The 56,432-nt window shown below is 60.7% G+C and carries 53 protein-coding genes and 2 tRNA genes (1 of these 55 running past the window's edge); 21 read left to right on the forward strand and 34 right to left on the reverse strand.

Annotated features, from left to right (window positions below; all coding sequences use genetic code 11):
* Positions 1-237 precede the first annotated feature (237 nt).
* The 3 genes from F3J45_RS21180 (at position 238) to F3J45_RS21190 (ending at position 2,005) form a co-directional block, all read left to right on the forward strand.
* The gene (locus tag F3J45_RS21180) at positions 238-690 is read left to right on the forward strand and encodes a DUF2442 domain-containing protein (RefSeq protein ID WP_167067399.1); all 453 of its coding nucleotides are present in this window, start codon (positions 238-240) and stop codon (positions 688-690) included.
* 475 nt (positions 691-1,165) lie between these two features.
* Positions 1,166-1,483, forward strand: coding sequence for a type II toxin-antitoxin system HigB family toxin (locus tag F3J45_RS21185; protein WP_205299756.1), 318 nt, complete (start codon positions 1,166-1,168; stop codon positions 1,481-1,483).
* 48 nt (positions 1,484-1,531) lie between these two features.
* Positions 1,532-2,005, forward strand: a complete 474-nt coding sequence (locus F3J45_RS21190; protein ID WP_167067405.1) for a type II toxin-antitoxin system HigA family antitoxin — start codon at positions 1,532-1,534, stop codon at positions 2,003-2,005.
* Between the two features lie 319 nt (positions 2,006-2,324).
* Here F3J45_RS21190 and F3J45_RS21195 read toward each other — a convergent pair whose 3' ends face one another.
* The 16 genes from F3J45_RS21195 to F3J45_RS21275 form a co-directional block, all read right to left on the reverse strand.
* Entirely contained in the window at positions 2,325-3,596 is a 1,272-nt protein-coding gene (locus tag F3J45_RS21195) for a hypothetical protein (RefSeq protein ID WP_167067408.1), read from the reverse strand.
* Positions 3,593-5,623: an ATP-binding protein gene (locus tag F3J45_RS21200; protein WP_167067411.1), complete on the reverse strand. Its 2,031-nt coding sequence runs from the start codon at positions 5,621-5,623 to the stop codon at positions 3,593-3,595. The genes F3J45_RS21195 and F3J45_RS21200 overlap by 4 nt, the downstream gene beginning before the upstream one ends.
* Positions 5,624-5,633: 10 nt before the next feature.
* Positions 5,634-6,686 (reverse strand): DNA cytosine methyltransferase, encoded by a 1,053-nt coding sequence (locus F3J45_RS21205; protein WP_167067414.1) that lies wholly within the window; start codon positions 6,684-6,686, stop codon positions 5,634-5,636.
* 636 nt (positions 6,687-7,322) lie between these two features.
* Positions 7,323-8,303 (reverse strand): integrase domain-containing protein, encoded by a 981-nt coding sequence (locus tag F3J45_RS21210; protein WP_167067417.1) that lies wholly within the window; start codon positions 8,301-8,303, stop codon positions 7,323-7,325.
* Between the two features lie 930 nt (positions 8,304-9,233).
* Positions 9,234-10,553, reverse strand: coding sequence for an integrase arm-type DNA-binding domain-containing protein (locus F3J45_RS21220; RefSeq protein ID WP_167067420.1), 1,320 nt, complete (start codon positions 10,551-10,553; stop codon positions 9,234-9,236).
* Between the two features lie 163 nt (positions 10,554-10,716).
* Positions 10,717-10,792: transfer RNA gene (locus F3J45_RS21225), tRNA-Thr, on the reverse strand.
* A gap of 97 nt (positions 10,793-10,889) precedes the next feature.
* Entirely contained in the window at positions 10,890-11,144 is a 255-nt protein-coding gene (locus F3J45_RS21230; RefSeq protein WP_205300627.1) for a hypothetical protein, read from the reverse strand.
* 44 nt (positions 11,145-11,188) lie between these two features.
* The gene (locus tag F3J45_RS21235; protein ID WP_167067629.1) at positions 11,189-11,395 is read right to left on the reverse strand and encodes a helix-turn-helix transcriptional regulator; all 207 of its coding nucleotides are present in this window, start codon (positions 11,393-11,395) and stop codon (positions 11,189-11,191) included.
* A 160-nt stretch (positions 11,396-11,555) separates the two neighbouring features.
* Entirely contained in the window at positions 11,556-11,780 is a 225-nt protein-coding gene (locus F3J45_RS21240) for a hypothetical protein (RefSeq protein ID WP_167067426.1), read from the reverse strand.
* Positions 11,781-11,796: 16 nt separating this feature from the next.
* Positions 11,797-12,189 (reverse strand): hypothetical protein, encoded by a 393-nt coding sequence (locus tag F3J45_RS21245; protein ID WP_167067429.1) that lies wholly within the window; start codon positions 12,187-12,189, stop codon positions 11,797-11,799.
* Complete coding sequence (locus F3J45_RS21250) at positions 12,182-12,757, reverse strand: DUF2975 domain-containing protein (RefSeq protein WP_167067432.1); 576 nt, start codon at positions 12,755-12,757, stop codon at positions 12,182-12,184. Before F3J45_RS21250 ends, F3J45_RS21245 begins: the two co-directional genes overlap by 8 nt.
* 349 nt (positions 12,758-13,106) lie before the next feature.
* The gene (locus F3J45_RS21255; protein ID WP_167067435.1) at positions 13,107-14,312 is read right to left on the reverse strand and encodes a methyltransferase; all 1,206 of its coding nucleotides are present in this window, start codon (positions 14,310-14,312) and stop codon (positions 13,107-13,109) included.
* 95 nt (positions 14,313-14,407) lie between these two features.
* Entirely contained in the window at positions 14,408-15,097 is a 690-nt protein-coding gene (locus F3J45_RS21260; protein WP_167067438.1) for an ABC transporter permease, read from the reverse strand.
* On the reverse strand, positions 15,098-15,790 hold the full coding sequence (locus F3J45_RS21265) for an ABC transporter permease (RefSeq protein WP_167067441.1): 693 nt from the start codon (positions 15,788-15,790) through the stop codon (positions 15,098-15,100).
* 54 nt (positions 15,791-15,844) lie between these two features.
* Positions 15,845-16,600, reverse strand: coding sequence for an ABC transporter substrate-binding protein (locus F3J45_RS21270; RefSeq protein ID WP_167067444.1), 756 nt, complete (start codon positions 16,598-16,600; stop codon positions 15,845-15,847).
* Between the two features lie 11 nt (positions 16,601-16,611).
* Entirely contained in the window at positions 16,612-17,385 is a 774-nt protein-coding gene (locus F3J45_RS21275) for an ABC transporter ATP-binding protein (RefSeq protein WP_167067447.1), read from the reverse strand.
* A 630-nt stretch (positions 17,386-18,015) separates the two neighbouring features.
* Here F3J45_RS21275 and gabP point away from each other — a divergent pair.
* The gene (gene gabP, locus F3J45_RS21280; protein WP_167067450.1) at positions 18,016-19,401 is read left to right on the forward strand and encodes a GABA permease; all 1,386 of its coding nucleotides are present in this window, start codon (positions 18,016-18,018) and stop codon (positions 19,399-19,401) included.
* Positions 19,402-19,586: 185 nt separating this feature from the next.
* Here the strand turns inward: gabP and F3J45_RS21285 are convergent, their stop codons facing one another.
* The 5 genes from F3J45_RS21285 to F3J45_RS21305 form a co-directional block, all read right to left on the reverse strand.
* On the reverse strand, positions 19,587-20,030 hold the full coding sequence (locus tag F3J45_RS21285; RefSeq protein ID WP_167067455.1) for a hypothetical protein: 444 nt from the start codon (positions 20,028-20,030) through the stop codon (positions 19,587-19,589).
* A gap of 59 nt (positions 20,031-20,089) precedes the next feature.
* Positions 20,090-21,079: a polyphosphate kinase 2 gene (gene ppk2, locus F3J45_RS21290; protein WP_167067457.1), complete on the reverse strand. Its 990-nt coding sequence runs from the start codon at positions 21,077-21,079 to the stop codon at positions 20,090-20,092.
* 145 nt (positions 21,080-21,224) lie between these two features.
* On the reverse strand, positions 21,225-21,536 hold the full coding sequence (locus F3J45_RS21295) for a DUF3077 domain-containing protein (RefSeq protein ID WP_167067459.1): 312 nt from the start codon (positions 21,534-21,536) through the stop codon (positions 21,225-21,227).
* 314 nt (positions 21,537-21,850) lie between these two features.
* Positions 21,851-22,348, reverse strand: a complete 498-nt coding sequence (locus F3J45_RS21300) for a DUF4411 family protein (protein WP_167067461.1) — start codon at positions 22,346-22,348, stop codon at positions 21,851-21,853.
* Positions 22,345-23,478 (reverse strand): ImmA/IrrE family metallo-endopeptidase, encoded by a 1,134-nt coding sequence (locus F3J45_RS21305; protein WP_167067463.1) that lies wholly within the window; start codon positions 23,476-23,478, stop codon positions 22,345-22,347. The genes F3J45_RS21300 and F3J45_RS21305 overlap by 4 nt, the downstream gene beginning before the upstream one ends.
* Before the next feature lie 464 nt (positions 23,479-23,942).
* Between F3J45_RS21305 and F3J45_RS21310 the strand changes: the two genes are divergently transcribed.
* Positions 23,943-24,248 (forward strand): addiction module antidote protein, encoded by a 306-nt coding sequence (locus F3J45_RS21310; RefSeq protein WP_167067465.1) that lies wholly within the window; start codon positions 23,943-23,945, stop codon positions 24,246-24,248.
* A 129-nt stretch (positions 24,249-24,377) separates the two neighbouring features.
* On the opposite strand, the gene F3J45_RS21315 is transcribed toward F3J45_RS21310, so the two are convergent.
* The 4 genes from F3J45_RS21315 to F3J45_RS21330 form a co-directional block, all read right to left on the reverse strand.
* Positions 24,378-24,453 (reverse strand) — tRNA-Phe (locus tag F3J45_RS21315).
* A gap of 90 nt (positions 24,454-24,543) precedes the next feature.
* Positions 24,544-24,816, reverse strand: a complete 273-nt coding sequence (locus F3J45_RS21320; protein WP_167067467.1) for an oxidative damage protection protein — start codon at positions 24,814-24,816, stop codon at positions 24,544-24,546.
* Complete coding sequence (gene mutY, locus F3J45_RS21325; RefSeq protein WP_167067469.1) at positions 24,813-25,880, reverse strand: A/G-specific adenine glycosylase; 1,068 nt, start codon at positions 25,878-25,880, stop codon at positions 24,813-24,815. Before mutY ends, F3J45_RS21320 begins: the two co-directional genes overlap by 4 nt.
* The gene (locus F3J45_RS21330; RefSeq protein ID WP_167067471.1) at positions 25,877-28,114 is read right to left on the reverse strand and encodes an AsmA family protein; all 2,238 of its coding nucleotides are present in this window, start codon (positions 28,112-28,114) and stop codon (positions 25,877-25,879) included. Before F3J45_RS21330 ends, mutY begins: the two co-directional genes overlap by 4 nt.
* Before the next feature lie 450 nt (positions 28,115-28,564).
* Between F3J45_RS21330 and F3J45_RS21335 the strand changes: the two genes are divergently transcribed.
* The 6 genes from F3J45_RS21335 to hisF all read left to right on the forward strand — a co-directional run bounded on the left by F3J45_RS21335 (position 28,565) and on the right by hisF (position 33,524).
* A complete protein-coding gene (locus F3J45_RS21335; protein WP_167067473.1) occupies positions 28,565-30,226 on the forward strand; it encodes an OFA family MFS transporter in 1,662 nt (553 codons plus the stop codon).
* Positions 30,227-30,484: 258 nt separating this feature from the next.
* Positions 30,485-31,078, forward strand: coding sequence for an imidazoleglycerol-phosphate dehydratase HisB (gene hisB, locus F3J45_RS21340; RefSeq protein ID WP_023532883.1), 594 nt, complete (start codon positions 30,485-30,487; stop codon positions 31,076-31,078).
* The gene (hisH, locus tag F3J45_RS21345; protein WP_167067475.1) at positions 31,079-31,717 is read left to right on the forward strand and encodes an imidazole glycerol phosphate synthase subunit HisH; all 639 of its coding nucleotides are present in this window, start codon (positions 31,079-31,081) and stop codon (positions 31,715-31,717) included. It abuts the gene before it with no gap.
* Positions 31,718-31,978 (forward strand): DUF2164 domain-containing protein, encoded by a 261-nt coding sequence (locus F3J45_RS21350; RefSeq protein ID WP_167067477.1) that lies wholly within the window; start codon positions 31,718-31,720, stop codon positions 31,976-31,978.
* Positions 31,979-32,005: 27 nt separating this feature from the next.
* On the forward strand, positions 32,006-32,743 hold the full coding sequence (hisA, locus tag F3J45_RS21355) for a 1-(5-phosphoribosyl)-5-[(5-phosphoribosylamino)methylideneamino]imidazole-4-carboxamide isomerase (protein WP_167067479.1): 738 nt from the start codon (positions 32,006-32,008) through the stop codon (positions 32,741-32,743).
* A 10-nt stretch (positions 32,744-32,753) separates the two neighbouring features.
* Positions 32,754-33,524 carry an imidazole glycerol phosphate synthase subunit HisF gene (gene hisF / locus F3J45_RS21360; protein ID WP_011536177.1) on the forward strand — a complete coding sequence of 257 codons (771 nt, stop codon included), beginning with the start codon at positions 32,754-32,756 and terminating at the stop codon, positions 33,522-33,524.
* 119 nt (positions 33,525-33,643) lie between these two features.
* On the opposite strand, the gene choV is transcribed toward hisF, so the two are convergent.
* The 3 genes from choV to choX (F3J45_RS21375) all read right to left on the reverse strand — a co-directional run bounded on the left by choV (position 33,644) and on the right by choX (F3J45_RS21375) (position 36,696).
* Entirely contained in the window at positions 33,644-34,822 is a 1,179-nt protein-coding gene (choV, locus tag F3J45_RS21365) for a choline ABC transporter ATP-binding protein (protein WP_167067481.1), read from the reverse strand.
* Entirely contained in the window at positions 34,819-35,664 is an 846-nt protein-coding gene (gene choW, locus F3J45_RS21370; RefSeq protein ID WP_167067483.1) for a choline ABC transporter permease subunit, read from the reverse strand. Before choW ends, choV begins: the two co-directional genes overlap by 4 nt.
* An 84-nt stretch (positions 35,665-35,748) precedes the next feature.
* Complete coding sequence (gene choX / locus F3J45_RS21375; RefSeq protein ID WP_167067485.1) at positions 35,749-36,696, reverse strand: choline ABC transporter substrate-binding protein; 948 nt, start codon at positions 36,694-36,696, stop codon at positions 35,749-35,751.
* Between the two features lie 442 nt (positions 36,697-37,138).
* Here choX (F3J45_RS21375) and F3J45_RS21380 point away from each other — a divergent pair, with 442 nt between their 5' ends.
* The 7 genes from F3J45_RS21380 (at position 37,139) to F3J45_RS21410 (ending at position 49,370) form a co-directional block, all read left to right on the forward strand.
* Entirely contained in the window at positions 37,139-38,515 is a 1,377-nt protein-coding gene (locus F3J45_RS21380; protein WP_167067487.1) for an L-serine ammonia-lyase, read from the forward strand.
* A gap of 551 nt (positions 38,516-39,066) precedes the next feature.
* Positions 39,067-40,104 (forward strand): GlxA family transcriptional regulator, encoded by a 1,038-nt coding sequence (locus tag F3J45_RS21385; protein ID WP_240158279.1) that lies wholly within the window; start codon positions 39,067-39,069, stop codon positions 40,102-40,104.
* A gap of 153 nt (positions 40,105-40,257) precedes the next feature.
* The gene (locus F3J45_RS21390) at positions 40,258-40,758 is read left to right on the forward strand and encodes a sigma-70 family RNA polymerase sigma factor (protein WP_167067491.1); all 501 of its coding nucleotides are present in this window, start codon (positions 40,258-40,260) and stop codon (positions 40,756-40,758) included.
* 97 nt (positions 40,759-40,855) lie between these two features.
* Entirely contained in the window at positions 40,856-41,812 is a 957-nt protein-coding gene (locus F3J45_RS21395) for a FecR family protein (protein ID WP_167067493.1), read from the forward strand.
* A 251-nt stretch (positions 41,813-42,063) separates the two neighbouring features.
* On the forward strand, positions 42,064-44,904 hold the full coding sequence (locus F3J45_RS21400; protein WP_167067496.1) for a TonB-dependent receptor: 2,841 nt from the start codon (positions 42,064-42,066) through the stop codon (positions 44,902-44,904).
* A gap of 27 nt (positions 44,905-44,931) precedes the next feature.
* Positions 44,932-47,715 (forward strand): M16 family metallopeptidase, encoded by a 2,784-nt coding sequence (locus F3J45_RS21405; RefSeq protein WP_167067498.1) that lies wholly within the window; start codon positions 44,932-44,934, stop codon positions 47,713-47,715.
* Positions 47,712-49,370 (forward strand): ABC transporter ATP-binding protein/permease, encoded by a 1,659-nt coding sequence (locus tag F3J45_RS21410; protein ID WP_167067501.1) that lies wholly within the window; start codon positions 47,712-47,714, stop codon positions 49,368-49,370. Before F3J45_RS21405 ends, F3J45_RS21410 begins: the two co-directional genes overlap by 4 nt.
* A gap of 100 nt (positions 49,371-49,470) precedes the next feature.
* On the opposite strand, the gene F3J45_RS21415 is transcribed toward F3J45_RS21410, so the two are convergent.
* The 5 genes from F3J45_RS21415 to choX (F3J45_RS21435) all read right to left on the reverse strand — a co-directional run bounded on the left by F3J45_RS21415 (position 49,471) and on the right by choX (F3J45_RS21435) (position 53,468).
* Positions 49,471-49,728, reverse strand: a complete 258-nt coding sequence (locus F3J45_RS21415) for a hypothetical protein (RefSeq protein ID WP_159412923.1) — start codon at positions 49,726-49,728, stop codon at positions 49,471-49,473.
* Positions 49,729-50,042: 314 nt separating this feature from the next.
* On the reverse strand, positions 50,043-50,519 hold the full coding sequence (locus tag F3J45_RS21420) for a thioesterase family protein (protein ID WP_167067504.1): 477 nt from the start codon (positions 50,517-50,519) through the stop codon (positions 50,043-50,045).
* Between the two features lie 10 nt (positions 50,520-50,529).
* Positions 50,530-51,495, reverse strand: a complete 966-nt coding sequence (locus F3J45_RS21425; protein ID WP_167067507.1) for an L-carnitine dehydrogenase — start codon at positions 51,493-51,495, stop codon at positions 50,530-50,532.
* 18 nt (positions 51,496-51,513) lie between these two features.
* Positions 51,514-52,398, reverse strand: a complete 885-nt coding sequence (locus F3J45_RS21430) for a 3-keto-5-aminohexanoate cleavage protein (RefSeq protein WP_084942015.1) — start codon at positions 52,396-52,398, stop codon at positions 51,514-51,516.
* Positions 52,399-52,523: 125 nt separating this feature from the next.
* Positions 52,524-53,468, reverse strand: coding sequence for a choline ABC transporter substrate-binding protein (gene choX / locus F3J45_RS21435; protein WP_167067510.1), 945 nt, complete (start codon positions 53,466-53,468; stop codon positions 52,524-52,526).
* Positions 53,469-53,612: 144 nt separating this feature from the next.
* Here choX (F3J45_RS21435) and F3J45_RS21440 point away from each other — a divergent pair, with 144 nt between their 5' ends.
* Complete coding sequence (locus tag F3J45_RS21440) at positions 53,613-54,557, forward strand: GlxA family transcriptional regulator (RefSeq protein ID WP_167067513.1); 945 nt, start codon at positions 53,613-53,615, stop codon at positions 54,555-54,557.
* 55 nt (positions 54,558-54,612) lie between these two features.
* Here the strand turns inward: F3J45_RS21440 and F3J45_RS21445 are convergent, their stop codons facing one another.
* The gene (locus tag F3J45_RS21445) at positions 54,613-55,014 is read right to left on the reverse strand and encodes a lysozyme inhibitor LprI family protein (RefSeq protein ID WP_167067516.1); all 402 of its coding nucleotides are present in this window, start codon (positions 55,012-55,014) and stop codon (positions 54,613-54,615) included.
* Between the two features lie 284 nt (positions 55,015-55,298).
* Here F3J45_RS21445 and F3J45_RS21450 point away from each other — a divergent pair, with 284 nt between their 5' ends.
* Positions 55,299-56,276 (forward strand): dipeptidase, encoded by a 978-nt coding sequence (locus F3J45_RS21450; protein ID WP_016497618.1) that lies wholly within the window; start codon positions 55,299-55,301, stop codon positions 56,274-56,276.
* A 76-nt stretch (positions 56,277-56,352) separates the two neighbouring features.
* Positions 56,353-56,432, forward strand: the start of a protein-coding gene (locus tag F3J45_RS21455; RefSeq protein ID WP_054891724.1) for a DUF5943 domain-containing protein. It continues 451 nt past the right edge of the window; 80 of the gene's 531 nt are visible here — the first part of the coding sequence; it begins with the start codon at positions 56,353-56,355; its stop codon lies off the right edge, out of view.

Here is a 56,432-nt window from a genome sequence, read left to right on the forward strand (position 1 = left end):
GTAGAGATAGACTTTTTCGACTTTGGCGTCGGGGCGCATCATCGTCGGCAGACTCCAGAAAGAAATCGGGAGCACAGCATCGGGGATCAGGTAAGCGCTTTAAATGTGGGGTTCATGGAGCGCTTACGGCTATATTGCTTGTCCATGTCTACAGAACAAGGGAGAGCACCTGCCAAGGTGCTGGGTCCTAGTGTGTGTTGCGGCTAATCAGGCCGGTCAGTTGAAGGATTGGATGAAATGGCATCGATGAAACGTCCTCGTCTACGGGGTGTTCAGCCTCGTTCGGGCAACAGCCTTGAGCTGACCTTTACCAATGGTCAGCGTTACACCCTGGAGATGAGCGACGCGCTCAAAAACCATCCGGGTTTGGCTCCACTGGCCAAGCGCAAGGCGTTCGAGGGCGTTGTTTTGGGTGACGGGGGATGGTCGGTTGTATGGCCGGACCTGGATATCCAGATCGGTGCCGACACGCTCTTGCTGGACGCGCTTGCCCAAGCTGCGCCTGACGAAAACACTCGAATATTCATTCAGTGGCGCTTGCGGCACCGTATGACGCTGGAGCAGGCGGCCGAAGCGCTGGGGGTGAGCGCGCGTAGCATTAGCCGGTATAGCAGTGGACAGGAGGTGGTTCCGCGTACGTTGGCGCTGGCGTGTTTGGGGTGGGAGAGCTTGGGGCAGAGGGCTGCGTGAGGGAAGGCCTTCGCAGGCGTGTGACCACCCACCAGACTTGCGAGCCTCCCGCGAAACGTGCCTCTCGTGGTTCGCCTCCAGAAACCGGCTTCAGCAAGTCATGCTCAATCTGCTACTGATCGCTGAGCGAAGCATGGATTTCCCAAAAATTTTTGTGCTCAAGCTCGTTCCGTCAGCGAAAGCAACAGGATGTTGCCAGGCATAAATCGAGAAACATTTCCGCCCCCATCAACTGCTACCGACTGCGCTAAATTCCCCACCCTCCAGCGCTCCTGCCGTGCCCAATCACCTAATTTCCTTGCGAGTAGCGTGTTGTGAAAATGGGAAAACTGCGGGCCTTGGGGCTGTACGGAGGTAGCCATCTCATATCCAGATATCTGTTTGACAGATATCTGGATATGAGATAAATTTCACGAGGTAGAAAGCTGGAAGAGTGCTTATGCGGGTAATTACAAAAAGAGCAGTCACAGATGCCATGACTTCCCACGCACAGTGGAAAGAAGCACTGAGCCTGTGGTTGGCGACGTTCGACCGGGCCAGCCTCCGCTTTGAATCCTACCAGCAGCTAAAGGCGGTCTGGGAAACAGCATCGGGTTGGAACGTTGACCGTGTACCCTCGTCAAAGCTGAGGTCAGCCAGCCAGAAGGGGCCGCTTGATATTTATGTGTTTGATATCAAAGGGACTGAATGTCGAATTATTACCTGGATCAATACCAGGGCCGGCACGATCTTCATCAAGTCAATCTTGTCACATGCGGAATATGACAGATGGTGCAGGAATGATGTTAGATAGTCGCCAGCTTATGAGGCCAAGATGCAAATGAATTTAGAGGTGAAGAAAATGAAGCGTGATAAAGTCGAAACATTAGGATTAGATTCATTCATTGCTAATATTTCACCATTACTTGACTGCTTGAGTGATCAAGTAGTCACGATGACTTCGCTGCTATCGGCCTGTAGCGATCCGATCAAGGATGATGATGAGTTGCAGGTGCGGATGGCCTTGATCGACGAGCTGTATTCCCATGCTGATAGCGAAGGGCATGTGGCTGCGAAATTTGCCGAGATGGTGGCGGATCGGGTTTATGAGTACGAGAGAGAAACAGTGCTTGTGCCCATGGCCAGCCAGTCGGAGGCATTGGGGTTTCTCATGGAATTACGCGAGGTCAAGCAACGGGATCTTTCCAATATTGCATCGCAGAGTGCTATATCTGAGATATTGAATGGAAAAAGGAAGATGACTGTTGTACAGATAAAGGGGTTTGCGGAGTTTTTTGAGGTGCCTGTTGAGTATTTTATGCATGGAATCGATTGAGGGAGTAGTGCGATTTTTGGATATACAGATTTACCGATGTTTTCAGAGCGAGGTGGGGGCTGGAAAGCAAAATGGCTCACCTTCGGTGAGCCATTTTAAGGCACCAGGAGTCGAAAGAAATCTTAATTGGCTGAAATTTTTGTAGTTTTATGCAAATTGAAATTCTTCTATCCCTAAAACTACCCTTTTGCACTGACTCGGTTACGAAAATTTATGTTTACATACCACATGGGTGGGCGCTGTCCTTCAGGTGTTTTTCCAATATTCGCGCGTCGGCGTTGATAGATTTCAACACCGACGCTTCACCCGAGTTCTGCGCTTAACTCGCTGCAGCCTGGTTTGCATTGACCATTTGAGAAATCTTCACTTGTTGGGCTTCAACCCACTCTTCGTATTTATCAATGGAGTAACGCGCTTTTTTCAGTAGGTTTTTTGATCTACTAACCGCTTGTTCAAACTCTTGAGGGTTATCGAGTAAGTGGCGATCCAAATCAATGCATCCTATAGAGCTGTTCACAATTTTGTCTGCAGAGGTTTTGAAAATTGCTTGCTGTCTAGTTGCTTGGTCCTCAGGTTTGAAACCAGACAGGCCCGACAAATCTGCGTGAGCTTGAGGCACCCGCGAACACCAAAAAGACATCGAGACCATATCTGTAACGGCATCTTCGGACTCAACATGGTACCCATACGGCGGATGCATGTCGGCTTTGCTGCTAGGGCTTCCACCAATGAGCAGGCGCAATTTCCAGATCCCGAATGCTGACGTGAAACAATTTCTGTGTTCCAAAGAGGTCAATCTGGCTTGACTATAAGAGGCATCCTTAAACTCTCTAAAGTTAATGCCGAATTTTTCTTCAAGATAACTGGATGCTATTTCATCACCAAAAGAATCTACAATAGATCCAATTAGAGTAGCAAATGCCGTGGCGTCTACTTTGCTCTTGTCATTACGGCTGGTGATCAAAAAGACCCAATCCTCAGACCTATAAAATGCTTGGTGCGCAACTAGTTTGTGAATGGCAGTATACAGGCTATTCCAAGTGCCTGGCTTATGGCGTGCGAATGAAGCGCATAGATCGATATTGATGATGTCGAACGTCTTATGCTTTGCCAATACTCGCTGATTAGCGATAGAGTCCGCATTGCAGAGGTCTTCAAACCGTTCGTTGATGACACTACTGTTCTTGTCAACAAAATCTAATGAGCGAACCTCATTTAGAGAGAGAGCTTGCTCAGCATGAACTTCTGAATCCCCTTTCTCGATGAAATTTAAGCCCAAAAAACTCAGTTTAACGTTGTTCTCATTTAAGACATCTTCCAGAGATCTTACGTCTAATAAATCCACTCCAGGCAAACTCAGGTAGCTGAGCGGGCGACCGCTATCTCGCAAGCCAAGCTGTTTTATCACCGCACGCGTTAATACACCCCACTGACGGTCACGAATCCACTGCTTTCTAGGCTTATGCCAGGGAGCAAAGTCTGTTTTCAATTGAGGAGATGTGTGTACAGTGACCTTGGGGGCAACGTCCGCCAAAAAATCACCACCGCCATCGAACGGATCTTCAGTGCTTTCGATGTCCTTATCGCTCATTTCTTAATCTCTAGAATCATAACTTCGAGAATGGCGGAGATCAAACTTTCGAATTTTTCTTCAGGTAGAAAATCGTCAATCCCGTAGATGCTAAGTAGCGATGCAAGCGACTTAGCTTTTTCTTCGTTCAATGAATGACGTAGTTTGTCCTTGACGGTATAGTTTTTGCGGGTTTGGAGAGGCTTTAACACCGAGTCATTAAGTTCGAGCTTTCCCTTGTCCCTCAAGTCATCAGGGAAAAGCGAATGTACCTTGGCCGGGGCAACATATGTTGCCTCTTTAAACTCTGTCACGCCTTGGTTTTTAGCCGAAGCTGCAACGATTTCACGAAGTTGTAGGAAGCTTTCAGCTTTTCGCTCTTGTAGAACTGTCTTGTTTACGTCGCTAGATAGATACTTATGCTTGTTCATCAACTGTCGCAAAGCACTGTGTAACCAGTTCTTAATGATCAGGAAATGTGGGTGGGCAATGTTGAACGACTCTCGGTCAATGTTCAGTGCAGCATCAAGGCCTTTTATCACGAAAATCTCTGCGGTGATTTGTCGTAGCCTTGTTTGTTCTGAAACTTGATATTTCAGGAAATTTTCTTCGAAAAGCGTTCCGCTAGCCCCGTTGATCCGAATTAGTACCCCGTTATGTTCGCGAGGTACAATCTTCTTAGACCAATACAAGTAAGCTTCAAACTCTAAATCCCCGCCTCTATATTGCTCAGGGATTTCACTTAAGTCTGGTTTTGCTCTGCCCACAAAAAACAACGGCTTATCAATCGGATGACCTTCAATTGGTGCGAAATCACCGTAGGAAAGCGGTCGAAGCAATTTAACGCCATCAATATAAACATCGAACGGGAGCGTGTGTGATGCAGTAGATCTTAACTTGTACTTATCTGTTATTGTCTGGCCTGGGAGCAGGGTCACATCGACAGCGCTGCCTTTGGACTTGTTATCGATCTGGAAGATTCTAGCCCCGTCGTTGCAATCTAACTCAAACGGATGTTTCTTCAAGTATGGGATAGGTAGTGCCAGGCTAAGTACCCAAAGCATACGTAGGTAGTAATCTAAATGTTGCTCTATGCTTGGGCCCTTGGAACTTCGATCGGGGTCAGAAATATTAAATACTTTCTCAGCGAAAGCTCGAAACTTCGCCTCTCCGCTTTCATTGCCATCCCAAGGGAGTTTGGCTTCCTTCAGCACCACACCGTGCTCTGGATCAATTTCACCGATATGATATATAGGCTCGATGATATCAATGTTGCCGTCGAATTCGTCTTCATCATCTAAGCTTGCGCTTTCCGATGCTTGCTCCAAGCTTTCTGCTGCGCGCTCTTCTTTTTCCCGAAGGGATGTCCAGGTTACCTTGGATAGCAACGCTTCTTTTACATGGCTACGAAGGTCTAGCAGTAAAATTTCTGTGCCTTGGGAATCTAAGTCGTCTGCGTCAACAAACTTAATAGAAACTTCGCCGGTTACAAATTTCTGATCTTCTTCCTTCTCAAGAATAGCTTCAGACTGCGGCATAAGAAGAATGTCGCAATATATCCGTTTGTTGCTGCCGGCGACTTTTGAAATGATAACGATATGATGTGTAATCTGGGATACAGAGAATAGTCCGATACCCAACTTACCAATTAGGGGTCTACCAGCCTTGCTTTTAGTTACATCGTCATCGCTGGAAATCTGATGCTTTTGCCCTTCCTTGGTACGCTTGAGACTGCCCCCAATATGGCAAATGACATGTGCTAAGGTCTCTTTGGTAAGCCCTTTGCCGTTATCCCTTACTGAGATTTTACTGAATCTAGGATAATCTGTTTCGACCCTAACGTCTGTTGCATCGGCGTCGTAGGCGTTGGCTATCAGCTCTCGTAGCGCGGATGCTGGGTCACGATAAATACCATCGGTGATACGCGCAAATACGCGCTCATCTGTCATCAAACGAGCTGTAACTGTATCGCCTGAAACAAGGGCATTGTCTAGCTTTAAATTAACATCACCTTCAGTGCTCTCATTTGCGTCTACTGTGACATCCATGTATCCACCTTTAAGTAAATAGGTACTTTTTAACGCTATTTGCTAAAGCCTCTGCTACCGGAGGGGCAACAGCGTTTGATATTTGCTTAACTTGGGCGCTCAAGCTTCCCCAGAGAGAATAACCAAAAGGAAATCCCTGTAATTGCATAGCTTCATAGATACTTAATCGTCTATGGCCATCAGGGTGAACATGAATCTCCCTATTTCCATACGCAACGGTTCGACTAGGTTTATCCCAAGCCAGTTTGATAAAAGACCTACCGCCCTGTGGCATTTCACCAGATGAAAATCGCTTGGATTTCGGCTGCATCGTCCAGTGATTAGGGTGATACGGGATCTCTGGCGCTGAAGTTCCACGCTGGAAAAAATATGGCTCAGGTAAACCTTTGATTGCATCAGAAACAGTTTTGACGGGGAGATTTGACGCCACGGGGAACTCAAAGCTCTTGTTATCTACACTTTTTGCAATGCCAACTATAAAGTAGCGTCTGCGATTTTGAGGTACGCCGAAATCGCAAGCATTTAATTCTTTTTCGTAGATGTTGAAATTTTTAGAGAGACGCTTTCTAAGTAAAGTAAGGAAGTCTACATTTTTCTTGGCTAAAATTTCTGGTACATTTTCAAATAGAAAAAATTTTATGCCTGACTTTTTGTGAAAATGATTAACTATTTCAGCATACTTCATTGCAAGCTGATTGCGTGGATCGGTAGGGCATCGCCCTACGTTTCCTCTTGAAAAGCCTTGGCAAGGAGGCCCCCCAATAATTCCTTGAATATTATTATCGCCCTGTTGAGAGGCTAGGGACTTCTGATATAGGTCTTCCGGGGAAATTGTAAGAAGGTCAAGCTTTATAGCAGTTTCGCCAGGATGATTTTGATTATAGGTTCTAATTGCTGATGCATCAAAGTCAACCGCTAAAGGCACTGAAAAACCTTGATTCAAAAAGCCGATATCAAGACCGCCGGCGCCGCAAAAAAGGCTTAAAACGCCAGGAGGACTTATAGGGCTAATCTCTTCGGGCTCAGAAGACATAAAAAAACCTTCTGATACTTTAATGTTCATCACTGACGCCTGTAAAAATGATGGCTCTATATACCATATGTAAGGGATAAGCTCAACCCTCTCCGTCTTGGAATCGATAACTTACAGGTCTTCGGTTGGTGCTGTTGATGCGACCCGATGAGTGGTATGAAAAGATTGCTAGCCCTAGGTGCTGTATTCACACCTATTACTTTCATCAGTGATGAGTTTAGGTATGGACTGGTCATAATTTAACATGCCGGTTTTCGCGCCAAAAAAAGCTCGATTTGAATATTTGGATTGTATCTGTATGGCTTTAGTATTGGCTGGTTGCGAGTTTTTACCTATGGCGTCAGAGATTATCATTCTGTTGAAGCACTCATATGATCTTGTCGACTTTCTAATGGCTAATATAAAATATCCAAGACTTCTCTAATCTGCGAGTTATCAGGTGCGTGGTCAATAGGTAGTAGTATCGAGTCGAATAAGTGTGGTGGCACAGATAAAATTTTAGAAACCAGGTCACGTGCTTTTTCTGCCAAGCCCATGGCGTTTCTCGCTGCCAGCGCTCCGCGATTTTATTCTGCATGACTTTCGCCTGCCGCAAATGCCGTTGCCGCGTAGTTTGCGATCCGGTCAGCACTCCAGCTAGGAAGAGTTCCATGTCGAAAGGGCTACTCATGGGCGTCCTCCTATATAGGCAGCGACCACATCAATCCGACCATGCCCTAATTCATAGCTGATTTGCATCCGTGCCTTACGATCAAGACAGCTGTCTAGTTGCTGACATTCACCACCGTTAGTTGGGGCGCAGTGCTGGGTGATCTGCTCATAGCGCTCACATGCGTACGCCGCTCGTAGCTCATGGAAGCCTTTGAGCTTGTGTGCATGCAGGACGTCCCGCGCTGGGCGGATGATTTCCTGCAGAACATTCAGATAGCTTTTGTCTGGCGCAATCAGGTTGCGGCTACTCGCAGGCGACACCTGCCGTGCAAACCCAAGTGCGTCTTGAACATGGTGGTCCACCGCAATCCATCGTGGCGCTGAGGCGCCAGCTCGGCCGCCTTTGGTGCCATCCTGGATGTTGATCCTGCCTAGGTCGTTAGCCTCACGACTCAGCCTTGGCAGGTCAGCCAAAATGGCCTCACGTAAGCGCATGCCGGTGGCTCGTGGCAACAATACAATCGCGGCGGCCCGTTGCTGATGATCGCGGCAAAGTGCATCGACGATCTGCTTAACCTGTTCGCGGTCTTGACCCTGCGGCACCGACAGTCGAACCCCGGTGCGCAGCATGCCTAACGCCTTGCTCGGGCTGGGCAATTTCACGTACTGATCACCGCGAAGCGCTGCCATGGTCCTATTAACGCTGGATAGCCGGTTTTGGGCAGTGCTGACGGCGAGGTCACCGCGCCCAACCACTTCGCGCAGATACGCCGCATAGTCCGCCAATACCTTCCGATCAATCTGCCGCGCATCATTGATACCCGGCCCCTGCTCTGAGCGGCACCACTTCACGAATGCCTGCCACCGATCACAGTGTGCCTTCACCGTGCCGTAGTGGCCGCCGCCAAACATGTCTTTCAGCGCCTGCGGTCCTGCGTAGCTCAATTGCCTGCCATAGCCGAAATTACGACCATCGCGTCTACCCACCAATGCCATATCGGTCACCTCATCTGCCGTTCTCCGATCCTCGCCCCACGTCATCCCGCCAAGAATGCTGAGTGTTATCAGGGATCGAGGCCCCTGCGACCTGTGGGGATTGTCCACTACGCGGGACTGGCGGCTCCTTATGACCAGGAGCAAGTGCATCTCATGATCTGGCCTCCTTGGCACCGTGACCGGTGGGCGGGTGGAGGCAGCACTGGCTGACGAAACCAGCACCTGAAGATCCTGAGCCGGGTGAACGCAGCAATGCGATGACTGGGGCATGCCTGACTGTCAGTCAGGTGCAGTCCATTCCGTGGTCTGCGGCACCATCATCTGCAGCGCTGTTGCTGGTGGCATCGGCGTTTGTCACGCCAATTGTCACGAGGGGAATTGCCGCAAAGCCATGTGCGACGTGAGCTGCAGCAGTGGTAGAAGCGCCCGTCTCTTTCCAGGAGAAAGAGACGGGCGCAGGTTGGCGCATACGAAATGGCCAAGCGGATAGGTTGCTGCTGGACAGAAGGGTAGGGTGGCTGCCGCAGGGGCAATGATGTTTAGTTGGCATCCATCACATGGGTAGTGACCGTACGAGCTACCGGACGCGAATCGTACTTGGGGGTTGAACCACCGCGGTGGCGGCGTGACCTTTCAGGTTTCAGGCCACATTCGGCTGCCTCGGCAGCGCTTGCATGTACCGGTCTACGCTTGTGGACAAAGTTCGTCAAGTAGAGCGATTTCAGGTGGTTAGCGCCTGTGGATAAAACTATCCCCCGGTGGACATCAGTGGTTTTCCAAAGACGATAGCTGTGCCAGTCACTTTTTAATAAGGTTAGGTCCATTGAAACGGGGCGGCATCGCCGCCTCGTTTCAATGGACCCGCGCGGAGGAGCTTGATGCGGAGCTGTGGGTAACTTCACAGCGAGCTTGGGGAGGTGGTGCGGCGGGCTACTCAGTCCTCTTGGCACTGCGAAGGCGCGTGACGTTCTCGCCCGTCTGCTTGGCAAACTCATGCGGCGTCACATGGTCTTCGCGGTTCGCCTCCAGAAACCGGCTCCACCAGGTCATGATCATCCGGCGCTCTTCGAGGAACTCGGCCTTGTGGGTATAAGCGGCCCGTACGTTGTTGCGTTCCTTGTGACTCATCTGCCGCTCGATAGCCGTCTCCGACCACAACCCGGACTCAACCAGCGCACTACACGCCATGGCTCGGAACCCGTGGCCGCAGATATCTACCTTGGTGTCATAGCCCATCGTCCTGAGCGCGGCATTCACCGTGTTCTCGGACATTGGTTTCCACGGTTTGGCATCCCCCGCGAACACCAGGTCGAACTTGCCGGTTATCGCGTGAATCTGCTCAAGCAAGGCCACTGCCTGCGGTGATAAGGGTACAACGTGAATGTCCCCGGCCATCTTCGTACCCCTTGTGGAAAACGGCACGCCGTCCAGCGCCGGGCGGGTGTCGGGGATTTCCCAGATTCCGCGCTTGAGGTCGAATTCGTTCCAGCGGGCGAAGCGCAGTTCGCTGGAGCGTACGAATACATGCAATGACAGCATCACCGTGAGGCGCGTGAGCGGGCGGCCTCTGTAGTCCTCGATGCATGCCAGTAGCTCTGGCAGTCGCGATAAGGGTAGTGCGGGTCTGTGAGTTACCCGTGGTGTCTTGATCGAGCCATCGAGGTCGTGAGCTGGGTTCGCTGTGATCAGCCGCAGCCGTTTGGCTTCGCGCATGATGCTTTGCAGGTAGTTCTTGATCCTGAGCGCCACGTCGATGGTGCCGCGCTTCGTCACGGCTTCCAGTGGCTGCATGAGGTCGTGGGTGTCCAACTCAACGATTGCTCTGGCACCGATCAAAGGGAATACGTGAGTTTTCAATCGGCTGAGCACTGTCTTGGCGTGGCCGGGTGCCCACTTCGGCACCATGCTCGCATGCCAGTCGAGCGCAACGCTTTCGAAGGTGCGGCCGTTGATCACGGCTTGGGTCTTGGTTTGTTGCTTGTACTGGATGGGATCTATGCCGTTGGCGAGCTGCTGCTTGATCTCGAAGCGCTTGCGGCGCGCATCGCCCAGCCCGACCACTGGATAGCTGCCGAGGGCGGTCAGGCCTTCGCGGCCATCGGGTTTCACGTACCTGAGCCGCCAGCCTTTGCGGCCGTTGGGTTGCACAAGTAGGTAAAGACCATCGCCGTCGAATAGCTTGTACTCGCGCTCTCTGGGCTTTGCCGTGCGACAGGCGGTGTCTGTAAGCGGGGCAGTGGTGCGGGCCATAAGGGTAGTCTCCGATATCGAAACGGACCTCTATCCTTAAAACTACCCTTATTAGCGCTGGCTACCCCCGGAATCCGACGGAACGCCAAAACGAAAAAACCCGCCAGAAGGCGGGTTTTTCGGGGGTTCCAGAGATTTTGAAAGCCTTCTATGGAACCTTGAATGGTGCCGGCACCAGGAATCGAACCCGGGACCTACTGATTACAAGTCAGTTGCTCTACCATCTGAGCTATACCGGCAATGGGGCGTCATTATAACGATCGGTTGGCGCCTGTAAACCACTTCCTTGCGAAAGCATGCAAATAGCCTAAGTCACCGACCGGAAAGGATATTTTCTTACCAGCCGCGGTGCAGGGTATTGGCGCTCGGCTCGGTCTTGCCGGGGTTGAAAAACAGCTTGTCGTTGTCGCAGCCACGCTTGCGGCAGGGGCTTTGTACGCGCAAAGGCAGGCCGTTGTCGCCGCCCAGTTGCATGCCGGGCGTGTTCCAGCCCAGCTCGTTGTGTTCTGCAGGTGGGCGGCTGCCCGAGCAACCGGCAAGCGTCAGCGTCAGCGTCAAGGCCAGGAGGGCGAAGGTTGGAATTTGGGGCACGTTCGTGGAGTCCGTTCTTGGTTTCATGGGCTGCATCATCGGTGTCAGGTATCGCTGTGTTCCAACAAATCACCCGGCTGGCAGCCAAGCGCCCGGCAGAGTTTGTCGAGGGTTTCCATCTTGATGCCCTTGACCTTGCCGTTCTTCAGCAGCGACAGATTCGCCTCGGTGATGCCAATGATGTCCGCCAGGTCTTTGGAACGCATCTTGTTCCTGGCCATGACCACATCCAGGCGAATGATTATCGGCATATGCAGTGATTCATCCGGGGTTCGTCCATCGCTCGTCAGCCTGCAAGCGGGCATGGGCAACGGGCACTCAGGAATGGGTGTTGTCAGATTTTTCGTAGGTAGATGCGGATGATACACCGATCTGCCGGCCTTGGATGTGTCGGCTGTCATGCCTTGCACCTTACCAGTCACGGTGCATGGCCCGGCCATTGGGCTCGGGGCGGCTGGGGTCGAAGATCAGCCGGTGGTTGTCGCAGCCCCTGCGTTTGCAGGGAACTTGATGCACCGCCGGCTGCTGCCGCACCACTTCCACCGAAGGCTCCTCCCAGGTGGGGTAGGACGGTAGGGTCGAGCAGGCGCTTAGCGTCAGCAGAAATGCGCAGCCGGCAAACTCGTGCTTCTTCATGTTGGCACTCCCTGGATCAGTAGGCGTTTTGCACGCGCTCTACCTGGCCGCCGCAACCCACGTAGCAGCTGTTGAAGTCCTGTTTGCAGCTGGACCCTTCGCTCATGAAGGCGTCGCTGCCCCAAAAGGCCGACGGAGCCGGGCAGAAACGGTTGGCGTCTGCCTTGCTTCTGCCTGCACGGCAATATTGGAAGGCGCGCTGATCCGCTTCGTACCGGGCCTGGTCGTTGCGCGCCTGTTGCCGTGACAGTTGGCGGCAATGGTTGAGTTCGGTGGAGCAGGCGCGCACGCAGGCCAACCCGCTTTCGCTCGCCGGTGCCACGTAGCGGTAGGAGTAGCCAGGGCCACAACCGGCGAGCAACAGCGACAGGCACGTCAGGGCACTGAGCCGGAACAGGGCTTTACACATAGCACCTGTTCTCATCATGGAGCGATTTGGCATGGCGCATCATGGCTGCGAAGGCCAGCAACAGCAGCCCCATGGCAATTTGCGACAAGGCTGCCGACGAGAAGTCCAGGCCCAGGCTGACCCCGACCAAGCCGGGCGGAAGTTCCGAACTCAGGGCCAGGCTTTGCACCATGCCTGCCAGTGACTTGATCAGCGGCATGCACAGGCACAGCAGGCCAATGCGGCCCAGCCAGCGGATGTTGGTATCGGTCCAGGCCTTGGTCGGGTGCAGGTTTCTGAACCACAGGCCAGAGAAGAACAGGGGGGCGGCATAGGCCAGGGCGACCAGGCAATCGAGCGCGATGAGGGTGCCGGCGAGCAGGCTCGATGGAGTGAATGTAGCGGCGTCAGGTACACCCAGGTTGACGGCGTTGTCGGTGAGGATGGCGTCGAGCATGGCATCGTATTCGAGTGCCCAGAGCAGCCCAGGGGAGGCCAGTTCGATTGCGGCAGCCACCCAGGCAAGGGCCACCGCGCAAAACACGATCAAGGGACGGGGGAGGCTGGAGGGGCGGGGATCGTAGGTCATGGGAGCGTCCAGGCAAGAGGTGAGCGCTCATTAAACATTATTATCGTGATTCGATAATAAATTGCTGTGTTTCTGATTTTTTCATGGCTTGCACCACACACTGAACCGCTGCCCGGCCAAGGGCGGCTGGCGCAGGCCCTGCCTAATCGAATTTTGGCTTATGCACAAGAGGCATCTTGCCCTTGCGCGAAAGGCATGCCGTTCCGGCGTACCGCTGGTCTTTGCGCAAAGGCCTGTTTTTATTGGGCTTGAGAGGCACGCAGGAATAAGCCGAACGCTTTAAATAGCGCTTGGATCCATCCAGTCATCAAAAGCTTGTTCACAGACTTATCCACAGGTTGTGCTGTGGCTAACGGTCGCGCTCGGCCAGCAGAAGCAGGTTGCGTGGGGTGAGGGGGTAGTCGCAGAACGTGCCGAGCCGCACTTGGTAGCCTTGTTCCACCAGGTACAACGCGCGGTCCAGTACCAGCCACAGTTCCAATGGGCGGCGGAACAGGTTGCCCAGGCGTTCGAGGTTGCGCACCTCGGCCAGGCGTTGCCAGCCAGCGGCTTCCAGTGCGGCCCAATCAGGGTTGCCGTGCAGTTCGAGGTGGCGCAGTTGGGCCAGCTCGCGGCAATACTGCTCGTAGGGCTTGCTTAGCCAGGCGACAGGCAGTGACGGGGTGGGCAGGTACTCATCGCACTGGCGCTGCTCGCGCTGCAGCAGGTCAAACCCCAGGCGCCGGGCCATGGAGCAGTCGCGCTGCTGGCGCACGCGGGCACCTGCGGTGACGGCTTCGTTCAGCGGCAGGCCGAGGTCGGTGAGGGTCAGCTGCAGCGGCGAGCGCTGCGCGGCTGTGGATAACGGTTGGTAGTGCTCGCCGGCGATACGGTTGTAGCAGCAGGGGGCAACGGCCAGCTGGCGGCAGCCTTGCTGGCTGGCCTGGCGCAGCAGGTGCACATGCAGTTCGCCACAGGCGTGCAGGGCGACCACGCTCTTGTCCTGGCCCAGGTACTGGGAGCTGCCGGCGGCCATGACGTCTTGTTGGACGTGGGTCGCGGGCAGGTGGTGGTGGTCGCTCAGGGCCTGGCCGGCGGCAACCAGCTCGGGGTTGTATTCAAGGCAGGTGAGTTGTTGGCCGGGTTGCAGCAGGCGGCGGCCGAGGTGGCCTTTGCCGGCGCACCAGTCCAGCCAGTGGCCGCTGTGCTGGGCAAAGCCCAGGCGGCGGCCGAAGGCTTCGATCTGTTGCCATTTGCGGCCGGGCACGTTGGCGTCCAGGCGGTGGCCGGCGGGGGGCAGGCCGGTGTCGGGAAGCTCGCCGATGGCCGACAGTTGCTCGGCTTGCGCGGCCAGTTGTGGGAATGGAGCGGGCAGGCCTTGTGGGGCTATGTTGGCTTCGGCGTCGGCCAGGGGGCTCTGGCGCAGGTGTGTGGCCAGTTCCGGGTACTGGCTTTCCCAGCCCAGGCGCAGGGTGGTAAAGGGCCTGGGTTTCCACAGCGCTTGGTGCTCGGCCAGGAACTGGTCGAGGGCCTGGAAGCGGCTGGCGAGCTGGTGGCTGTGGAGGTAGGCGGGCATGGTGGGGCCTGGTGTTTATTTTTGGCTGATGGGGTGGGCGCCGCGTTCGCGGCGCATCGCGAGCTACGCTCGCTCCTACCGGGCCCAGGTGTCAGCTAGCGCCCCTGCGAGGCATCAACCCGCAACCAGCGCTCCAGCAACTTGAAGCCCTGCACCAGCGCGAATGAGATCACCAGGTAGAACACCCCGGCGGCGAAGAAGATTTCCACCGGCAGGTAGGTGCGGGCAATGATGGTGCGGGCCATGCCGGTCAGTTCCAGCAGGGTCACGGTACTGGCCAGGGCACTGGCCTTGAGCATCAGGATCACTTCGTTGCTGTACGCCGGCAAGCCAATGCGCGCAGCGCGTGGCAGCATGATGTAGAACAGCGCCTTGCCCCGCGACATGCCCAGCGCCCGTGCCGCCTCGATTTCACCCTTAGGAATCGACTGCAGCGCACCGCGCAGAATCTCGGCAATGTAGGCGGCGGTGTGCAGGGTCATGGTCAGCACCGTGCACCAGAACGGATCGCGCAGGTACGGCCACAGCGAGCTGGAACGCACCGCATCGAACTGCGCCAGGCCGTAGTACACCAGGAACAGCTGCACCAGCAGCGGCGTGCCACGGAAGAAGAAGATGTAGCTGAACGGCACCGCCCGCACGTACCAGTGGCGCGAAGAGCGGGCGATGCCCAGCGGGATGGCCAGGATCAACCCGGCGACCACGGCAATGGCCACCAGCTCCAGGGTCAGGGTCGCACCCTGGGCCAGGCGCGGCAGCCATTTGATGATGACTTCCCAATTCATTTATTCGGCCCTCGCAAAGCCGCGAGCGGCGCGTTTTTCCATGAAGTGCATGCCGGTCATGGCTATGATGGTCAGGCTCAGGTAGATGCAGGCAGCGACCATGTAGAAGGTGAATGGCTCCTTGGTGACCGTCACGCCGATCTGCGCATGGCGCATGATTTCCTCAAGGCCGATCACCGACACCAGCGCGGTGTCTTTCATCAGGATCATGAACAGGTTGCCAAGGCCCGGCAGGGCGATGCGCCACATCTGCGGCAGGATGATCCGCGACAGGATGCGGCCCTGGGACAGGCCAAGTGCCAGGCCAGCCTCGCGGTGGCCCTTGGGGATCGCCAGGATCGCACCACGGAACACTTCGGTGGCATAGGCGCCAAAGCACAGGCCCAAGGCGATCACGCCGGCGGCGAAGGCGCTAAGCTCCAGGCCCGGCATGTTCAGGGCATCACCGAGGCTGTTCATCAAGCCAACGGTGCCGAAGTAGATGAGCAACACCCAGAGCAATTCGGGCACGCCGCGCACCAGGGTGGAGTAGAAGCCGCCAAGCCATTGCAGTGGCTTGATCGTGGAAGTCTTGGCCAGGGCGCCGAGCAGGCCCAGGACCAGCCCCAGCAGCAGGGCGCAAAGCGCCAGTTTTACGGTCATCAAGGTGCCGGCCATCATGGCCGGACCGAATCCGTGCAGGTCGATATTCATGGGCAGGTCATTCTAGGGACCGGCGCGCCGCGAGGGCGCGCAGGTCAGGGCGGATCATTCGATGCTGAACGGGAAGTACTTGTCGTTGATTTTCTTGTACGTGCCGTCGGCCTTGATTTCGGCCAGGGCCTTGTTCAGGTCGTCGCGCAGCTTGGTGTCACCCTTGCGCACGGCAATGCCGATCTTGTCGCTGTCGACCACCGGCTCACCCTTGAACTCGAAGTTCGAGCCGTCTTTGCTTTTCAGCCACTCGTACTGCACGTACTTGTCGGCCAGGATGCCGTCGATGCGGCCGGACACCAGGTCCAGGTAGGCGTTTTCCTGAGTGTCGTACAGCTTGATGTCGATGTCGCTGCCGTAGTTGTCTTCCAGCCAGGTGCCGGCCAGGGTGGCGCGCTGGGTGCCGATGGTCTTGCCCTTGAGCGAGGCCTTGTCGGTCTTGAAGTCGACGTTCTTCGGTGCGATGAACTGCAGCTTGTTGGAGTAGTACGGCTCGGTGAAATCAACCGCCTGCTTGCGCTCGTCGGTGATCGACAGCGACGACACCAGGAAGTCGAATTTCTTGGCGTTCAGGGCGGGGATGATGCCGTCCCAGTCGGAGGTCACCACCGAGCACTCGACCTTCATCTTGGCACACAGGGCGTCGCCGATGTCCTTGTCGAAGCCGACGACGTTACCGCTGGCATCCTTGTTGTTGAACGGTGGGTAGGCAGCTTCGATACCCATGCGCAGTTTTTCCGCGGCCATGGCATTCGCCGACATCACCAGGGTGGCAGCGGCTGCCAGGAGGAACTTCTTGTAAGTGTGCATGTATTGCTCCGTTAGCGGTGGCTGGACATGAATTGCTTGCAACGCGCCGAGGCCGGGTTCTCGAAGACCTGCTGCGGCGATCCCTGCTCTTCAACCAGGCCCTGGTGCAGGAAGACCACTTCACTGGACACCTGGCGGGCAAAGTTCATCTCGTGCGTCACCAGCAGCATGGTACGGCCTTCTTCGGCCAGTGCGCGGATAACGTTAAGCACTTCCTGGACCATTTCCGGATCGAGTGCCGAGGTTGGCTCGTCGAACAGGATCACCTTGGGCTTCATGGCCAAGGTACGGGCGATGGCGGCGCGTTGCTGCTGGCCACCGGAAAGCTGGGCGGGGTAGCTGTGGCGCTTGTCGTAGATGCCCACCTTGTTCAGCAGGGCCTCGGCAGCCTCGATGGCCTCGGCCTTGCTCTGGCCGAGCACGCGGCGTGGCGCCTCGATGATGTTGTCGAGAATCGACATGTGCGGCCACAGGTTGAAATTCTGGAACACGAAGCCGATTTCGCTGCGCAGGCGGTTGATCTGGCGGTTGTCGGCAGCCACCAGGTCGCCGTTCTTGGCGGCCTTGAGCTTGAGGCTTTCGCCGGCGACGAGGATTTCGCCCTGGTGGGGGTTTTCCAGCAGGTTGATGCAGCGCAGCAGGGTGGACTTGCCGGAGCCGGACGACCCCAGGATGGAGATCACGTCACCGTCGCGTGCGGTCAGCGAAATGCCCTTGAGAATTTCCTGCTCGCCGTAGCGTTTGTGCAGATTGCGGATTTCCAGCGCGGGCGTGGCCTGGGCCATGTGCGGTCCTCATGTGATCGGGTGCGTTCCCAGCTGTTGGCGGCCTTCCTGGCGAGCGCCAAGCTAGCATAGCGTCAATAGGGCGGCCAACAGGGTCGCAAGGGGCTCAAGGCAATGCCGGGGCAGTTTGTCGCATCGCTGCAGTGCAACGTCGCGCAGATGTCCGCAAAGGGCTGACCCCGCTCCATGGCCTTGATGAAAAAAGGCGCGATGGTGACAGTTTTGGGCGGCTCATGGAAGCGCTTTCGGACCATTCGCGAGGCTCGGCCGCGCCTGCAGGGTGATACTTGGGCTTCGGTTTCGTCGGTATTTGGGTTGTACCTTTGGGTTGCACTTTTTGCCTTGCGTTGGTGCATAGGTGTTACCGAGGAGCACCTTTGGCGCGTTTGTAAGTGAGTATTTCCGTAATCCGCACTTGGCATGGGGATTTGGCGAGCATTCGGTCAAGCCGTGGCCGAATGCCCTGCAAGCCACGGTATTTCTGGCTGCCTGGATAATTCTGACGAAAGCATTCAGCACATGGCCCGCTTATTGCCATCTGGAATGGGCTGATTGCAGCGACGCCCGATTCGACCCTCGGCGCGTTCGGCCTTCGCAATCGAGTAGTCCACTCCTTACAAAGGTAGTTTTATGAGCGGTAACAATTCCAATGACCTCGCTCAGGGGCTCAAACAACGGCATGTGACCATGCTGTCCATCGCTGGCGTGATCGGCGCCGGCCTGTTCGTCGGTTCCGGCCATGCCATCGCGGCTGCCGGGCCGGCCGTGCTGCTGGCCTATGCCGCTGCCGGTACCCTGGTGGTGCTGGTGATGCGCATGCTCGGTGAAATGGCGATCGCCTCGCCCGACACCGGTTCCTTCTCCACCTATGCCGACCGCGCCATTGGCCGCTGGGCCGGTTTTACCATCGGCTGGCTGTACTGGTGGTTCTGGGTACTGGTGATTCCGCTGGAGGCCAACGCCGCCGCGGCCATCCTGCATGCCTGGTTCCCGGCGGTTGACCTGTGGGCCTTCTCCCTGCTTATTACCCTGGCGCTGACCCTGACCAACCTGTGCAGCGTCAAGAACTACGGTGAGTTCGAGTTCTGGTTCGCCCTGCTCAAGGTGCTGGCGATCATCGGCTTCATCGTCGTTGGCTGCATCGCCATGTTCGGCTTGGTGCCGAGCAGCCAGGTGAGCGGCGCTTCGCACCTGTTCGACACCCAGGGCTTCATGCCCAACGGCCTGGGCGCAGTGCTGGCGGCCATGCTGACCACCATGTTCTCGTTCATGGGCACGGAAATCGTCACCATCGCCGCGGCCGAATCGAAAGACCCAGGCAAGCAGATCAGCCGCGCCACCAACTCGGTGATCTGGCGTATCTGCCTGTTCTACCTGGTGTCGATCTTCCTGGTGGTGGCCCTGGTGCCGTGGAACGACCCGGCGCTGGCGCAAGTGGGTTCCTACCAGACCGTGCTTAGCCGTATTGGCGTGCCGAATGCCAAGCTGATCGTCGACATCGTCGTGCTGGTGGCCGTTACCAGCTGCCTGAACTCGGCGCTGTACACCTCCTCGCGCATGCTGTTCTCGTTGAGCAAGCGTGGCGATGCCCCGGCCATTGCCCAGCGCACGACCAAGGCGGCCACCCCGCACGTGGCTGTGCTGCTGTCGACTGCCGCGGCGTTCCTTTGCGTGTTCGCCAACTACGTGGCCCCGGCCCAGGTGTTCGAGTTCCTGCTGGCCAGCTCCGGCGCCATCGCGCTGCTGGTGTACCTGGTGATTGCCGTGTCGCAGCTGCGCATGCGCAGCCAACGTGAGGCCCGTGGCGAGAAGATCGCCTTCAAGATGTGGCTGTTCCCAGGGCTGACCTGGGCGACCATCGCCTTTATCGTTGCCGTGCTGGTGGTGATGGCGCTGCGTGAGGACCACCGGGCTGAAATCATTGCCACTGCTTTGTTGAGCATTGGCGTGGTGGCGGCGGGGTTGCTGGTGCATCGCAAGCGTGAGGCTAACGCACGGGTGGCGCTGGATAACTGATCTGCCTGTGTTGGAATGAAGAAAGGCCGCATCCTTTGCAGGGTGCGGCCTTTTTTGTTGGCTGTTCCGGCCTCTTCGCGACCTTTGGTCGCTCCTACCGGTTTTGTGTAGGTCGTGGGATTTGCGCAGGCCGGGTAGGAGCGACCGCAGGTCGCGAAGAGGCCCGCAAGAGCGAAGCCGATCTGTCAGCCAAACTGCTTCTGCTGCTGTTGCTGCTTGGCCACCAGCTCGGAGGCGGCAATGTAGGCTTCCTGGAATTCGTCGCTCTCCAGCCAGGCCATGGTGGTGTCTTCGTCGGCGCCGTCGAGCCAGGTGCGGTAGGCGTTGAACACCAGCACGATGTAGTCGGTGGCGTGCTCTTCCTTGTGGCCTTTGAGCACCAACGCCAGCAGCGGGTCCACCAGGAACACCGAGATCATCGCCACCAGGCCGGTTTCCTGGGCGGTTTTCATCTTGGCGAACAGCTCTTTGTAGCTGTCGGTTTCCATGGCCTTGTTGAACACCTGCTCGATGCTGGCGCTGTCACCGGCGCTGGCCTTCACCGCCTGGCCGCTGCGCACCATGCGGTTCTGCTTGGCCTTGCTGGCGGCGCGCTTGGCGCGTTTCTGTTGCTTGGTTGGGGTGGCCATGGGCGTATCCTTGGGGTATTCGGAAATTGCGCGTATTGAAGCGCAGCGGCCCCTTCGATTCAACTGGCCAGCGGCGCTGGTTCATCCTCCTCGAAGCCGCGCGAGGCCCGCCCCACCAGCAGCTCATCCGGGGCATGCGCCACGCTGTGGTCCTTGCCGGGGTAATCCAGCGAATGCAGGAAATGCCGGATGCAATTGATCCGCGCACGCTTCTTGTCGTCCGACTTGATCACCGTCCATGGCGCATCGGCGGTATCGGTGTGGAAGAACATCGCCTCCTTGGCGGCGGTGTAGTCCTCCCACTTGTCCAGCGACTTGATGTCGATGGGCGACAGTTTCCAGTGCTTGAGCGGGTCGTCACGGCGCGAGATGAAGCGGCGCAGCTGCTCCTCGCGGTTCACCGAGAACCAGTACTTGAACAGCAGGATGCCGCTGTTGCACAGCATCCGCTCAAGGTCCGGTGCCTGGCGCATGAATTCCAGGTACTGCAGCGGCGAGCAGAACCCCATCACCTTCTCGACCCCGGCGCGGTTGTACCAGGAGCGGTCGAAGAAGACCATTTCCCCCGCCGTGGGCAAATGCTGGATGTAACGCTGGAAGTACCACTGCCCCAGCTCCTGCTCGGAAGGCTTCTCCAGCGCAACGATCCGCGCACCCCGTGGGTTCAGGTGCTCCATGAAGCGCTTGATGGTGCCACCCTTGCCCGCCGCATCACGCCCCTCGAACAGGATCACCACCCGCTGGCCGGTTTCCTTGGCCCAGCTTTGTACCTTCAGCAGCTCGATCTGCAGCGCGTGCTTGGCCTTCTCATACTCCTGGCGGCGCATGCGCGTGCGGTAGGGGTAGCTGGCTGGCAGGCGTGCCGTGGTGCTGTCCTCGTTGCTGCCCTTCGGTGCGCTGGCCACTTCCAAGGCGGCCGGGGCCTGGCTGACCTGGGTAATGGTGGGCTCAGGCTTGCGCTGGCGTGGGCGGCGGGTACGCGGCTGGGTTGGGGCGCGGGTGGACGAACTGTCGGGGGCGGGCAGCAGGAGGGGGGATTCTTCGCTCATGGAGGTCCTTGCGAGGTCGGGGTCGGATGTCCTCCTGACATGCTAAAGGTGCGAGAGAGGTGAATCTTTGATACGGGTCAACCAGCCTGCATTGGATCAGAAAGGGCCGCGATGCGGCCCTCTGGTAAGCCCTTGAGTCTCTGGTTTACTGGCGCTCGAGGGAATGTGCGATTGCGCATGCAACCGCTTTTGCGGCATCAAGTGTGTATTTGGCCAGCCATGCATCACGTGCTGTGAACTCGCGCTCGTTCATGGCCGTTGCATAGATCGGTTCGTCTAGGGCATCCAATAGTTCACACAGTGAGCGTGCGGCGTCAGCAACTGGAATACCTGGCGTAACGGTGAAAAGCTTGAGGTCCTTGTCAGCCATTCCGGTAGGGCAAAAGCTATGACCTTTGACGATCTTGAGTTCGCGACCATCGTCGGCAGGTGGGGAGGGGTGAGAAGCGATAGGCATAAGTCGACTCCTTGTACTGGTAGCCGCTACCCGCTGCCGCCAAGCAGTTAGGGTGGCGGATTGCACAGGATTGGCGGACCGGCGTACAAGGGAACCGGCGCACCCGAAGGTGCTCCTGCGCAACCCGCCATAGCACAGGAATGCCGTGCGCAAAAAAAGCGCCGACAACCTTGATGGGGGCGCTGTTGCGCCTTGTACTGTTCAGGCCGCCAAGCCTGGTCGCTGTATTCACGCGACGGAGTAGAAGATACCGGCCAAGCTTTCATTACGCAAGGCCAGTTCTAGGGATGAATCATGCAGTAACTATTTTTGGCTCACTGCTGAAGGACAAATTTCGCTTCGAGTCTGTGCAGTAATTCAAAAGTATTCATGTAGGGCACGTTAAAGCTTTTGCATATATTTGGGATGATGAATTTTCGCTTCACATCCAAATTTAGAACTTCGTGGGTTACTACGGTAGCGCCCGTTGAAATCGCTTTTGCTATCAGCCATGGATCTGCACCAGACAGGAACTCTTCCAGGGCGCCGGTCTTCATTTTAGGAGCTTGCTCCGAAATGTGGGCGGCGATTTGCGCGTAGGCATTCTGAGTTTGATCATCACTGACCCCATGGAAGAAGGTGCGATTGCTGGTTGTCCACTTGGCAAGGTCATCATTTCCTTTTGCGAGCTCTTCCATGACGGAGGTAATGCTACCTAGCGCAAGTGACTGGTTTTGGTTGAGCAGCCACTGCCAAAAAGCGGGGCAGATTTCCATGCCGTAGTACCGATTCTTCGCTTCAATTAAAGTGTTAGCGTCTAGTAGATGCTTCATTCTGTTAGCTGGCCTGCTAGTTTTTGTAGGTTGGCCGGCTGCACGCCCAAGAGGGTTCCGGCGTCACGCAAAAGTAGTCGACCACTGAAAGCTTCACTCAAGACAGCTTTGCTCAATCGTATGCTGTTCTTCGCAATCAGGGTTCGACAGTAGTTGCCGCTTCCATCTTCTTTGTTTTGGTAGGCCTTCAGGATGGCCAGGTAGTAGGCCTTATATTTTTCTTGGGGAATCAGGCCGAGGTCCTGTGCACGCCTTCCTACTGCCAACTTGCTGATGTGAAATCGTGTGGCCAGGAGTGGTAAATTTTCTTCCCAGTCTATTTTGGGATTCCATAACTTACGAAATACCTCTTCAGGCGCTAGAAACTCCCCCGCGACTGCGTTGCAGAATTTTTCTTCCTCACGGCCATTGGCGCTTCCGCTCGAAACTCCACTTGTGCCTATCCAAATATGAGCCATTTCGTGAATCAAGGTGAATAGCCGGGCGGCTGGTGCGTCCGAGCTATTTATGAAAATGAGTGGGGCGAAGGCATTGCTGATGGCAAATCCACGAAACTCGCTGACGTCAAGCTTTCGGTGTGTATTTCCGGCAGCAATGCCACTCCTCATGACGAGGATGCCAATATCCTCAGCTGCGTGGATGAGGGCGCGAACATACTTCTCATAATCCAGGCGGGACGTCTCGGGGTCTACGCCAAGGGTTTTACGCATATCTGCAACCACGGTTTTTACGGGGGAGCGAAAGGTAAACCGAGCGACGAAGTCTAAATGTGCACGCTCATGATCCTGTAGATAATCCAGATACCAGTCCTGCTTTCTTATTGCATCCTTCACGGTATCAAGCAGATTCAAGCTGGGGTGCTCAGGTGCAAGGCTGCCAACGGTTCTCAGGTCAGGAAGGGGGAGGCTCTCAACCGGTGGCTGAGGAAGAAACAAAAAGCCAAATGGGATGTGCGCAGCGTTGGCCCACTTCTGAGCTTGTAGAAAGGTGGGCTTGGCCTCTCCCGCTTCCCAGCTTTCAACGCGCTCGGTCTTCACCGGAAGCTTTTTCGCGAGCTGTTCGGTAGACAAGCCAGCGCGCAGTCTGGACCAGGTGAGGATCACGGGATTAACGAGGGCGGCTTGGGTCATGGCAATGTTGTTATGCAGATTTTTCCATTCTGGTGTCTGATCACGCTGCTATTACGCCGGGTGAAGCGAGCGCATCGTATCCAGCAATGCGTTGGCCTCTTCCTTGGTTGCAGAGGCTGCCCTGTTTGGCGGGCGACTCTAAGGCATTTACGGCACGCGGGCTTCGTCAACACGATAGGCGGTTATGCTCAACCTTGCCCAGTCGGTGATCGTTTTCAGATGCGCAATGGGCGCTAACTGTAATAGCGGTGCGGCCCTTTGTGGAGGGCTGAGCTCCCAGAAATCGTGTCTTGATATCTCGGCGCTCGGACTGGCTCCAGGCATGTCCCCTTACCGCTGAGGCCCTTCAACCCGTTCCTGCTTGATAGGTCACGTGGGTGGAGCCTATCGTGCATCAGCTTGTGAACTATGGTTGACGCTTAATTTTCGTCAGGTCAACCTTTGGTGGGCTTTAGGAGGCCATCATGACCGATATCAAGCTGACCAAGTGGGATGCTGCTGACCACCTCAGGGCCGAGGAAGACATGGCTCTGTACCTTGAAGCCTGTCTCGAAGAAAACGACCCGGTGTTGCTTGCTGCTGCCTTGGGTGACATCGCACGCGCCCGAGGCATGGCGCAACTGGCACGGGACACGGGCCTGACTCGGGAGGGGTTGTACAAGGCATTGTCGGCGGAGGGTAACCCTAGCCTGGCAACCATCATGAAAGTGATGGCGGCGCTTGGGCTGAGGCTGCATGCCGAGGTGGTGGCTCCGCGAACGGCGGGGTAGGGCGTTGAGATGGGGGCAGTCAGGGTGCTGCCATCCCGAAGGCAAAAATCACAGGCAACAAAAAACCCGCACTAGGCGGGTTTCTTGTTGTTGCTTCGGGTAACTTTGCAACCACCAGAAGCTTTAAGGTGGTGCCCAGAGACGGAGTCGAACCGCCGACACGAGGATTTTCAATCCTCTGCTCTACCGACTGAGCTATCTGGGCGACGAGGTGAATTAAATAGATTTTCTGGCGGCCCGTCAACGACTTTTTGAAAAAATTTTAAATTAATTCCGTCGCTTACGATTCGTGGGGTCATTCCGAGGGGGGAACGTAGCCTTCCGCCTGGGCGTATTCCTCGCCGGCGAAAAACTTGTCCATCTCGACCTGGAGGAATTTTCGGTCCTCGCCATTCATCATGTTCAGGCGCTTTTCGTTGATCAGCATGGTCTGGTGCTTCTTCCAGTCTTCCCAGGCTTTCTCCGAGATGTGGTCGAAGATGTCCTGGCCCTTGGCGCCGGGGTAGGGCGGGCGCGGCAGGCCTGGGAGTTCTTCTTTGTACTTGCGGCACATCACGGTGCGGGTCATCGGGCTTCTCCTGCAATCAGTTCGTCGGCCGCGCGTTTGAGCAGCTTCTTGACCGGGGCGGCGAGGCCCAGGCGCGGCGGGGTGGCGAGGTTATACCAGAGCCAGTCGGCCTCGGCCACGTGCTGGCCGACCGGGTCGACACGCACCAGCCACGGCTCGATGGCCAGCTGGAAGTGGCTGAAGGTGTGGGTCAGGCCGTCCAGGGCACGGCTGTCGGCCAGGCGCAGGCCGTGCTGGTAGGCAAGGTCGTCGAGCTGGGCGATGTCTTCGAGCTCCGGCAGGCTCCACAGCCCACCCCACAACCCGCTGGACGGGCGGCGGTAAAGCAGGATGGCGCCTTCGTGGTTGGCCAGCAGCGGCATCAGCGTGCGCCGTTGTGGCAGCGCCTTGCGTGGCTTGGGCTCGGGGTAGCGGGTTTCTTCACCGTGCAGGTGCGCTTCGCAGCCGCGCTGCAGCGGGCAGATCAGGCAGCTGGGCTTGCTGCGCGTGCACAGCGTGGCGCCCATGTCCATCATCGCCTGGGTGTAATGGTTGGCGCGTTGCTGCGGGGTAAAGCGCTCGGCGCTGGCCCACAGCTGGTTGGCCACCTTCGGCTCGCCGGGGTAGCCGGCCTGGGCGGTGTAGCGGGCGAGCACGCGCTTCACGTTGCCGTCCAGGATCGGTGCGCGAATGCCCATGCTGATACTGGCGATGGCGCCGGCGGTGGAGCGGCCGATGCCGGGCAACTCGGTAAGCTGCTCGACGCTGCGCGGGAATTCGCCGCCATGCTGCTCGACGACGATTTTGGCCGCTTTCTGCAGGTTGCGTGCGCGGGTGTAGTAACCCAGGCCCGTCCAAAGGTGCAGCACTTCGTCCTCCGGCGCTTCAGCCAGGGCGTGCACGGTCGGCAAGGCCTGCATGAAGCGGTCGAAGTAGTTGAGCACGGTGCTCACCTGGGTTTGCTGCAGCATGATTTCCGACACCCACACGCGGTAGGGGTTAATGCCCTGCTGCCAGGGCAAGTCGTGGCGACCATGCTGGTCGTACCAATCCAGCACGGCGCTGGAGAACTGCGTGGGGGTCATCGCTTGAACAGCCCCTTGAGCGCGTCTTTGAGTTCTGGGCTCACTTTGTCTCCGAGTTTTTCTTCAATCTTGTCTTTCAGGCGGTTGCCAGCCAGCTTGGCGGCGACCTTGCCCAGGCCGTCCTGGTCCAGGCGGCAGGCCTTGGCGCCCAGTTCCAGTGGGCCGCGGCAGCGCAGGGGCACTTCCACCCCGACGAAGCGCTCGCCCACCTGGCAGGCCGGGTCGGGCATGGTGCGCTGGTCACCTTCGACGATCACACCGACGTTGTAATCCATGCCCAGCACGCGCAGGTCGAGGTCGCCATGGCCGTTGACGGTCAGGCCCGGGATACGTGCCTTGAGGTCCGGGTTGCTGGCCACGCCATTGCGAATCACCAGGCTGCCGCGCAGTTCCTGGAACGGCGTGTCCTTGCCACGGGGTTCGCCGCTGAGGTTCTTGCGGTTGAGGGTGGCGATGGCCTGGCACAGCTGCTGTTCAAGGTTGGCGTTAACCAGCACGCCGTCGTTGATGGTGAAGTTTGCGCTGCCATTGAGGGTATCCACCAGTGCCTTCTGGCTGTTTCCGGTGGCGGTCAGATCGCTGGTCAAGGTCAGCAGGCCCTTGACCGGTGGCGCCTGCTCCTTGCCTTCGGCCTTGATGAAGTGCTCTACCGGAACCCGGTTGATGCGGGTGCTGACGCCCAGCTGCGGCACGGCAGGGCGAACATCGACACTGCCCTTGGCCTCGAAGGTGCCGTTGTAGAGCCCGCCGCGCAGGGCTTGCAGGGTCAGCAGGCCATCTTGGCCGGTGGCTTGCATCTGGGCGTCGCTGATCGGCAGTTTGTCCAGGGTCAGCGCGCCGAAGCTCAGGTCGGCCTGCAGGTCGAGAACGCGCAGGCGGTCGACCGGCAGCAGCTTGTCGTCACTCCAGGCCACCTGGGTGGGGGCATTGGGCAGCGGCGAACTGCCGGCACCGGCCACGGCGCTGGCCTCCTGCTGCTGAACCTCGGCCTGGCGGGCGGCAGTGGCGCCCTTGGCTTGCTCGCTTTTGGCTGGCAGGTAACGGTCGGCGTCGAACTTGTCGCCCTTGAGTTGCAGGCGCAGGGCCTGCTTGGCGAAGTCTTCGATGGCCACGCGGCCGGTGAAGCTGCTGTCGTCGAGTTTCACCGCCAGGTCGGCCAGGGTCAGGCTGGTGGGCGTACCTTGCAGGCGGGTCACCAGCTCCAGCTTGTTGAAGGCCGCCGGGTCGTTGGTGGCGGGCAGTGGGTGGCCGACGCCGTCGAGGAAGGTGCGCAGGTTGAACTGGGCAATCGACAGGCCGCCGCTCAGTTGCGGGGTTTTGTCCAGGTCACGCACGTTCAGCTCGCCAAGGGCGCGCAGCTGGTTGGCGGAGATTTTCAGGCCGTTCCACGACGCCACGTTGGCCGCCATGTCGACCAGCAACTGGCCTTGGGCGCCAAAACTCACGGTTTTGCCGCCGGTTGGCTCGCCCGAGGTTTCTCCGCTCAGGCGCAGGTCTTCGAAGTTGTAGCGCTTGAGCTTGCGGTCGAAGCGCAGCTCGCCTGCCAGTTCCGTGCGCGCCTTGATCGCCGGCTGGCTGGCGCTCAGGAAGGCGCTGGCCTTGAGCGCGATATTGGTGCCTTCGTGGACGGGGCCGGTGCTCAGCTGGATGCTTTCGGCGCTGTAGCTCTGGCCGCTGCGGGCATCGGTGAATTGCACGCTGGCGTTGTTCACCGTAAGGCTGTCGATATCCAGCTTCACCGCCCGCTCGCTGCTGGTTTCAGCAGGCTGCGGCGCTTGCCCGGCAGGTGCCTGGGCCGGTGCACCGGCAGTGCCCTCGGTGCTGGCAGGCAGCGGCTTGCCGATGTCTTCCCAGTTGCCATGGCCGTTTTCATCGCGGGCCAGGGTCAGGTTCAGGCCTTCGACGCGCACGTCGCTCATCTGTACCTCGCGGCGCAGCAAGGGCAGCACGCGCACGGAAAGGCCGAGCATCTGCAGGTCGGCGAACGGCTCCTTGGGCTTGGCCAGGGTGGCGATGCTGGCTTCGTGCAGCTCCAGGCCCAGCCACGGGAACAGGCTCCAGCCGATGTCGCCATTGAGGGTCAGCTCGATGTGGGCCTTGTCGCGTGCCAACTGGCGGATCTCGTCTTTGTAGTCGTTGGGATCGAAGAGGTGGGTCAGGGCGAAGCCCAGCGCCACGATGATCAGCAGCAACCCGAGAAGCCCCAGTCCCAGGATTTTGCCGAACGCTTTCATGGGCGAGTCCTTGTAGTCCGTAGTTTGAATTCCGAACGGCTGAGTATAGCGCCGCAGGGGTGGGCCCTGCTCAATCGACTGGCGATGCAGGGCGAATCCAATGATTTGGGCTTTCGACAGTTGTCGTGTTGGCAGTTCCTTTTGGGCTGGATTCTTCACGGGCAAGCCCGCTCCCACGGTTACCGTGCAGCTTTCGAGGTGGGGGCGGGTTTACCCGCGAAGAGGCCGGTGCAGGAAACGCAGAAATACCGTTTCAGCCACGCTATAAATAACGATGTCAGATTGCTTTCATGTCATCGGCGAACTGGTACCCTTGTGCTGCTTTGCGGAGCGCATGCGGCAGATTGTCGCAGGCGTTGCCCAGGGATAAGGCCAGTTCGCCCTGCGTGCGAGAACAAGAGCCCGGGAACCTTTCCGCCAGCACCGTCCACCTACAAAAGGATCGAATCCATGAGCAGTACCATCACGGCAGATGGCCAGGTCCGTGAGCCTGGTTTCCTGTCGAAGGAGCGCATCATCGCCCGCCCGGGCTTCAACCGCTGGCTGGTGCCGCCAGCCGCCCTGGCTATCCACCTGTGCATCGGCATGGCCTACGGCTTCTCGGTGTTCTGGCTGCCGCTGTCGCAAGCCATTGGCATCACCGCACCAGTTGCCTGTTCAGCGGACATGGGCTTCATTGCCCGCCTGTTCAGCGCCACATGCGACTGGCCAATTTCGATGTTGAGCTGGACCTACACCCTGTTCTTCGTGTTCCTCGGCTGCTCGGCCGCGGTGCTGGGTGGTTGGCTGGAACACGCCGGCCCGCGCAAGGCGGGCCTGGTATCGGCACTGTGCTGGTGTGGCGGCATGCTGATCTCGGCGATCGGCGTGAAAACCCATCAGCTGTGGCTGATGTGGCTGGGCTCCGGGGTGATCGGCGGTATCGGCCTGGGCCTGGGCTACATCTCGCCGGTGTCGACCCTGATCAAGTGGTTCCCGGACAAACGCGGCATGGCCACCGGCATGGCGATCATGGGCTTCGGCGGCGGCGCCATGGTGGGTGCTCCACTGGCCACCGCGCTGATGGGCCACTTCGGCAATGAACATGAAGTGGGTGTGTGGCAGAGCTTTGTCGCCATGGCCGCGATCTACTTCGTGTTCATGACCGCCGGTGCCCTGGCTTACCGCGTGCCGCCCACCGGCTGGAAGCCTGAAGGCTGGGTGCCACCGGTGAAGAAGGTGGGCAATGGCATGGTCACCGACCGCCACGTGCACGTCAGCGTCGCCTGGAAAACCCCGCAATTCGCCCTGGTGTGGCTGGTGCTGTGCCTGAACGTCTCGGCCGGTATCGGCATCCTCGGCATGGCCTCGCCGTTGCTGCAGGAAGTGTTCGCCGGCAAGCTGCTGGGCAACGAGCTGAGCTTTGCCGAGCTCAATGCCGCGCAACTGGCGCAGATTGCCGCGATTGCCGCTGGCTTCACCGGCCTTTTGAGCCTGTTCAACATTGGCGGGCGCTTCTTCTGGGCCTCGTTCTCCGACTACATTGGCCGCAAGAACACCTACTTCGCCTTCTTCGCCCTGGGCGTCGGCTTGTACAGCCTGGTGCCGAACATGGGCCATATCGGCAACGTGGCACTGTTCGTGGCAGCGTTCTGCATCATCCTGTCGATGTACGGCGGCGGTTTCGCCACGGTGCCGGCGTACCTGGCCGACCTGTTCGGCACGCAGATGGTCGGCGCCATTCACGGCCGCCTGCTGACCGCCTGGGCTGCCGCTGGCGTGCTGGGGCCGGTGCTGATCACCTACCTGCGCGAGTCGCAGCTGGCGGCGGGCGTTGAGCGTGCGGCGGCGTACGACATGACCCTGTACATCCTCGCGGGCCTGCTGGTGCTGGGCTTCATCTGCAACCTGCTGATCCGCCCGGTGGCCGACAAATACTTCATGAGCGAGGCCGAGCTGGCTGCCGAGCGTGCGTTGAGCCACGACAAAGGCGCCGATGGTGCGCGTTCGCTGGAGTGGAAGGCCGCGCCTGGCAGCTTGCCGCTGGTGCTGATTGCCTGGGCGGTGGTGGTTGTGCCGCTGGCCTGGGGGGTGTGGATTACCCTGCAGAAGACGGCCGTTCTGTTCCATTGATGTGATGGGGCATGGGGCGCTTCTAGCGCCCCTTTCGCGACTTTCAGTCGCTCCTACCTGGCAAGCGCTGGATCCCCCGTAGGAGCGACTGCAAGTCGCGATGGGCTGCAAAGCAGCCCCAATCCCACTTGTATAGACCTGTAAACCGCCAAGCCCCCCGCAATTGCTCGCCATGCCATATGTCATCCGCGTTTCAAGCCGGCGCGTTCTGGGCCTATAATGGAGCCCTTTTCGCCCAATGATTTTGCGGAGCTGGTGATGGTCGAACGTAAGGCTTCCGTCGAGCGCAATACCCTGGAAACCCAGGTCAAGTGCTCGATCAACCTCGATGGCAGTGGCAAGGCCCGATTCGATATCGGTGTGCCTTTCCTTGAACACATGCTGGACCAGATCGCCCGCCATGGGCTGATCGATCTGGATATCGAGTGCAAGGGCGACCTGCATATCGACGATCACCATACCGTCGAAGACGTCGGTATCACCCTGGGCATGGCATTCGCCCAGGCCATCGGCGACAAGAAAGGCATCTTCCGCTACGGCCATGCCTACGTGCCGCTGGACGAAGCGCTGTCGCGCGTGGTCATCGACTTCTCCGGCCGCCCTGGCCTGCAGATGCATGTGCCGTACACCCGTGCCAGCGTCGGTGGCTTCGATGTCGACCTGTTCCAGGAGTTCTTCCAGGGCTTCGTCAACCACGCCCTGGTGACCCTGCACATCGACAACCTGCGTGGCCACAACACCCACCACCAGATCGAAACCGTGTTCAAGGCTTTTGGCCGCGCCCTGCGCATGGCCGTGACCCTCGACGAGCGCATGGCCGGGCAGATGCCGTCGACCAAAGGGTGCCTGTAAATGCAGACGGTAGCCGTAATCGACTATGGCATGGGCAACCTGCACTCGGTGGCCAAGGCACTTGAGCACGTAGGTGCCGGCAAGGTGCTGGTCACCAGCGACGCCGCGGTGATCCGTGAGGCCGACCGCGTGGTGTTCCCCGGTGTGGGCGCAATCCGCGACTGCATGGCTGAAATTCGCCGCCTGGGCTTTGACAGCCTGGTCCGTGAAGTGAGCCAGGACCGCCCGTTCCTGGGCATCTGCGTTGGCATGCAGGCGCTGCTGGAGCACAGCGAGGAGAACGAAGGCGTCGACTGCATCGGCCTGTTCCCTGGCCAGGTACGCTTCTTCGGCAAAGACCTCAAGCAAGACGGTGAGCACCTGAAGGTGCCGCACATGGGCTGGAACGAAGTCAGCCAGTGCGTCGACCACCCACTGTGGCACGACATCCCGGACCTTGCGCGTTTCTACTTCGTGCACAGCTACTACATCAATGCCGGCAAGCCAGGCCAGGTGGTCGGCCGTGGCCACTACGGCGTCGACTTTGCCGCCGCGCTGGCCGACGGCTCGCGCTTTGCCGTGCAGTTCCACCCGGAGAAGAGCCATACCCATGGCCTGCAGCTGCTGCAGAACTTCGTCGCCTGGGACGGGCGCTGGTAAATGAGCCGTTCGAAGACCAAGGCCCCGATCCTTACCCTGGCGCCCGAGCAGGAGCGCCAGGCGCTCGACACCTTGAAGCGCTTCCTGGAAGACCGCTTCGAGCTGGCGCTTGGCTCGTTCGAGGTGGCCGAGGTTCTCGAACTGTTCAGCAAAGAAATTGCACCCCATTACTACAACAGGGCGATCGCCGATGTTCAGCTGCACCTCAAGGAGCGGTTCGAGAGCATCGAAAGCGATCTGTGGGCGCTCGAAAAGCCCTGAACCCCCAAGAACAGACAGGTTCCCAAGATGCTGATTATCCCCGCTATCGATCTGAAGGACGGTGCCTGCGTGCGCCTGCGCCAGGGCCGCATGGAAGACTCCACGGTATTTTCCGACGACCCGGTGAGCATGGCCGCCAAGTGGGTCGAAGGTGGCTGCCGCCGCCTGCACCTGGTTGACCTCAATGGCGCCTTCGAAGGCCAGCCGGTCAACGGTGAAGTGGTCACCGCCATCGCCAAGCGCTACCCGAACCTGCCGATCCAGATCGGCGGCGGTATCCGCTCGCTGGAAACCATCGAGCACTACGTCAAGGCCGGCGTCAGCTACGTGATCATCGGCACCAAGGCGGTCAAGCAGCCTGAGTTCGTCGCCGAAGCGTGCAAGGCGTTCCCGGGCAAGGTCATCGTTGGCCTGGACGCAAAAGACGGCTTCGTCGCCACCGACGGCTGGGCCGAGGTGAGTTCGGTGCAGGTCATCGACCTGGCCAAGCGTTTCGAGGCCGATGGCGTCTCGGCGATCGTCTACACCGACATCGCCAAGGACGGCATGATGCAGGGGTGCAACGTGCCCTTCACCCAGGCCCTGGCCCAAGCTACCTCGATCCCGGTGATCGCTTCGGGCGGCATCCACAACCTGGGTGACATCAAGGCCCTGCTGGACGCCAAGACCCCAGGCATCATCGGCGCCATCACCGGCCGTGCCATCTACGAAGGCACCCTCGATGTCGCCGAGGCCCAGGCCTTCTGCGACAACTACCAAGGCTGAGGACTGAACCATGGCACTGGCCAAGCGCATCATCCCTTGCCTGGACGTGGACAACGGCCGGGTGGTCAAGGGCGTCAAGTTCGAGAACATCCGTGATGCCGGCGACCCGGTGGAAATCGCCCGTCGCTACAACGAGCAAGGTGCCGACGAAATCACCTTCCTCGACATCACCGCCAGCGTCGATGGCCGCGACACCACCCTGCATACCGTCGAGCGCATGGCCAGCCAGGTGTTCATCCCGCTGACCGTGGGCGGTGGCGTGCGCACCGTGCAGGATATCCGCAACCTGCTCAATGCCGGTGCCGACAAGGTGTCGATCAACACCGCCGCGGTGTTCAACCCGGAGTTCGTCGGCGAGGCAGCGGACCGCTTCGGTTCGCAGTGCATCGTTGTCGCCATCGACGCCAAGAAAGTCTCCGGCCCAGGCGAAGCGCCGCGCTGGGAGATCTTCACCCACGGCGGGCGCAAGCCGACCGGGCTGGATGCGGTTGAATGGGCGAAGAAGATGGAAGGCCTGGGGGCAGGGGAAATCCTGCTGACCAGCATGGACCAGGACGGCATGAAGAACGGCTTCGACCTGGGCGTTACCCGCGCCATCAGCGATGCGCTGGGGATTCCGGTGATTGCGTCCGGGGGTGTGGGCAACCTGCAGCACCTGGCGGACGGGATTCTGGAAGGGCATGCCAGCGCGGTGCTGGCGGCCAGTATCTTCCACTTTGGCGAGTACACCGTGCCAGAGGCCAAGGCCTACATGGCTTCGCGCGGGATTGTGGTTCGCTGAAAGAACCATTGGGGCTGCTTTGCAGCCCATCGCGACCGAGGGTCGCTCCTACAGGGGAACGCGTATCCTGGTAGGAGCGACCCTTGGTCGCGATGGGCCGCACAGCGGCCCCAACGGCCTCACCCGTGATTCTTGCCAAGCAAGGCGTGATAAAGCTCGGTATCCCCAAGAATCCCCACCACCTTGTCGTTTTCCTGCAGCACCAGCTTGTTGCCCGTCTGGTAACGAATCTGCAGCGCCTCGCGCATGCCAATGTCGGCATGCACCAACGTCGGTTTGCGCCCCAGCCCTTCCACGGCCTGCCCCGGCGCCCAGTTCTGCATATCCAGCCCGTTCTGCCCCTGGCGTGCACGCTTGATCGAATTCCCTTCGCCCAGGTCCAGCCAGGAATCGCCGCCTGGGTCCAGGCACACCGAGCCGTTGACCCGCTTGCAGTTGTCCAGGCTGCGCATCAGGCTGCGCCCGCACAGCACGTTCAACGGGTTGGTATGGGCAACGAAGGTGCGCACGTATTCGTCGGCCGGGTTCAGCACGATTTCTTCGGGCTTGCTGTACTGGATGATCCGCCCGTCCTTCATGATGGCGATGCGGCTGCCCAGCTTCAGCGCCTCGTCAAGGTCGTGGCTGACGAACACGATGGTTTTGCTCAGTTTCGCCTGCAGGCCCAGCAGTTCGTCCTGCAGCCCTTGGCGAATCAGCGGGTCGAGCGCCGAGAACGGCTCGTCCATCAGCAGGATGTCGGCATCCATCGCCAGCGCCCGGGCCAGGCCCACGCGCTGCTGCATGCCGCCGGAAAGCTCGTCCGGCTTCTTGTTGCGCCACTGGGTCAGGCCCACCAGTTCGAGCTTTTCGTCCACCAGCTTGCGCCGTTCCTTCTCCGGGCGGCCCTGCATTTCCAGGCCGAAGCTGATGTTCTCGCGCACCGTCAGCCAAGGCATCAGGGCGAACTTCTGGAACACCATGGCGATGCGCTTGGTGCGCATCATCTTCAGCTCTGCGGGGGTGCAATGGGCAATGTCGATGTGCTTGCCTTCATGCTCGACGAACAGCTTGCCGCGGCTGACGGTGTTCAGGCCGTTGATGCAGCGCAGCAGGCTCGACTTGCCCGAGCCAGACAGGCCCATCAGCACGCAGATCTCGCCCTTGTTGATGTCCAGGTTGGCCTTTTCCACACCCACCACCAGGCCCGTCTGCTTGAGGATCTGCTCGCGGGTGTGGCCTTTGTCCAGCAGCGCCAGCGCCTCGCGTGGCTTGTTGGAGAAAATGACGTCGACGTCTTCGAAACGAATGATGCTCATGCCTCACCCCTTACCGGCAGTTCCGGTTGCTTGCAGATACGGTCGAGCATGATCGCCAGCAGCACGATCGCCAGGCCCGCTTCGAAGCCCAGGGAGATATCGGCGGTGTTCAGTGCGTTGACCACGGGTTTGCCCAGGCCGTCGGCGCCCACCAGGGCGGCGATCACCACCATCGACAGCGACAGCATGATGCACTGGGTAACGCCGGCGGCGATGCTGGGCATCGCGTGCGGCAGTTCGATACGGGTAAGCAGCTGGCGGCGCGAGCAGCCAAAGGCCTTGCCCGCGTCCATCAGCTCCTGGGGCACGTCGCAGATGCCCAGGTAGGTGAGGCGGATGGGCGCGGCGATGGCGAACACCACCGTCGAGATCAGCCCCGGCACCACGCCCAGGCCGAACAGGGTCAGGGTAGGGATCAGGTAGACGAAGGTGGGCACCGTCTGCATCAGGTCCAGCACCGGGCGCATGGCGGTGTAGAACATCGGCCTGTGCGCCGCGAGGATGCCCAGCGGCACGCCGATGGCCACGCAAACCACGGTGGCGAAGGTCACCTGGGCCAGGGTTTCCATGGTTTCCTGCCAGTACCCAAGGTTCAGGATCAGCAGGAAGGACAGGGCGACGAACACGGTCAGTGCCCACTTGCGCTGGATCAGGTGCGCGAGGGCCGCGAACAGGGCAATCAGCACGAATGGGTTGAAGAAGGTGAGGGTACTGGTGACGCCATGGATCATGAACTCCAGGCCTCGGGCGATGGCGTCGAAGTAATTCGCGCCGTTCTGGGTCAGCCATTCCACGAACGACGCGATGTACTGGCCCAGGGGTATTTTCTGATCGATAAGCATGATAGCGAGCTTCCACCTGCAAAGATTGAAATCAGTCCGGGGCGGGCACGGTCCCGCCCCGAGGTAGCGCTACGACGTATTGCGTTATTGAGCGAGCTTGGCCTTGGCCGCCTCAAGGCCCGGCTTGCCGTCCACGGTGGTAACGCCCGCAAGCCAGGTGTCCAGCTTGCCGGGGTTGTCCTTGAGCCATTTCTTGGCAGCCGCTTCGGGCTTCATCTTGTCGTCCAGGACATAGCCCATCATGGTGCTTTCATCCTTGAGCTCGAACGACAGGTTCTTCAGCAGTTGGCCGACGTTGCTGCACTGCTCTACATAACCCTTGCGGGTGTTGGTCAGCACGGTGGCCTTGCCGAACTCGGGGCCGAAGAAATCGTCCCCGCCGGTGAGGTACTGCATCTTGAAACGGGTGTTCATCGGGTGCGGCTCCCAGCCCAGGAACACGATGGCTTCATCGCGTTTCTGCGCCCGGTCGACCTGCGCCAACATGCCGGCCTCGCTCGACTGAACAATCTTGAAACCGGCGTCCTTCAGGCCGAAGGCATTCTTGTCGATCATGCTCTGGATGGTGCGGTTGCCATCGTTGCCGGGTTCGATGCCGTAGATCTTGCCTTCCAGTTCCTTCTTGAACTTGGGAATGTCGCTGAAATCCTTCAGCCCCTTGTCATACAGCGCCTGGGGAACGGCCAGGGTGTACTTGGCGTTTTCCAGGTTGGCCCGCACGGTGTCCACCGTACCAGCGTCGCGGTACTGCTTGATGTCGTTCTCCATGGTCGGCATCCAGTTGCCGAGAAACACGTCCAGGTCCTTGCCGGTGGCCAGCGACTTGTAGGTCACCGGTACCGAGATCATGGTGGTGTGGGTTTTGTAACCCAGTGCTTCGAGCACAACGCTGGTGGTCGCCGTGGTGACGGTGATGTCGGTCCAGCCGACATCGGAGAAGCGTACCGTCTCGCATTCCGTGGGTTCGGCGGCCTGGGCCAGCAGCGGCGCGGACAGCAGCGCAGCCAGCAACAGCGAGGGTGAACCTTTCATGGGTGGACTCCTGTGATTTTGTCTTCGGGTTCGCATGGGTCGCCGGGCTTTCTCAGGGTCCGGTCGACCAGGCCTGCAGAGGGCAGGTTGCGTGGCCGTGCTTTACGAGTCGCTTTCGATAATCCTCCAGCGCCGGGCAATCGCCTACTGGTGGGGCCGTAACCAGTACGTAACGGGTCGCATCCAGTACGGGCGATGTCGCTTATGGATTTTTCCACCGGTGCCCGCGCATTTTTGCGTCACCAGGGCGCCCGAAAGCGGCGCGCCAGTGGCCAAAATGGCTGCGGCGCAGGTGGACAAAAGTACGTCGGTTGCAGACGGCGAGGGGGTAGGCAAAAGCCCGATGATGCTTGCATTCCTGGCGGCTCGCTGCTTCAGCCTAGCAGTTGCACCGCCCTGCGCATGGCGCGCAGAGACAAGCCCAGCAAGAGGTGAAGCGACAATGGCCATCAGCGTGTTCGACCTGTTCAAGATCGGTGTCGGGCCTTCCAGCTCCCACACCGTTGGCCCCATGCGTGCTGGCGCCCTGTTCGTCCAGGGCCTGCGCGAACGCAGCGAGCTGGACCAGGTGCGAAGGATCGAAGTGCGCCTGTATGGCTCGCTGTCGGCCACCGGTGTCGGCCACGGCACCGACAACGCCACCATCATGGGCCTGATGGGCGAATGGCCCGACGCCATCGACCCCACCCAGATCGTTCCGCGTATCGCCGACCTGCGCGAAACCAACACCCTGCAGCTGGATAACCGCCTGCCCATCGAGTTCATCTGGGCCCGCGACATGCTGCTGCTGGACGAGAACCTGCCCTACCACCCCAACGCCATGACCCTGATCGCCGAAGGCGCCCAGGGCGAGTTGCACCGCGACACCTACTACTCGGTGGGCGGTGGTTTCGTGGTCGATGCCGCCCAGGCCGCCAGCGGTGTGCTGGATGCCGACCAGACGGTGTTGCCGTACGATTTCAACAGCGCTGCCGAGCTGCTGCGCCTGTGCAAGCAAAACGACCTCAGCGTGTCGCAATTGATGATGGCCAACGAGAAGGTCTGGCGCAGTGAGGAGGAGATCCGCGCGGGCCTCTACAAGCTCTGGGAAGCCATGCAGGAGTGCGTCAACAACGGCCTGAAATACGAAGGCACGCTGCCCGGTGGGCTCAATGTGCGCCGTCGCGCCGCCAAGCTGCACCGTAGCCTGCAGGAAATCGGCAAGCCCAACGTGATTGGCTCGACCATGAGCGCCATGGAATGGGTGAACCTGTTCGCCCTGGCGGTCAACGAAGAAAACGCCGCCGGCGGGCGCATGGTCACCGCGCCCACCAATGGTGCGGCGGGCATCATTCCGGCGGTGCTGCACTACTACATGCGCTTCAGCGATGCGGTCACCGAGTCCAGCGTGGTCGACTACTTCCTCGCCGCCGCAGCGGTCGGCATCCTGTGCAAGAAGAATGCGTCGATTTCCGGTGCCGAGGTGGGTTGCCAGGGCGAGGTCGGCTCGGCCTGCGCCATGGCCGCTGCAGGGCTGGCCGAAGTGCTGGGAGCCACCCCGCCACAGGTGGAGAACGCTGCCGAGATTGCCCTGGAGCACAACCTTGGGCTGACCTGCGACCCGGTCGGCGGGTTGGTGCAGGTGCCGTGCATCGAGCGCAACGCGATTGCTGCCGTGAAGGCCATCAACGCGGTGCAGATGGCCTTGCGCGGTGACGGCGAGCACTTCATCTCCCTCGACCAGGTGATCCGCACCATGCGTGATACCGGTGCCGACATGCACGACAAGTACAAGGAAACTTCGCGCGGTGGTTTGGCTGTAAGCGCCATCGAATGCTGAATGCCTGAGTCAGCCTCAAGGGCCCCATCGCGAGCTAGGCTCGCTCCTACAGGACCACGCGTACCCTGTAGGAGCGAGCCTAGCTCGCGATGGGGCCCTTGAATATTTCCAGTGCACCGAGCCCCAATGCAGTGCATGGCCTAAGCTGACCAATCGTCGGCTGTCGTAATCAGCACGACCATTGTCGGTGACACTCAAGAGTGTCGTTTCTGGGCAACCTACACTGCGCGTGTCACCAAATTGCTCAGCCGTTACACGCAAGGCGCTACTACGCTGGTTTGCGAAGACTCGCCAACTCAACCGAAGTCCCTGATTTGCCGAATGAAGGCGTCGTTTTCAGGTTTTTTCGAATGGCCGTTCAATTTCAGGCACGGCGTTTGCGTTGAGATTGGCAACAAGCCCCTGCACACGAAACCGGGGCCATAACAAGAAATCAGTGCCCGCCTGAGGCACACCCTGCATTTGTGTGAGGAGAAATCGCGATGACGTCGTACACCTCCGGGAATCCAACCCAGAACCGCACAGCACCCCAGTCCATCGGGTTTCTTCTTTTGGACAATTTCACCCTGATTTCCCTGGCATCGGCCGTCGAGCCGCTGCGCATGGCCAACCAGCTGTCCGGCCGTGAGCTGTATCGCTGGCACACCTTGACCGTCGACGGCGGCCAGGTGTGGGCCAGCGACGGCTTGCAGATCACCCCGGATGCCGCCATGCACAGCGCGCCACCGATCGACACCGTGATCGTCTGCGGCGGCGTGGGCATCCAGCGCACCGTTACCCGTGAGCACGTCACCTGGCTGCAAGCCCAGGCCCGCCAGTCGCGCCGCCTGGGCGCGGTGTGCACCGGCAGTTGGGCGCTGGCCTGCGCCGGCCTGCTCGATGGCTTCGACTGCAGCGTGCACTGGGAATGCCTGGCCGCCATGCAGGAGGCCTTCCCGCGGGTCAACATGAGCACCCGCCTGTTCACCCTGGACCGCAACCGCTTCACCAGCTCCGGTGGCACCGCGCCGCTGGACATGATGCTGCACCTGATCAGCCGCGACCACGGCCGCGAGCTGTCGGCAGCGATCTCGGAAATGTTCGTCTACGAGCGCATCCGCAACGAACAGGATCACCAGCGCGTACCGCTCAAGCACATGCTTGGCACCAACCAGCCGAAGCTGCAGGAAATCGTTGCGCTGATGGAGGCCAACCTGGAAGAGCCGATCGACCTCGACGAACTGGCAGTGTACGTGTCGGTTTCGCGGCGCCAGCTCGAACGGTTGTTCCAGAAGTACCTGCATTGTTCGCCGTCGCGCTATTACCTGAAGCTGCGCCTGATTCGTGCGCGGCAGCTGCTCAAGCAAACGCCGATGTCGATCATCGAGGTGGCGTCGGTGTGCGGCTTCGTGTCCACGCCGCACTTCTCCAAGTGCTACCGCGAATACTTTGGCATTCCGCCGCGTGACGAGCGCGTGGGCTCCAACACCACCCAGCAGGTGGCGATGATGCCGATTCCCCAGGCCATGACCCTGTCGCCGCACAGTGGGCCAATGGCGGCGTTGAGCCAGGCGCGCAATGAGTCGACCTTTGCCAGTGTAAGGCTCTGAATTGAGCCGCCTGCTTCGCGGGGCAAGCCCGCTCCTGTAGGAGCGGGCTTGCCCCGCGAAGAGGCCGGCCCATGCAACACACATCACCTGTTGATAATGATTCTCGACAACAGGTAACATCGCCGCCCCCGAAACACTCTGGCATACCCCTCCGTGGCGGACGACAAACTCCAGCTCTACCTGGCCCACCGGGCGGCATTGCTCGACTATGCCGCGCCGATCGTCGGCTGCCGCGCCCGTGCCGAGGACGTGGTGCAGGAAGCCTGGCTGCGCTTCAGCCGCCAGCAGGACGATGCCGACATCCGCCACCCGGCCAGCTACCTGTACCGCATCGTGCGTAACCTGGCCCTGGACCAAACCCGCCGCAGCGCCACGGAAAAAGCCCAGCCCGGTGGCGACGAGATCCTCGCCGAACTGCCTTCGAGCAGTGCATCGCCCGAGCAGGCCGTCACCCAGCAGAACGAACTGTTCGCCATCAGCCGTGCCCTGGAAGAACTGCCGCAGCGCACCCGCGTGGCGTTCGAGATGCATCGCCTGGGCGGCCATACCCTGCAGGAGGTGGCCACCCACCTGAACGTGTCGGTCAGCCTGGTGCACCAATTGGTGCGCGACGCCCTAAGCCACTGCATGGCGCGCCTGGAGGACGACTTGTGAAAAACCACCAGGCTGCCGCGTCTTTTGCCCAGTGGGGCCGCTCTGTGCGACCCTTCGCGGCCATTCGCACTCCAAGCCCCCAGGAGCCTTGCCCGACATGACGTCAGCAGACCTCACATCCAGCCGCCGCGAGCAGGCCCTGGACTGGCTCCTGCGCCTGCAGCAGGCGCCCCTCGATTCGCCCCTGCACAGCGCGTTCGAACAGTGGTGCGCCAGTGACCCGGCCAACGCCGAGGCTTACCGCAAGGCGCACAAGTTATGGCAACTGACCGGCCAGCTGGCGCCCACCACCACCGAGCACTGGCCCAAGGCCCAGGTGCTGCCGATGCCTGCCCGGCGCAACCGCCGCTGGTGGCTGGGCGCTGCCGTGGCGGCCTGCTTGCTAGTGGCCGTGGCGCCATCCCTGAGCCTGCGCCTGCAGGCCGACTACCGCACGGCCCAGGGTGAAACCCGCGACATCACCCTGGCCGATGGCAGCGTGGTGCAGATGGACAGCGACAGCGCCATCGCGGTGGACTACTCGGGCAATCATCGGGACGTGAAGTTGCTTGCCGGGCAGGCCTTCTTCGAGGTGGCGCCCAACAAAGCCAAGCCGTTCCACGTGCGTGCCGATGCCGTCAAGGTGACGGTGACGGGCACGGCGTTCAACGTCGAGCTGCGCCCGGGCCGGGTAGGGGTGGATGTGCAGCATGGCTCGGTGCGGGTCGAGGACAGCGCCGATGGGCATGTGCTTTCCGATGCGCTCACTGCCGGTGAACGGTTGCGCTATGTCGATGGCCTTGTTCAGGTGAAGACCTTCGTGCCGTCCCAGGCGGCGGCCTGGCGCCAGGGGCAATTGATTGCCGATGACCAGCGCGTGGCAGAGCTGGTGCAGGCGCTGGCGCGCTACCTGCCGGGCAAGGTGGTGCTGCGCGACGAGGCGCTGGGCGAGAAGCGGGTGACCGGGGTGTATGACCTGCGCAAGCCTGAGGCGGCCCTGCGCGCGGTGATTCGGCCGCATGGGGGGGAGGTGCGTAGCTATGGGCCTTGGTTGCTGGTGCTGGGTTCGCCTTGAGACATGTTGCGCCGGTGAGATCGAGCGCCGCCCGCGCGGCGCTTCGCGAGCTGCGCTCGCTCCTACGTTTGTTTCGGGCCAATGTTCATGTGGCCATCGCGCGCGACCCCAACCCTTTCCCCTCGCAAAAATAATTTCACAATTTTCTGAAAAATCCCCGAACTGCCCCGTCTTCTTCCCCGCGCGCAACAACTGATATCGATTCGTATTCTATTTTGCACCCCGGCGACTGCCCGGGGCGGGGATGTGGCATGACTCAAACAACAAGCCGGAAGCCGCGCAGCGCGCGGGGTTGGTCGTTGCGCCTGAAAAACGTGGCAGGGGCTGGGGTGCTCGGCATGTGCAGCGCCCTGATTGCCTTGCCTGCCAATGCCGAAGCACCTGCAAGGCCCGACGCAGAACTGGCCCAGGTACACCCCTTCGACATCCCGGCGCAAAAACTGGCCATCGCCCTGATCACCTTTGGCCAGCAAAGCGGCCTGCAGGTGACCGTGGATCCCGACCTGCTCGAAGGCCTGCGCAGCGCCCCGGTCCATGGCCAGCTGAGCAGCGAGGCGGCCTTGGCCGAGCTGCTGCTGGGCACCGGCATCACCTGGGACTACGCCTACGGCGCGCTGATGTTTCGCCTGCTGCATGCCGACGCCGGCGCGGTCGAGCTGCACAACACCATGATCCTAGGCGACACCGAGGAAAACAGCTTCATGGGCGCCACGGTCATCGACCGCAAGGCCATCCAGGCGTTTCCCGGTGCCAACGGCGACATCACCACCCTGCTGCAGATGCACCCCAACGTGCAGTTCAGCAGCGACCAGAAAAGCTCCAGCACCCCCGGTGAAATCGACCCGGCCGATATCAGCATCAACGGCGCCAAGTTCTACCAGAACAGCTTCATGATCGACGGCATCTCGATCAACAACGACCTCGACCCAGGCTCCCACAGCTACAACGACACCCGCCAGTTCGACTCCACGCCCAGCCGTGCCCACGGCATCGCCCTGGACGCCGACCTGCTCGAAGAGATCAAGGTCTACGACAGCAACGTGCCGGTGGAATACGGCGGCTTCAACGGCGGCGTGGTCGACGCCATCACCCGCCGCCCCAGCCAGGACCTGCACGGCAAAGTCTCCTACGCAATGAGCCGTTCGGAGTGGACCCGCTACCACATCAGTGGCGAAGACAAGGAAAGCTTCAAGAACTCCACCAGCGAGCAGAGCCAGCCCGAGTTCAAGAAGACCACCGTGCGTGGCACCCTCGAAGGGCATTTCAACGAAGACTTCGGCGCCTTGCTCAACTTCTCGCAGAAGCGCTCCTACCTGCCGCTGCGCACCCACACCAACGGCTACAACAGCCCCAACAGCGACAACGAGCAGGAGCAGACCCGCGCCCTCGACAACTTTCTGCTCAAAACCTACTGGAACATCAACGATCGCCTGACCCTGGACACCTCGATCGTCTATGCGCCGCAGGAAAACACCTACTTCCGTGAAGACAGCGCCAATTCCAGCTTCACCAACATCAACGGCGGCTGGCAGGCCTCGCTGAAAACCACCTACGAAGGCGACAGCGCCCGCTGGACCCAGCAACTGGCGGTGACCGACCTGTACGCCTCGCGCGATTCCGAAAGCGACGAGTTCTACAACTGGTACTGGTCCACCAGCAAAGACTGGGGCAACCCCGAAACCACCAACTCACGCAGCCAGCAGGGCGGCTACGGCAGCCTGTACCAGACCCAGCGCGGCCTTGACTACAAGCTCAAGGCCGACTGGCAAACCTTCGACCTCGGCGCTACCCGGCATACCCTGAGCACCGGCCTGGAACTGGGCTACCAGCGTGCCACCTGGGAGCGCGAGGACGATGCCCTGGCGGTCACTGCCTTTACGCGCGACAACGGCACCTCCTGTGGCAGCGACAGCACCTGCTCCATCGGGGCCCTGCTCAACGGCAGCCGCCGCCAGTACGGCAATGCCATGATGGTGTATGGCGCCGGCCGCGTTGAGCTGGAGCAGAAGAAGTACGCCCTGTTCGTTCAGGACGAGATTGGCTATGGCAACCTCACCCTGCGCCCGGGCCTGCGCTTCGAAGGCGACGACTACATGCAGAAGAAGAGCCTGGCGCCGCGTTTGGCCGGTGACTACGACTTCTTCGGCGACCGCAGCACCGTGCTGGTGTTCGGCGCCAACCGCTATTACGGGCGCAACCTGTTCAAGTACCGCCTGGCCGATGGCCGCCAGGCCTTCACCTCGCGTTACACCCGCAAGGCCCAGACCGACGCCTGGACGCTGGCCAGCACCAACAGCAACCTCAGCCAGTTCCGCAGCATGGACATCCCCTACGATGACGAGCTGATGCTGGGCCTGAACCAGCGCTGGCTGAACACCGACTTCCAGCTCAAGTACATCAACCGCAAGGGCCACGACCAAATCTACCGTACCCGGCCCTATTACAACCTCGACGAGAAAGACATCCCCACCGGCTACAGCAAGGACTACTACGTCTACCTCAACGCCGGCACCAGCGAAACCGAGAACGTCAGCCTGACCGTGACGCCCCTGCAACCGCTGCGATTCAAGGGCACCACCACCAGCGTGCAGCTGGCGCTGGACTGGTCGCGCAGCAAGGGCGCCCATGGCGCGACCTACGAAGCAGGGGTAGACCGCGAGGAGCTGGACAACGAGCCGGTGGTGTTCGACGGCAAGCTGGTGCCCTACGAGGAGCTGCCGGCCAGCGATTTCAACCGGCCCTGGACCGCGCGCCTGGTGACCATCACCGACATCCCCCAGTGGAACCTGTCGGTGAGCAACTTCCTGCGCTACCGCGGCCCCTACGACCAGGTGGTGAAGGTCAGCCCCGACGCCGAGGTCGACGGCAAAACCTACAGCCGCTACGAAACCGTTGCCACCGCCGCGGCCCCCACCTGGGACCTGCGCCTGGCCTGGGACATCCCCACCGGCAAGGACCAGGCGTTCTTCGTCAACCTCGACGTCACCAACGTCACCGACCAGGTCAACAAGATCGCCAGCCGCACCTCTACCACCGTGGTCAGCTACGAAGTTGGCCGCCAGTACTGGCTGGAAATCGGCTACCGCTTCTGACCCCATAAAAAAACCGTGGATAACCTGATGAACAAGCTCATCGCGGGCCTGCTCGGCCCGCTGCTGCTCGGCGCGTGCGCCGCCGTGCCCGAACCTGACGCGCCGCTGCCCTGGGATGCCCAGGTGGTGCAGGGCCAGTTGGCCAACGGCCTGGCCTACCGCCTGGTGCGGGAAACCTCGCAGCCGGGCCGGCTGGACCTGCGCCTGACCGTGCAGGCCGGTTCCGTGGACGAAACCGACGACCAGGTCGGCGTCGCCCACATGGTCGAACACCTGGCCTTCCACAGCCGCGCCGGCGGCGATCAGCAACTGCGCCAGCGCATGACCGGCCTGGGCTGGGTGCAGGGCCGCCACTTCAATGCGGTGACCAACTACGAGCGTACCCAGTACCTGATCGGCCCGCCCGCCGGCGTGCGCCAGGCGCCCCAGGCCCTGCAGGCGTTGGCCGACCTGGCCTTCGCCCGCGACTACAACGCCCAGGACCTGGAGCGCGAGCGGCCGATCGTGATCGAGGAATGGCGCGGCGGCCTGGGTGTGGCGCAGCGCATGAATGAACAACGCACCGCCTCCCAGCGCACCGGCTCGCGCTACCCCGGCCACCGCACCATCGGCAACGAGGCGGCGATTCGCTCGGCCAGTCTGGCCAGCCTGCAGGCCTTCCAGGGCCGCTGGTACCTGCCGAACAACATGGTGCTGTCGGCGGTGGGCGACTTCGACCCCAAGGTGATGCTGGCGCAGATCGAGCAGGCCTTCGGTTCGGCCAAGCCCGGCAAGCTCCCCAGCCGTGAGCAGCGTGAGCTGCCGCTGGACGACACGCTCAAGGTGTTCCGCCTGCAGGACACCCAGTCGGGCAGCAACCAGGTGGCGATGCTGTTTCGTTCCCACGAACCGGACAGCCGCGGCACCACCCGTGCCGCCCTGCGCGAGCGGCTGATCGACCGCATGGCCCTGGCTGCGATGCTCGACAGCTTGCGCCGCCAGCCGCGCGAGCCAGGGGTGCGCAGCCTGATCGTGCAGAAAACTTTGATTGGCGAACACTCGGCGGTACTCGGCATCGCCGCCGCCGTCGAAGGCCAGGCCCACGCCCAGGCGCTGCAGCAGTTGCTGACCGAGATCGAACGGCTGCGCCAGCACGGCTTCAGCGAGGCGGACCTGCAGCGCGAGCGTGAGCGAATCCGCAGGCTCGGTGACAAGACCCTGGCCAATACAGCGCCGCGCACCTTCGAGCAGTGGGTCGAACAACTGAACAACGCGGCGGTGCAGGGCAATGCGGTCACCGAGCGCCAGGCCATCGCCGAGCGCTACCTCGACGTGCTGGGCAGCATCAGCCGCAGCGACCTGGATGCCCGCATGCGCCGCTGGCTGGCCAGCCCCGACCGGGTGCTGCAAGTCAGTGCCCCGGGCAATACCGAGGTGACGCTGCCAAGCGTTGCCCAGGTGCAGGCGCTGCAGGCCGAGCTGGCCGGCCGTGCCCTCGGCGCCCCGGCCCAGCAGGCGCCGGTTGCCGCCGCGCGGCCCAAGGTAGTGATGCCGCCACTGGCGGCAGCGGCCGATATCACCGGGCGCCAGGTTTTCCCTGAACAGCAGGTGGAGCACTGGCAATTGAGCAACGGTGATCGCCTGGTCTGGCTCAAGCGCAATGGCCCGGAAGGCCAGTGGTTGCTGCAGGCGGAATCCTCTGCTGGCTACCAGCAGCAGGGCGCACCGGCCTGGCGCCTGCAGATGGCTGCCCAACTGGCGCTGCTTAGCCCGTCACCGGGCATGGACCCACAAGCCTTGGCCGACTGGCGCCAGCAGCAACGCGCCACGCTCAGCCTCGACCACCAGCCGCAACGCCTGCAGCTCAACCTGGCCGCTGCCCCGGAGCAGTTCCTGTTCCTCTTGCAGAGCTACCGGATGAGCCAACGGGTGAGCGTCGACCCTGCCGTGTTCGACGAGGCCCGTGATGAAATGCTGGCGCGCCTGCGCAGCCGCCCGGGCGATGTGCGTGAGCAGCAGGAGCGTGTGCAGCGCACGCTGAAATACGGCGCCGACTACTGGCAGGCCCCGGATATCGCCAGCCTGGAAGGGCTCACGGTTGGCCAGCTGAGTGCCGACTGGCGGCGCCTGTCTGGCGCCCCGGTCACCTACTACCTGATGGCCGACATCACCCCGCAGCAGCTTGAACCCCTGGTGCGCCAGGCGCTGGCGACCATTCCTCGGCAGCAGGCCGTGGCTAGCCAGCCGGCCTTGCAGCAGCCGGGCCAGCGCCGCGAAGACCTGGCCATTGCCCTGGAACCGCGTGCGGTCCTGCAGGCCAGCAGCTTCCAACCCCATGCCTGGAGCCCGGAGGCGGCGGCGCGGGTATCGCTGCTGCGCGACCTGGCCAATCAACGCCTGAAAGCCCAGTTGCGGGGCGAGGCGTCGGGTGTCTACCGCCTGCGCTTCGACACCGAGCTCAATGCCGACACCCAGCGCATCGAAAGCAGCCTGAGCTTTACCTGCGACCCGGCGCGAGTCGATGAGCTGTGGGCCATGGCCCAGAAGACCCTGGCCAACCTGCAGCCCGATGCCCACTGGCTGGTGGCCGAGCGCGCCGAGTTCCTGCGCCAGGAAGGCAAGCGCCGCGACGACCCGCAAACCCAGTTCAAGCGCCTGGTCCTCAGCGACCGCCATTGGCACGACCCGCGCTACCTGCAAACCCAAGCCCTGCTGCCCGAGGCCCTGACCCTGCCTGAACTGCAGCAGCAGGCCCTTGAGCTGTTCCCACGTGGCAATCAGGTGCAACTGCGCCTGCTGCCGTCGCCAACCGCCCTGGAGCAGGCGCTGTGAAGGCCTTGCGCGCGTTCTACCGGCTCAGCCGCCCATTCTGGGCCAGCCGCCAGCAATGGCCGGCCTGGCTGATGCTGGCGGCGGTGATCGGCCTGGGGCTGTTGGTGGTGCAGATCAACGTGCTGATCAACAGCTGGAGCAAGACCTTCTACGACACCCTGGCGGCGTTCGACACCGGCGGGCTGTATGGCCTGGTCGGCGAGTATGGGCTGTACCTGGGCAGCTACGTGCTGATCGTCGTGGTGATGGACTACCTGCGCAAAGGGCTGGAACTGCGCTGGCGCCAGGCAATGACCGGGCGCCTGACCGATGCCTGGCTGGCCGACCAGGCCTTCTACCGCCTGGGCCTGACTGGCGAGCCGGACAACCCCGACCAGCGGATCGCCCAGGACATCGACCTGATGGTGGGCCTGAGCATCGAGCTGGTGGCGTCGTTGGTCATCAACCTGGCCCAGGTTGGCGCCTTCGTGGTGATCCTGTGGAGCCTGTCGGGCGTGCAGACGTTCAGCCTGTTCGGCGAGACGTTCACGGTGCATGGGTACCTGGTGTGGATCGTGCTGGCCTATACCCTGGTCGGCAGCGTGCTGACCCACCTGATCGGCAAGCCGCTGCACGCCTTGAACTACGAGCGCGAACACCGCGAGGCGGATTTTCGTGCCAGCCTGCTGCGCAAGCGCGACCACGCCGAGCAGATCGCCCTGTACCGCGGCGAGGCGGTGGAACGCGAACAGCTTGCCGGGCGTTTTCGCGCCATCGCCGACAACTGGCGGCAGTTGATGGGGCGTGAGCGCAACCTCAGTTTATTCACGGTTTCCTACGAGCGCTTGAGCCTTATCATTCCGGTGTTCGCCGCCTTGCCGGCGTTCATGGCCAAGGCCATCACCCTGGGTGGGCTGATGCAGATTCGCAGTGCGTTCAACGCGGTGCATGGCTCGCTCAGTTGGTTCATCAAGCTGTACACCAAGCTGGTGCGCTGGAGCGCGGCGCTGCAGCGCCTGGAGCAGTTCGAGCAGGCCATTGCTGCCAGCCGCCAGCAGCTGCTGGCAGCGCCACAGGGGGAATGCCTGTGCACCCAGGGGCTGCGCTTGTGCAAGCCTGATGGCGGCGTGCTGCTCGATGCCCGCGACCTGCGCGTAGGGCCGGGGGAATGGGTGCGCCTGGGCGGGCGCAGCGGGCTGGGCAAGTCGACGCTGCTGCGCACGTTGCAGGGGTTGTGGCCGTATTGCCTGGGTGAATGGCAGTTGCCGCCAGGGCGCAGTTTGTTGCTGCCGCAGAAGCCTTACCTGCCACGCATGAGCTTGCGTGCGCTGTTGGTGTATCCACAGGTTGGCGGGGTGGATGATCGGCTGTTGCAGCAGGCATTGGCGAATGTCGGGCTGGCCGGGCGACTGGATGACGAGCAGGAATGGGAGCGGGTGTTTTCAGGTGGTGAACAGCAGCGTTTGAGCCTGGCGCGGGCGTTGCTGTATCGGCCCGATACCCTGTACCTGGATGAGGCGACCAGCCAGTTGGACCTGGGCAGTGCGCGGGAGTTGCTGGCGATGCTTCGGCGGGAGTTGCCCGGGTGTACGGTGGTGGGGGTGACCCATCAGGAGGGGCTGGTTGGGTTGTTTGACCGGACCATTGAGTTGGAGAAACAGGCGGAGTTTGTGTAAGTCGGTGCCGGCCTCTTCGCGGGGCAAGCCCGCTCCTACAGGTTGTGCACACTTCCTGTAGGAGCGGGCTTGCCCCGCGAAGAGGCCGGAACAGGAGAACTCAGGCGCGCCTGCTGAACTGGGCCAACGCTGGCAGCAGCTGTTTGTCGATGGCCTGGCGCACGGCCGGCAGGATGGTCGCGCTGCCGGTATACATCTGCTCGACCATGCCCTTGAGCGCCCGCGCATTGGGCTCGGTCAACCCGCGCACCACCGCCTCGCAGGCCTGCTCGGCGCTGGCCCCGGCCGGAATGTCGAACCCGCGCGCGCGCAGGTGGCCTGCCAGGTCGTCCTGGTCAATCAAATCCGCATGCATCATGGCTGTTGTCCCTTTTTTCACGACGAGAGAGCTGCTGTTGTTTACGACCGATTCTGTGTCCGCAGCGACAGCCTCGCAAGGGCAGAATGTCGCAATGGCTGGTTTGGCTAAGAACAGGTCGCTCCCGGCTAATTGCACACGCGCCGAAGCCAGCAGACTGCAGCCATTCACGGTCCACGAGGGTTTGGTCACCCTCATTCATGCACAGTGGATGTTGCTCGCTCTTGGCCCCGGATGCTCACGGCTTTCCGGGGCTTTTTTATGGGCACAAGACCCCGGTAGGAGCGAGCGCAGCTCGCGAAGAGGCCCTCAAATCATCCCACCGCCGGCAAACCAATCACCCGCTTGACGTAGGTGGCAGCTGCCAGATCCTGCTGCTGCTCCAACAACTGCCCCAGCAACGCCTGGCTCTGCGCCGAGAACGGCGCCGACTTCGGCCCGGCCAGATCCACATGCAACAGCATCTGCTCACTGGCCGCCAATTCCCCGTCGAACCCGGCGCGGTGCAGGCTGTGGTACACATGCAGGCGCTTGCGATCAAACCCGATGATCTGCGTTTGCACCCACACCTCGCTACCCAGCTTCACCTCGTGCAGGTAATTGATGTGCGCTTCCAGGGTGAACAGCGAATGCCCGCTCTGCCCCCGGCTGTCGGCATCCAGGCCGATGCGCTCCATCAAGGCATCGGTGGCGTAGCTGAAAATCAACAGGTAGAAGGCGTCGCGCAGGTGCCCGTTGTAATCCACCCAGTCCTCCTGGACCTGGGTGCGGTAGGTAATCAGTGCTGGCATCGCGCGCTCCTTAATCGCCAAAGGCCATGCCGTGGTTGGCCTTGCTGGTTTTCACCGCTTCCAGCACGGCCAGCAGGGTGTCGTCACGGTAGCGTTCCAGCGCGGCAATGCTGCGCTCGCCCAGTTGCTGCGCGGTGCCTTCGACCACATCGTCGATCAGCTTGTCGGTCAGCTCTGGCGCTGGCAGGTAGGTCCAGGGCAGTTTCAGCGCAGGGCCGAATTGGGCCATGAAGTGGCGCATGCCGGCGTCGCCCCCGGCCAGGGTGTAGGTGAGGAAGGTGCCCATGAACGACCAGCGCAGGCCCGCGCCGAAGCGGATCGCGTCGTCGATTTCACCGGTGCTGGCTACCCCATCGTTGACCAGGTGCAGGGCTTCGCGCCAAAGCGCTTCGAGCAGGCGGTCGGCGATGAAACCGGGCACTTCCTTGCGCACGTGCAGCGGGCGCATGCCCAGTGCCGTGTAGATGGTCTTCGCCGCTTCGATGGCTTCGGGGGCGGTACGCTGGCCGCCGACGATCTCCACCAGCGGCAGCAGGTACACCGGGTTGAACGGGTGGCCCACCACGCAGCGTTCGGGGTGGGTGGCCGACTCGTAGAACTCGCTGGGCAACAGCCCCGAGGTGCTGGAGCCGATGATCGCGTCGGGCTTGGCGGCCGCGCTGATTTTCGCGTGCAGGTCGAGCTTGAGGTCCAGCCGCTCTGGTGCGCTTTCCTGAATGAAGTCGGCGTCGCGCACGCATTCCTCGATGGTGGCCACGAAGCGCAGGCGCTCTGGCGATGCACCCGGGGCCAGGCCTTGTTTCTGTAGGGCTGGCCAGGCATTGGCAATGCGCTTGCGCAGGGCCTGCTCGGCGCCGGGCGCCGGGTCCCAGGCGATCACGTCCAGGCCGTGGGCCAGGGCGCGGGCAACCCAGCCGCTGCCGATCACGCCGCTACCCAGGGCAGCGAAGGTCTTGATCTTGGTGATGAAGGGCATGTAGGTCTCCTGAGGGGTTCAGCGGCGCTTGAGGTTCATCTTTTCCCGGCCTTCTGCCGGGCTGAGCACGCGGCCACCCATGCGGGTGATGATCTCTGCTGCGCGTTCCACCAACTGGCCGTTGCTGGCCAGCACGCCACGGTCCAGGTACAGGTTGTCTTCCAGGCCCACGCGCACGTTGCCGCCGAGCAGCACGGCCTGGGCGGCCATCGGCATCTGCATGCGGCCGATGCCGAAGCCGGCCCAGGTGACGTTGGCCGGCAGGTTGTCGACCATCGCCTTCATGGTGGTGGTGTCGGCCGGTGCGCCCCACGGGATACCCAGGCACAGCTGGAACAGCGGGTCGTCGAGCAGGCCTTCCTTCATCATTTGCTTGGCGAACCACAGGTGGCCGGTGTCGAAGATTTCCAGCTCGGCCTTCACCCCCAGCTCGGTGATGCGTTTGGCACCGGCGCGCAGCTGCGCCGGGGTGGAGACGTAGATGGCGTTGCCGTCACCGAAGTTGAGGGTGCCGCAGTCCAGGGTGCAGATTTCCGGCAGCAGTGCCTCGACGTGGGCCAGGCGCTCCAGCGGGCCGATCAGGTCGGTGCCGGGGCCGAATTCCATGGGCGACTCGCCCGGGCCGATTTCCAGGTCGCCGCCCATGCCGGCGGTGAGGTTGACGATGATGTCGACGTCGGCTTCGCGGATGCGCTCCATGACTTCGCGGTACAGCGCCACGTCGCGGCTGAAACGGCCGGTTTCGGGGTCGCGGACGTGGCAGTGGACCACAGTGGCGCCGGCCTTGGCGGCTTCCACGGCGGATTCGGCGATCTGTTTCGGGGTGACCGGGACCAGGTGGCTCTTGGCGACCGTGTCGCCAGCGCCGGTGAGGGCGCAGGTGATGATGACGTCGTGGTTCATGGTGTGGTTCCTTGGGTTGTCTGTGCGGGTCCTTTCGCGGGGCAAGCCCGCTCCTACAAGGGATCGAAGATCCCCTGACAAACGCATGACTTGTAGGAGCGGGCTTGCCCCGCGAAAGGGCCGGATCAGTTGGCGCTAAGCTTGAGATTGTCCGCCGCAGGCTTGCCGTCAAAGGTGGTCACACCCTCAAGCCAGCGGGCCTTGTCCTCGGGGTGGTCCTTGAGCCATTGGCGGGCCGAAGCCAGGGCGTCCTTGTGGTCGAGCAGTGGCTGCATCATGCGGCTCTCGTCCTCGGCGCTGAAGGTCAGGTTGGCCAGCAGGCGGTGGGCATTGGGGCACTTTTCGGCGTAATCGGGTGCGGTCACCGTCCACACCGTGGCGCGGCCTTCATCCGGGCCCAGGGCATCCTGGCTATCCCCCAGGTAGGCCATGTCGATGTTGACGTTCATCGGGTGCGGCGCCCAGCCGAAGAACACCACCGCTTCCTTGCGCCGCACGGCGCGGTCGACGGCGGCGAGCATGCCGGCTTCGCTGGACTCCACCAGCTGGAACTTGCCCAGGCCGAACTGGTTCTTGCTGATCATCGCCTTGATCTGGGTATTGGCACCCGAGCCAGGTTCGATGCCGTAGAGCTTGCCGCCCAGTTCCTTCTCGAACTTATGGATATCGGCGAAGGTCTTCAGGCCCTTGTCGTACAGGTACTTGGGCACGGCGAGGGTGGCGCGGGCGTCTTCCAGGCTGGGTTTGTCCAGCACCTTGACCTGCTTGGCGTCGATGAACGGGGTGATGGTCTGGGTCATGATCGGGTTCCAGTAACCCAGGAACATGTCCAGGCGCTTGTCGCGAATGCCGGCGAAGATGATCTGCTGCGAGGCGCTGGTCTGCTTGGTCTGGTAGCCCAGGCCGTCGAGCAGTACCTGGGCCATGGCGCTGGTGGCGATGACGTCGGTCCAGTTGACCACGCCCAGGCGCACGTTCTTGCAGGTGGCAGGCTCGGCGGCGAATAGCGGGGTGGCGACCATGCAGGTCACGGCAAGGGACAACAGGCTGCGGCGGATCAAGCGGGACATGGTGGCTCTCCATCGGCAGAACATTTTTATGGGGCCGGCCTCTTTGGGCCGTGTGAACACGCTACGCTGCTGCCAGGGCAGAAATTCGCACCCTGGCGACCAACATTTGCACGGTGGCGACCACCTTCAGCCGTGGAGCACGCAATGCCGCAATTGATTCATTTCCTACTGTTGCCGGGGTTCTCGGCGATGGGCTTCATCAGCGCCCTGGAACCGCTGCGGGTAGCCAACCGCTTCAAGGGGCCGTCGTACCAGTGGCGCGTGCTGAGCCTGGATGGCGGCGCGGTGCAGGCCAGCAATGGCATGTCGGTGAATGCCGATGGCGCCTTGGGGGAGGGGGAGCCTGGGGGGATCTTGCTGATCGTCGCCGGCTTCGAGCCGCTGGCCTGCTATGGGCCGCCGTTGCAGCAGGCCTTGCGCCGGCTTGACCATGACGGCGTGATTCTGGGCGGCATCGATACCGGCCCGGTGGTGTTGGCTGAAGCCGGCCTGCTCGACGGTTATCGTGCAACCCTGCACTGGGAAGCGTTGGACGCCTTCAAGGAGCGCTACCCGCGCCTGCAGGTCACCCAGGAGCTGTTCGAAATCGACCGCCGGCGCATCACCTGTGCCGGGGGCACTGCCTCGATCGACCTGATGCTCGACTTGATCGGCCAGGCCCACGGCAGTGAATTGGCGGTGCAGGTGTCCGAGCAGTTCGTGCTCGGGCGCATTCGCCCACGCCAGGATCACCAGCGCATGCAGATTGCCAGCCGGTACGGGCTGAGCAACAAGAAGTTGGTGAAGGTGATTGGCGAGATGGAGCGCAACGTCGAACAACCGCTCAATACCCAGCTGCTGGCAGAAGCGGTGCAGGTGACCCGGCGGCAGTTGGAGCGTTTGTTCAGGCTGCATCTGGACGACACGCCCAGTGGCTTCTACCTGCGGATTCGGTTGGACAAGGCGCGCCAGCTATTGCGCCAGACCGACATGAGCGTGCTGGAAGTGGCCGTGGCGTGCGGGTTCGAGTCGGCTTCGTATTTTACCCGGTGTTATCGGGCGCGGTTTCAGCGATGCCCGCGGGAGGACAGGTTGGCTCGGGCGATCTGATGATTGCCTGTGCCGGCCCTTTCGCGGGCTTGCCCGCGAAGAGGCCAGTGCAGGCTTACTGCTGGCCGATGGACTGCAGATACTCCGAACGGTCATCACTACGCTGCGCCACGCAGGTATCCCATGCCGCCTGCAACGCCTTACTGCCGGCCTTCTCGGCATAGGTTTCGACCTTGCAGTCGGCATCGCGCAGTTGCGTCCACAGCTTCTCGGCCGCCTCCATGCGCCCGACCAGGGCCTTGGCGTTGTCGCCATCATCGGCGTGCTGGTCACGAATGCGCTGGATCAGGTCATCATACGCCGACTTCAATTCACGCTCGGCGGTCTGTTTGTTGAACGCCGCGCAGGCGAAAGTCTGCTGGTCGCTCTCGACGTTGTCGCACGGCGTGCTTTCTTCCTCGCCGGCGTGAGCGCCGGTCACCACGGCCAGCAACACCAGCCATGCCATCGATCTCATCCGTTTTCTCCTTAACAGGCTGACGAATCGGCAGGATTCTCGCTCAGCCGCCGAGAAGACGATAGCTCTCTGACGAAATGTTCATCAAACAGCTACGCATGTCGTTATCGCGACTGTCTCGCATCCCCAGGCGCCGTGCCAGAGGGTGCGATGTCGCGCATTGACGCTTTCGGCAAACCCCCTGTCGTTTTTGCATCGGGGCGCCTTTGGGCACAGGCATATGCTGGCCCCAAAGCGCCGGCACAAGGTTCGGCGAGCCCAACTGAATAAAAGGGGACAGCCTGATGAGCCCAGCCGAACTTCACGCCGACAGCATCGTCATCGACGGCCTGATCATTGCCAAATGGAACCGCGAGCTGTTCGAGGACATGCGCAAGGGCGGGCTGACTGCGGCCAACTGCACCGTGTCGGTGTGGGAAGGGTTCAAGGCCACCGTCGACCAGATCGCCGCCAGCCAGAAGCTGATTCGCGACAACAGCGACCTGGTGATGCCGGTGCGCACCACCGCCGACATCCGCAAGGCCAAGGAGCTGGGCAAAACCGGCATCCTCTTCGGCTTCCAGAACGCCCACGCCTTCGAAGACCAGATTGCCTATGTAGACGTGTTCAAGCAGCTGGGCGTGGGCATCGTGCAGATGTGCTACAACACCCAGAACCTGGTGGGCACCGGTTGCTACGAGCGTGATGGCGGGCTGTCGGGCTTTGGCCGCGAGATCGTGGCGGAAATGAACCGCGTCGGCATCATGTGCGACCTGTCCCACGTCGGTTCGAAAACCTCCGAGGAAGTCATCCTCGAATCGAAAAAACCGGTCTGCTACTCCCACTGCCTGCCGTCGGGCTTGAAAGAACACCCGCGCAACAAGTCGGACGAAGAACTGAAGTTCATTGCCGACCACGGTGGCTTCGTTGGCGTGACCATGTTCGCGCCGTTCCTGGCCAAGGGCATCGACTCGACCATCGACGACTACGCCGAGGCCATCGAGTACACCATGAACATCGTCGGTGAAGACGCCATCGGTATCGGTACCGACTTCACCCAGGGCCACGGCCAGGACTTCTTCGAGTACCTGACCCACGACAAGGGCTACGCCCGCCGCCTGACCAACTTCGGCAAGATCATCAACCCGCTGGGCATTCGTACCGTCGGCGAATTCCCCAACCTCACCGAGACCCTGCTCAAGCGCGGCCATTCCGAGCGCGTGGTACGCAAGATCATGGGTGAGAACTGGGTCAACGTCCTCAAGGACGTCTGGGGCGAGTAAGCCGCTCTCCAAGCCTGATAGCCCCAGCCAGCAACGCCGGGGCACCCACATAAAAATTTTATGGAGTTGAGTTTCCATGGCCAAGATCGCCCCGCAATTGCCAATCGAAGTCGACAGCGAAACCGGTGTCTGGACCAGCGACGCCCTGCCGATGCT

Source organism: Pantoea sp. Ap-967 (assembly GCF_011752565.1).
Classification (GTDB): domain Bacteria; phylum Pseudomonadota; class Gammaproteobacteria; order Pseudomonadales; family Pseudomonadaceae; genus Aquipseudomonas.

Excerpts from the sequence above, each read along its gene's own strand:
- F3J45_RS21180 (WP_167067399.1), top strand. The coding sequence starts at position 238 with ATGGCATCGATGAAACGTCCTCGTCTACGGGGTGTTCAGCCTCGTTCG.
- F3J45_RS21185 (WP_205299756.1), top strand. The coding sequence starts at position 1,166 with ATGACTTCCCACGCACAGTGGAAAGAAGCACTGAGCCTGTGGTTGGCG.
- F3J45_RS21190 (WP_167067405.1), top strand. The coding sequence starts at position 1,532 with ATGAAGCGTGATAAAGTCGAAACATTAGGATTAGATTCATTCATTGCT.
- F3J45_RS21195 (WP_167067408.1), bottom strand. The coding sequence starts at position 3,596 with ATGAGCGATAAGGACATCGAAAGCACTGAAGATCCGTTCGATGGCGGT.
- F3J45_RS21200 (WP_167067411.1), bottom strand. The coding sequence starts at position 5,623 with ATGGATGTCACAGTAGACGCAAATGAGAGCACTGAAGGTGATGTTAAT.
- F3J45_RS21205 (WP_167067414.1), bottom strand. The coding sequence starts at position 6,686 with ATGAACATTAAAGTATCAGAAGGTTTTTTTATGTCTTCTGAGCCCGAA.
- F3J45_RS21210 (WP_167067417.1), bottom strand. The coding sequence starts at position 8,303 with ATGGCATTGGTGGGTAGACGCGATGGTCGTAATTTCGGCTATGGCAGG.
- F3J45_RS21220 (WP_167067420.1), bottom strand. The coding sequence starts at position 10,553 with ATGGCCCGCACCACTGCCCCGCTTACAGACACCGCCTGTCGCACGGCA.
- F3J45_RS21235 (WP_167067629.1), bottom strand. The coding sequence starts at position 11,395 with ATGCCGATAATCATTCGCCTGGATGTGGTCATGGCCAGGAACAAGATG.
- F3J45_RS21240 (WP_167067426.1), bottom strand. The coding sequence starts at position 11,780 with ATGAAGAAGCACGAGTTTGCCGGCTGCGCATTTCTGCTGACGCTAAGC.
- F3J45_RS21245 (WP_167067429.1), bottom strand. The coding sequence starts at position 12,189 with ATGTGTAAAGCCCTGTTCCGGCTCAGTGCCCTGACGTGCCTGTCGCTG.
- F3J45_RS21250 (WP_167067432.1), bottom strand. The coding sequence starts at position 12,757 with ATGACCTACGATCCCCGCCCCTCCAGCCTCCCCCGTCCCTTGATCGTG.
- F3J45_RS21255 (WP_167067435.1), bottom strand. The coding sequence starts at position 14,312 with ATGCCCGCCTACCTCCACAGCCACCAGCTCGCCAGCCGCTTCCAGGCC.
- F3J45_RS21260 (WP_167067438.1), bottom strand. The coding sequence starts at position 15,097 with ATGAATTGGGAAGTCATCATCAAATGGCTGCCGCGCCTGGCCCAGGGT.
- F3J45_RS21265 (WP_167067441.1), bottom strand. The coding sequence starts at position 15,790 with ATGAATATCGACCTGCACGGATTCGGTCCGGCCATGATGGCCGGCACC.
- F3J45_RS21270 (WP_167067444.1), bottom strand. The coding sequence starts at position 16,600 with ATGCACACTTACAAGAAGTTCCTCCTGGCAGCCGCTGCCACCCTGGTG.
- F3J45_RS21275 (WP_167067447.1), bottom strand. The coding sequence starts at position 17,385 with ATGGCCCAGGCCACGCCCGCGCTGGAAATCCGCAATCTGCACAAACGC.
- gabP (WP_167067450.1), top strand. The coding sequence starts at position 18,016 with ATGAGCGGTAACAATTCCAATGACCTCGCTCAGGGGCTCAAACAACGG.
- F3J45_RS21285 (WP_167067455.1), bottom strand. The coding sequence starts at position 20,030 with ATGGCCACCCCAACCAAGCAACAGAAACGCGCCAAGCGCGCCGCCAGC.
- ppk2 (WP_167067457.1), bottom strand. The coding sequence starts at position 21,079 with ATGAGCGAAGAATCCCCCCTCCTGCTGCCCGCCCCCGACAGTTCGTCC.
- F3J45_RS21295 (WP_167067459.1), bottom strand. The coding sequence starts at position 21,536 with ATGCCTATCGCTTCTCACCCCTCCCCACCTGCCGACGATGGTCGCGAA.
- F3J45_RS21300 (WP_167067461.1), bottom strand. The coding sequence starts at position 22,348 with ATGAAGCATCTACTAGACGCTAACACTTTAATTGAAGCGAAGAATCGG.
- F3J45_RS21305 (WP_167067463.1), bottom strand. The coding sequence starts at position 23,478 with ATGACCCAAGCCGCCCTCGTTAATCCCGTGATCCTCACCTGGTCCAGA.
- F3J45_RS21310 (WP_167067465.1), top strand. The coding sequence starts at position 23,943 with ATGACCGATATCAAGCTGACCAAGTGGGATGCTGCTGACCACCTCAGG.
- F3J45_RS21320 (WP_167067467.1), bottom strand. The coding sequence starts at position 24,816 with ATGACCCGCACCGTGATGTGCCGCAAGTACAAAGAAGAACTCCCAGGC.
- mutY (WP_167067469.1), bottom strand. The coding sequence starts at position 25,880 with ATGACCCCCACGCAGTTCTCCAGCGCCGTGCTGGATTGGTACGACCAG.
- F3J45_RS21330 (WP_167067471.1), bottom strand. The coding sequence starts at position 28,114 with ATGAAAGCGTTCGGCAAAATCCTGGGACTGGGGCTTCTCGGGTTGCTG.
- F3J45_RS21335 (WP_167067473.1), top strand. The coding sequence starts at position 28,565 with ATGAGCAGTACCATCACGGCAGATGGCCAGGTCCGTGAGCCTGGTTTC.
- hisB (WP_023532883.1), top strand. The coding sequence starts at position 30,485 with ATGGTCGAACGTAAGGCTTCCGTCGAGCGCAATACCCTGGAAACCCAG.
- hisH (WP_167067475.1), top strand. The coding sequence starts at position 31,079 with ATGCAGACGGTAGCCGTAATCGACTATGGCATGGGCAACCTGCACTCG.
- F3J45_RS21350 (WP_167067477.1), top strand. The coding sequence starts at position 31,718 with ATGAGCCGTTCGAAGACCAAGGCCCCGATCCTTACCCTGGCGCCCGAG.
- hisA (WP_167067479.1), top strand. The coding sequence starts at position 32,006 with ATGCTGATTATCCCCGCTATCGATCTGAAGGACGGTGCCTGCGTGCGC.
- hisF (WP_011536177.1), top strand. The coding sequence starts at position 32,754 with ATGGCACTGGCCAAGCGCATCATCCCTTGCCTGGACGTGGACAACGGC.
- choV (WP_167067481.1), bottom strand. The coding sequence starts at position 34,822 with ATGAGCATCATTCGTTTCGAAGACGTCGACGTCATTTTCTCCAACAAG.
- choW (WP_167067483.1), bottom strand. The coding sequence starts at position 35,664 with ATGCTTATCGATCAGAAAATACCCCTGGGCCAGTACATCGCGTCGTTC.
- choX (WP_167067485.1), bottom strand. The coding sequence starts at position 36,696 with ATGAAAGGTTCACCCTCGCTGTTGCTGGCTGCGCTGCTGTCCGCGCCG.
- F3J45_RS21380 (WP_167067487.1), top strand. The coding sequence starts at position 37,139 with ATGGCCATCAGCGTGTTCGACCTGTTCAAGATCGGTGTCGGGCCTTCC.
- F3J45_RS21395 (WP_167067493.1), top strand. The coding sequence starts at position 40,856 with ATGACGTCAGCAGACCTCACATCCAGCCGCCGCGAGCAGGCCCTGGAC.
- F3J45_RS21400 (WP_167067496.1), top strand. The coding sequence starts at position 42,064 with ATGACTCAAACAACAAGCCGGAAGCCGCGCAGCGCGCGGGGTTGGTCG.
- F3J45_RS21405 (WP_167067498.1), top strand. The coding sequence starts at position 44,932 with ATGAACAAGCTCATCGCGGGCCTGCTCGGCCCGCTGCTGCTCGGCGCG.
- F3J45_RS21415 (WP_159412923.1), bottom strand. The coding sequence starts at position 49,728 with ATGATGCATGCGGATTTGATTGACCAGGACGACCTGGCAGGCCACCTG.
- F3J45_RS21420 (WP_167067504.1), bottom strand. The coding sequence starts at position 50,519 with ATGCCAGCACTGATTACCTACCGCACCCAGGTCCAGGAGGACTGGGTG.
- F3J45_RS21425 (WP_167067507.1), bottom strand. The coding sequence starts at position 51,495 with ATGCCCTTCATCACCAAGATCAAGACCTTCGCTGCCCTGGGTAGCGGC.
- F3J45_RS21430 (WP_084942015.1), bottom strand. The coding sequence starts at position 52,398 with ATGAACCACGACGTCATCATCACCTGCGCCCTCACCGGCGCTGGCGAC.
- choX (WP_167067510.1), bottom strand. The coding sequence starts at position 53,468 with ATGTCCCGCTTGATCCGCCGCAGCCTGTTGTCCCTTGCCGTGACCTGC.
- F3J45_RS21440 (WP_167067513.1), top strand. The coding sequence starts at position 53,613 with ATGCCGCAATTGATTCATTTCCTACTGTTGCCGGGGTTCTCGGCGATG.
- F3J45_RS21445 (WP_167067516.1), bottom strand. The coding sequence starts at position 55,014 with ATGAGATCGATGGCATGGCTGGTGTTGCTGGCCGTGGTGACCGGCGCT.
- F3J45_RS21450 (WP_016497618.1), top strand. The coding sequence starts at position 55,299 with ATGAGCCCAGCCGAACTTCACGCCGACAGCATCGTCATCGACGGCCTG.